Annotated in this window: 48 protein-coding genes and 2 pseudogenes (2 of these 50 cut by a window edge); 24 read left to right on the top strand and 26 right to left on the bottom strand. The window is 56.0% G+C overall.

Going from position 1 to position 57,671, the window contains the following annotated elements; all coding sequences use genetic code 11:
- From AQ981_RS02115 to AQ981_RS02090, 6 genes are all read right to left on the bottom strand, one after another.
- Positions 1-1,097, bottom strand: partial view of an amidohydrolase gene (locus AQ981_RS02115; protein WP_058910089.1) — the 5' portion only. The gene continues 184 nt to the left of window position 1, outside the view; only the first 1,097 of its 1,281 coding nucleotides appear in the window; it begins with the start codon at positions 1,095-1,097; the stop codon falls past the left edge of the window.
- A 15-nt stretch (positions 1,098-1,112) separates the two neighbouring features.
- Positions 1,113-2,420 carry a C4-dicarboxylate transporter DcuC gene (dcuC, locus tag AQ981_RS02110; RefSeq protein WP_058910088.1) on the bottom strand — a complete coding sequence of 436 codons (1,308 nt, stop codon included), beginning with the start codon at positions 2,418-2,420 and terminating at the stop codon, positions 1,113-1,115.
- 257 nt (positions 2,421-2,677) lie between these two features.
- Entirely contained in the window at positions 2,678-3,832 is a 1,155-nt protein-coding gene (locus tag AQ981_RS02105; RefSeq protein WP_058910087.1) for a fimbrial protein, read from the bottom strand.
- Between the two features lie 14 nt (positions 3,833-3,846).
- Entirely contained in the window at positions 3,847-6,357 is a 2,511-nt protein-coding gene (locus AQ981_RS02100; RefSeq protein ID WP_058910086.1) for a fimbria/pilus outer membrane usher protein, read from the bottom strand.
- Positions 6,358-6,401: 44 nt separating this feature from the next.
- Positions 6,402-7,115 carry a fimbrial biogenesis chaperone gene (locus AQ981_RS02095; protein ID WP_058910085.1) on the bottom strand — a complete coding sequence of 238 codons (714 nt, stop codon included), beginning with the start codon at positions 7,113-7,115 and terminating at the stop codon, positions 6,402-6,404.
- Positions 7,116-7,187: 72 nt separating this feature from the next.
- Positions 7,188-7,757, bottom strand: a complete 570-nt coding sequence (locus tag AQ981_RS02090) for a fimbrial protein (RefSeq protein ID WP_058910084.1) — start codon at positions 7,755-7,757, stop codon at positions 7,188-7,190.
- 1,120 nt (positions 7,758-8,877) lie between these two features.
- Between AQ981_RS02090 and AQ981_RS02080 the strand changes: the two genes are divergently transcribed.
- A complete protein-coding gene (locus tag AQ981_RS02080) occupies positions 8,878-11,631 on the top strand; it encodes a DUF2339 domain-containing protein (protein ID WP_058910082.1) in 2,754 nt (917 codons plus the stop codon).
- A complete protein-coding gene (locus AQ981_RS02075; RefSeq protein WP_058910081.1) occupies positions 11,612-12,994 on the top strand; it encodes a DUF3999 family protein in 1,383 nt (460 codons plus the stop codon). The genes AQ981_RS02080 and AQ981_RS02075 overlap by 20 nt, the downstream gene beginning before the upstream one ends.
- A gap of 70 nt (positions 12,995-13,064) precedes the next feature.
- Here AQ981_RS02075 and AQ981_RS02070 read toward each other — a convergent pair whose 3' ends face one another.
- Both AQ981_RS02070 and AQ981_RS02065 read right to left on the bottom strand, forming a co-directional pair.
- A complete protein-coding gene (locus AQ981_RS02070) occupies positions 13,065-13,805 on the bottom strand; it encodes a carbonic anhydrase (protein ID WP_249226249.1) in 741 nt (246 codons plus the stop codon).
- 191 nt (positions 13,806-13,996) lie between these two features.
- Positions 13,997-14,884, bottom strand: a complete 888-nt coding sequence (locus tag AQ981_RS02065) for an alpha/beta hydrolase (RefSeq protein ID WP_082683123.1) — start codon at positions 14,882-14,884, stop codon at positions 13,997-13,999.
- A 388-nt stretch (positions 14,885-15,272) separates the two neighbouring features.
- Here AQ981_RS02065 and AQ981_RS02060 point away from each other — a divergent pair, with 388 nt between their 5' ends.
- Positions 15,273-15,671 (top strand): (R)-mandelonitrile lyase, encoded by a 399-nt coding sequence (locus AQ981_RS02060; RefSeq protein WP_058910322.1) that lies wholly within the window; start codon positions 15,273-15,275, stop codon positions 15,669-15,671.
- Positions 15,672-15,700: 29 nt separating this feature from the next.
- Here AQ981_RS02060 and AQ981_RS02055 read toward each other — a convergent pair whose 3' ends face one another.
- From AQ981_RS02055 to AQ981_RS02015, 9 genes and pseudogenes are all read right to left on the bottom strand, one after another.
- On the bottom strand, positions 15,701-16,219 hold the full coding sequence (locus tag AQ981_RS02055; protein WP_058910080.1) for a 4Fe-4S binding protein: 519 nt from the start codon (positions 16,217-16,219) through the stop codon (positions 15,701-15,703).
- Entirely contained in the window at positions 16,219-16,800 is a 582-nt protein-coding gene (locus AQ981_RS02050) for a molecular chaperone TorD family protein (RefSeq protein WP_058910079.1), read from the bottom strand. The genes AQ981_RS02055 and AQ981_RS02050 overlap by 1 nt, the downstream gene beginning before the upstream one ends.
- Before the next feature lie 51 nt (positions 16,801-16,851).
- Positions 16,852-17,628 (bottom strand): dimethyl sulfoxide reductase anchor subunit family protein, encoded by a 777-nt coding sequence (locus AQ981_RS02045; RefSeq protein WP_058910078.1) that lies wholly within the window; start codon positions 17,626-17,628, stop codon positions 16,852-16,854.
- A 2-nt stretch (positions 17,629-17,630) separates the two neighbouring features.
- Positions 17,631-18,248, bottom strand: a complete 618-nt coding sequence (locus tag AQ981_RS02040) for a DMSO/selenate family reductase complex B subunit (RefSeq protein WP_058910077.1) — start codon at positions 18,246-18,248, stop codon at positions 17,631-17,633.
- Between the two features lie 14 nt (positions 18,249-18,262).
- Positions 18,263-20,704: a DMSO/selenate family reductase complex A subunit gene (locus AQ981_RS02035; protein ID WP_058910076.1), complete on the bottom strand. Its 2,442-nt coding sequence runs from the start codon at positions 20,702-20,704 to the stop codon at positions 18,263-18,265.
- A 455-nt stretch (positions 20,705-21,159) separates the two neighbouring features.
- Positions 21,160-21,663 (bottom strand): non-heme ferritin, encoded by a 504-nt coding sequence (gene ftnA, locus AQ981_RS02030; RefSeq protein WP_058910075.1) that lies wholly within the window; start codon positions 21,661-21,663, stop codon positions 21,160-21,162.
- Positions 21,664-21,816: 153 nt separating this feature from the next.
- On the bottom strand, positions 21,817-22,824 hold the full coding sequence (locus AQ981_RS02025; protein WP_058910074.1) for a FecCD family ABC transporter permease: 1,008 nt from the start codon (positions 22,822-22,824) through the stop codon (positions 21,817-21,819).
- On the bottom strand, positions 22,821-23,789 hold the full coding sequence (locus AQ981_RS02020; RefSeq protein WP_058910073.1) for an ABC transporter substrate-binding protein: 969 nt from the start codon (positions 23,787-23,789) through the stop codon (positions 22,821-22,823). Before AQ981_RS02020 ends, AQ981_RS02025 begins: the two co-directional genes overlap by 4 nt.
- 274 nt (positions 23,790-24,063) lie before the next feature.
- Positions 24,064-24,601: pseudogene (locus AQ981_RS02015) on the bottom strand (ABC transporter ATP-binding protein); the annotation flags it as partial.
- Positions 24,602-24,826: 225 nt separating this feature from the next.
- Here AQ981_RS02015 and AQ981_RS02010 point away from each other — a divergent pair.
- The 8 genes from AQ981_RS02010 (at position 24,827) to AQ981_RS01975 (ending at position 32,676) form a co-directional block, all read left to right on the top strand.
- Positions 24,827-26,740 (top strand): FTR1 family iron permease, encoded by a 1,914-nt coding sequence (locus AQ981_RS02010; RefSeq protein WP_058910071.1) that lies wholly within the window; start codon positions 24,827-24,829, stop codon positions 26,738-26,740.
- 29 nt (positions 26,741-26,769) lie between these two features.
- A complete protein-coding gene (locus AQ981_RS02005) occupies positions 26,770-27,297 on the top strand; it encodes an iron transporter (RefSeq protein WP_058910070.1) in 528 nt (175 codons plus the stop codon).
- A 122-nt stretch (positions 27,298-27,419) separates the two neighbouring features.
- Positions 27,420-28,799 (top strand): Fe-S-containing protein, encoded by a 1,380-nt coding sequence (locus AQ981_RS02000; protein WP_058910069.1) that lies wholly within the window; start codon positions 27,420-27,422, stop codon positions 28,797-28,799.
- A 2-nt stretch (positions 28,800-28,801) separates the two neighbouring features.
- Positions 28,802-30,085 carry an ABC transporter permease gene (locus AQ981_RS01995; protein ID WP_058910068.1) on the top strand — a complete coding sequence of 428 codons (1,284 nt, stop codon included), beginning with the start codon at positions 28,802-28,804 and terminating at the stop codon, positions 30,083-30,085.
- Complete coding sequence (locus AQ981_RS01990) at positions 30,075-31,205, top strand: ABC transporter permease (protein WP_058910067.1); 1,131 nt, start codon at positions 30,075-30,077, stop codon at positions 31,203-31,205. Before AQ981_RS01995 ends, AQ981_RS01990 begins: the two co-directional genes overlap by 11 nt.
- Before the next feature lie 4 nt (positions 31,206-31,209).
- Positions 31,210-31,905, top strand: a complete 696-nt coding sequence (locus tag AQ981_RS01985; RefSeq protein WP_058910066.1) for an ABC transporter ATP-binding protein — start codon at positions 31,210-31,212, stop codon at positions 31,903-31,905.
- Positions 31,892-32,383 carry a TlpA family protein disulfide reductase gene (locus tag AQ981_RS01980; protein ID WP_058910065.1) on the top strand — a complete coding sequence of 164 codons (492 nt, stop codon included), beginning with the start codon at positions 31,892-31,894 and terminating at the stop codon, positions 32,381-32,383. The genes AQ981_RS01985 and AQ981_RS01980 overlap by 14 nt, the downstream gene beginning before the upstream one ends.
- Positions 32,380-32,676, top strand: a complete 297-nt coding sequence (locus AQ981_RS01975; protein ID WP_058910064.1) for a c-type cytochrome — start codon at positions 32,380-32,382, stop codon at positions 32,674-32,676. The genes AQ981_RS01980 and AQ981_RS01975 overlap by 4 nt, the downstream gene beginning before the upstream one ends.
- A 105-nt stretch (positions 32,677-32,781) precedes the next feature.
- Here AQ981_RS01975 and AQ981_RS01970 read toward each other — a convergent pair whose 3' ends face one another.
- The 6 genes from AQ981_RS01970 to loiP all read right to left on the bottom strand — a co-directional run bounded on the left by AQ981_RS01970 (position 32,782) and on the right by loiP (position 39,301).
- A complete protein-coding gene (locus AQ981_RS01970) occupies positions 32,782-34,473 on the bottom strand; it encodes a thiamine pyrophosphate-binding protein (RefSeq protein ID WP_058910063.1) in 1,692 nt (563 codons plus the stop codon).
- Between the two features lie 35 nt (positions 34,474-34,508).
- The gene (locus AQ981_RS01965) at positions 34,509-35,249 is read right to left on the bottom strand and encodes an SDR family oxidoreductase (RefSeq protein WP_058910062.1); all 741 of its coding nucleotides are present in this window, start codon (positions 35,247-35,249) and stop codon (positions 34,509-34,511) included.
- An 81-nt stretch (positions 35,250-35,330) separates the two neighbouring features.
- Entirely contained in the window at positions 35,331-36,566 is a 1,236-nt protein-coding gene (locus AQ981_RS01960) for a condensation domain-containing protein (RefSeq protein ID WP_058910061.1), read from the bottom strand.
- Positions 36,567-37,066: 500 nt separating this feature from the next.
- On the bottom strand, positions 37,067-38,269 hold the full coding sequence (locus AQ981_RS01955) for a hypothetical protein (RefSeq protein WP_058910060.1): 1,203 nt from the start codon (positions 38,267-38,269) through the stop codon (positions 37,067-37,069).
- The gene (locus AQ981_RS27545; protein WP_154675890.1) at positions 38,266-38,505 is read right to left on the bottom strand and encodes a hypothetical protein; all 240 of its coding nucleotides are present in this window, start codon (positions 38,503-38,505) and stop codon (positions 38,266-38,268) included. The genes AQ981_RS01955 and AQ981_RS27545 overlap by 4 nt, the downstream gene beginning before the upstream one ends.
- Positions 38,506-38,542: 37 nt before the next feature.
- On the bottom strand, positions 38,543-39,301 hold the full coding sequence (loiP, locus tag AQ981_RS01950; protein ID WP_058910059.1) for a metalloprotease LoiP: 759 nt from the start codon (positions 39,299-39,301) through the stop codon (positions 38,543-38,545).
- A 353-nt stretch (positions 39,302-39,654) separates the two neighbouring features.
- Here loiP and AQ981_RS01945 point away from each other — a divergent pair, with 353 nt between their 5' ends.
- The 10 genes from AQ981_RS01945 to AQ981_RS01900 all read left to right on the top strand — a co-directional run bounded on the left by AQ981_RS01945 (position 39,655) and on the right by AQ981_RS01900 (position 50,952).
- On the top strand, positions 39,655-40,113 hold the full coding sequence (locus AQ981_RS01945) for a methyltransferase family protein (RefSeq protein ID WP_058910058.1): 459 nt from the start codon (positions 39,655-39,657) through the stop codon (positions 40,111-40,113).
- Between the two features lie 227 nt (positions 40,114-40,340).
- Positions 40,341-41,657, top strand: a complete 1,317-nt coding sequence (locus AQ981_RS01940; protein ID WP_058910057.1) for an NAD(P)/FAD-dependent oxidoreductase — start codon at positions 40,341-40,343, stop codon at positions 41,655-41,657.
- Positions 41,658-41,857: 200 nt separating this feature from the next.
- Complete coding sequence (locus tag AQ981_RS01935) at positions 41,858-42,487, top strand: response regulator transcription factor (RefSeq protein WP_058910056.1); 630 nt, start codon at positions 41,858-41,860, stop codon at positions 42,485-42,487.
- Positions 42,487-44,028 (top strand): MASE1 domain-containing sensor histidine kinase, encoded by a 1,542-nt coding sequence (locus tag AQ981_RS01930; RefSeq protein ID WP_058910055.1) that lies wholly within the window; start codon positions 42,487-42,489, stop codon positions 44,026-44,028. The genes AQ981_RS01935 and AQ981_RS01930 overlap by 1 nt, the downstream gene beginning before the upstream one ends.
- A gap of 86 nt (positions 44,029-44,114) precedes the next feature.
- The gene (gene uhpC / locus AQ981_RS01925) at positions 44,115-45,425 is read left to right on the top strand and encodes an MFS transporter family glucose-6-phosphate receptor UhpC (RefSeq protein ID WP_058910054.1); all 1,311 of its coding nucleotides are present in this window, start codon (positions 44,115-44,117) and stop codon (positions 45,423-45,425) included.
- Positions 45,426-45,461: 36 nt separating this feature from the next.
- Entirely contained in the window at positions 45,462-46,493 is a 1,032-nt protein-coding gene (locus tag AQ981_RS01920) for an ABC transporter substrate-binding protein (RefSeq protein WP_058910053.1), read from the top strand.
- A gap of 117 nt (positions 46,494-46,610) precedes the next feature.
- A complete protein-coding gene (locus AQ981_RS01915; RefSeq protein ID WP_058910052.1) occupies positions 46,611-48,689 on the top strand; it encodes an ABC transporter permease in 2,079 nt (692 codons plus the stop codon).
- A gap of 14 nt (positions 48,690-48,703) precedes the next feature.
- Positions 48,704-49,750 carry a ferric ABC transporter ATP-binding protein gene (fbpC, locus tag AQ981_RS01910; RefSeq protein ID WP_058910051.1) on the top strand — a complete coding sequence of 349 codons (1,047 nt, stop codon included), beginning with the start codon at positions 48,704-48,706 and terminating at the stop codon, positions 49,748-49,750.
- A 177-nt stretch (positions 49,751-49,927) separates the two neighbouring features.
- Positions 49,928-50,185, top strand: a complete 258-nt coding sequence (locus AQ981_RS01905) for a DUF2545 family protein (RefSeq protein ID WP_058910050.1) — start codon at positions 49,928-49,930, stop codon at positions 50,183-50,185.
- A gap of 350 nt (positions 50,186-50,535) precedes the next feature.
- Positions 50,536-50,952: a hypothetical protein gene (locus AQ981_RS01900; protein WP_058910049.1), complete on the top strand. Its 417-nt coding sequence runs from the start codon at positions 50,536-50,538 to the stop codon at positions 50,950-50,952.
- Positions 50,953-51,073: 121 nt separating this feature from the next.
- Here AQ981_RS01900 and phoC read toward each other — a convergent pair whose 3' ends face one another.
- A complete protein-coding gene (gene phoC, locus AQ981_RS01895) occupies positions 51,074-51,820 on the bottom strand; it encodes an acid phosphatase PhoC (RefSeq protein ID WP_058910048.1) in 747 nt (248 codons plus the stop codon).
- 370 nt (positions 51,821-52,190) lie between these two features.
- Positions 52,191-53,120 carry a DUF7916 family protein gene (locus AQ981_RS01890; protein WP_476701390.1) on the bottom strand — a complete coding sequence of 310 codons (930 nt, stop codon included), beginning with the start codon at positions 53,118-53,120 and terminating at the stop codon, positions 52,191-52,193.
- Between the two features lie 322 nt (positions 53,121-53,442).
- On the opposite strand from AQ981_RS01890, the gene AQ981_RS01885 reads away from it, so the two are divergent.
- The 3 genes and pseudogenes from AQ981_RS01885 to AQ981_RS01875 all read left to right on the top strand — a co-directional run bounded on the left by AQ981_RS01885 (position 53,443) and on the right by AQ981_RS01875 (position 56,820).
- On the top strand, positions 53,443-54,237 hold the full coding sequence (locus AQ981_RS01885; RefSeq protein ID WP_058910047.1) for a GntR family transcriptional regulator: 795 nt from the start codon (positions 53,443-53,445) through the stop codon (positions 54,235-54,237).
- A gap of 242 nt (positions 54,238-54,479) precedes the next feature.
- Positions 54,480-55,549, top strand: a pseudogene (locus AQ981_RS01880) (MBL fold metallo-hydrolase).
- A gap of 191 nt (positions 55,550-55,740) precedes the next feature.
- Complete coding sequence (locus AQ981_RS01875; protein WP_058910046.1) at positions 55,741-56,820, top strand: tartrate dehydrogenase; 1,080 nt, start codon at positions 55,741-55,743, stop codon at positions 56,818-56,820.
- 39 nt (positions 56,821-56,859) lie between these two features.
- Here the strand turns inward: AQ981_RS01875 and AQ981_RS01870 are convergent, their stop codons facing one another.
- Positions 56,860-57,671: the 3' portion of an alpha/beta fold hydrolase gene (locus AQ981_RS01870; protein ID WP_058910320.1), read on the bottom strand. Its footprint extends 196 nt past the window's final position; 812 of the gene's 1,008 nt are visible here — the last part of the coding sequence; its start codon lies beyond the right edge, outside the window; it ends in the stop codon at positions 56,860-56,862.

The following is a 57,671-nucleotide window of genomic DNA, read 5'->3' as shown; positions in this document are numbered from 1 at the left end:
GCGTCTTCGCTACCGGCAGTCGAGGCGCTGACGCTGGACAGTTCCGGATGGCGGTCGATCACCTGTTGCAGCACATCGATCATCTGCCGATCGTTGCGGAAATCCACCGCCTCGCCGGTTTTTACCGTACTGGCGCTGAGCTGGTGAATCAGGGCGGCCCCCTGAACGCAGCGATCAACATAATCAACAAGATATTCGGCGATAGCCGCGCTCTGGCCGCGGACTTCAATTTGCATTTCCGCGCTGGCGGGGATCACATTGCGCCCTTCGCCGGCGCGCAAAACGCCGATATTGACTCGCGACATCCCGGCGCTGTGGCGCGGCGCGGCGAGAATTTGTGAGGCGGCCAGGCAGGCGCCGGCCAGCGCGTTATGGCCTTTTTCCGGGTCCGATCCGGCATGGGCCGGCTCGCCCTGAAAGTGGATATCCAGTTTGGTGGTACACAGGAAATCCTGCGGGTCGAGCAACACCTGGCCTTTTTTCAGGTTACAGCCGAGGTGCAGGGCCATGAAATAATCCACATCGTCCAGTACGCCGCTGTCGCAGATCGGCCGGGCGCCGCGCACGCCTTCTTCCGCTGGCTGGAAAATGAGTTTGAATTTGCCGCGCAGCGCGTCGCGATTAGCGATAAGCCAGGCGGCCACCCCCAGCCCGATGGCGGTATGGCCATCGTGACCGCAGGCGTGCATCAGCCCCGACCGACGCGACTGAAATCCCTGCTGATGGGGAAGGTGGCTTGCTTCGCAGGACTCCTGAACATAGACGCAATCAATATCAAAGCGGAAACCAAATGTTGGTCCCGGTCTGCCGCTATCGAGTATCGCCATACATCCCGTCAGACCGTCCATTTCATCCAGCAGATCCTGAGAGATGCCGTGCTGCCTGGCGGTGGCGATAGCGGCTTCGACCTGTTTGACATTGCGCCCGAGAATACTTTCCCGGCAAATAATTGCCGGACCGGCTTTGACTTCCAGCCCCATTTCACGCAGCAGGGGGATCAGCGTACCGGTAGTGACAAACTCTTCCCAGCCTGGCTCAGGAAATTGATGAAAGGTTCTGCGCCATTCAACTAATTTTTGTGCATCAATTGACTTCATAGTGGTGACATCCTCTTACGCTATTCCCATCCAAATCAGGGCGATGGCCAGTACGCTGGCGATCATGCCCGGCGCCGTGCGTTTTGCCACTTCCAGCGGATTCACGCAGGCCAGCCCGGCGCAAACGATAGTAGCGCCCGCCAGCGGCGACATATTGCGGCCCACGCAGGCGGCATACATCACGCCAGCGCCGAGATTTTCCGGTAAAAATCCAAACTTACTGGCCGACGGGGTGACCGCCTCATTGAAGGCGAAAGCCGTGGCATCGCCGGTACCGGTGACGATGCCCATAATGAACGGACCAATCGAACCGCCCCAGCGGGCAAAATCGGGTTTATCAATCAGCAAGTGGATGAAACTGTCCATCAGTCCACACACTTTCAGCCCTTCAATGAACACTGCGGCGGCAATAATGATGCCGAGGATATTGGCGTAGGATGAGCCCATACCGTTGAAGAATTCAGTCGTGATGTTCTTCGGGTTGCAGCGAGTGACCAGCAGGGCATACAGCGCCCCGAGGATCATAGCGGTGGGCACGCTCAGTTTGGTGGCGCCCGGTAAGTTAAAGCTGGACAGCAACAGCAGGAGAACCGGGATAAAGGGCGCCAGCGCCCACAGCGGTTTCACCACGATCTCGTCCACTTCACTGGCCGGCCGGGTGGATTTTTGCGGCACTTCCCGGGCGGCCAGCATCTGTTCCGGCGTCAGAGCCGTCTCTTTTTTGACGATCGCGACCAGTGTCAGACTGATAGCGCCAATCGCCATCACACCTGCCGACAGCGGCAGATGGTAGATAACGAAATCGATGATCTCCTGTTTGGCGATGGCGGAGATCTGCGCATTATGGGCAATACCCGGGTTGAGCGTAGCGCCGATGGTACCGGTGATAATGGTGCCGGCGGCAATCGCCGGATGGATGCGCGAAGCGATAAGCAGCGGAATCAGGGTCGCGCCGACCGCGGCGGAAACCCCGGCGGCGGAAGGAATGGCGATACTGATAAAAAAAGTCACCAGTACCGCCATTGGGATCAGAAAGACCCCGAGCTGTTTCATGGAGCGGGTCAGCAACTTGACCAGATGTAAATCGCAGCGGGTGTATTTCATCACGAAGGCGAAACCCATGCTCGAGCAAATCGACTGGATCAGCGCGCCGGTAGTCATCCGGGCGGAGAAGGCCTCAAAGGCGCTGAGGGGGGACAGTGAGATCAGACATAGCAATATGCCGGAACCGATAAGCACCGTACGGGTATCGTAACGTTTAACCAGTAGAACGATTGTTGCGGTGAGCACCAGAAAGCCCGAGATGAGTAAAACCGTATCCATAGTATTTCCCTTGCGCAATAGCCAGCCTGGTATGATTTTTTAGTTATGATTATTATAACTTTTAGGTTATGTGATTGAGCAAAATCAATAACCACACACTTAATGCGTTTTATTTAATCACTTTGCGAGGGCGCACTGAGCAGCGACTGATGAGTGGATACCATAACGTGAGTATCGGCGTGGGAAATTTCCGGGCATGGGAGGAGCCCCACGTCAGAAAGTCGGTGGGGCTAAATTTGCCGTCTGAGCCTTAGCGGCTACTGATAACTAATGGTGTAGATCACCTTGCCGTTGGCGCTGCCGCCAGTAACGTTACCGGTACGGATATAGCGGGCGAAAACGGGGACGCGGAAGTTATTGCTGCCCAGATCAATCGCGCCTGCCCAGCCGGTATTCAGATCCGCGATACCGGAGTCGTCAGCCGTGGAAGAAAGCTGAATCCCGATACCGCTGGCGTTATCGCCCATACTGCTATCCAGCGCAATGATCCCCCGGGAGGCATCTATTTCTCCGGTGAGAGAACTAAAGCGTATTCCCCAGTGATTACCGCGGTTGGCCGTTACCTGCGGCGCGCCATTTTCAATCAGATTTATGCTGTCATAGGCCAACGTCTGGCCATATTCGCCGCCAGAGCCATAAAATGCCGCGTCGCAAATCATGGTGAGACTGCTGTCCACCCAGTCGCTGCCATTCCCCACGGCGGCAAAGCGACTGGCTGGCCACTGGCCCAGATTAACCACCTTATCGGCTTCAGTGGCGTTACAGGTTGGGGCGTTAACGGCAAGGAAGCCGGTAAAATTGATATCTAACCATTTAATATTCGTGGTACCCGAATTGTCCGTGGCGCTGAAGGTGACGGAAAATGTCGGTAACTGTGAGCTGCTAACGCTACCGGGAGAAACCGGCCCCGTTTTAATAAAGGCGTATTCAAGATTCACGCTATGGCTGAACTGATGAGTGTATTCCGAAAAGCCCGAATACGTGGTTGAATAAGGGAATATATTACTGCCCTGAGAAACGACCAGCCCCACGCCGGCGATACCGGTGTTATAAATCTTACCGCTGTATTGGCCAATATCGCCGCTCCAGGTCGTGCCGCTGTCCACGGAGTATTTCGCTGCAAGCCCAAGGATCCCACTGCTTCCCACAAAGCATGTCACCAGCATGTTGGTCTCGGGGGTACTGACGGTGCCTTTATAAAGGGTGCTACCGACAGCCGCTTCGGCAGCCCCCGTCAGCTGGATATTAAGCGGGAATGTATAGGTCAGGGGACTCTGAAAAGGATTTTGGCTCGGGTCTGTGACTTCGCGATCATACAGATAGCAAACAGCCGCAGCCTTTCCTGAAATACACATTCCGCCCAGCAATAAGGCCGACAGAGCAATGAGATGTGGATAGCGTTTAGCTTTCATATGCTGATGTTCCTTTAATTGCAGGCCGCAGTGAACATCTGCAGCGCGGTACTGTTGTTCTGTGGCTCACCAGGCGCCATGCGGTAGTTCACCTGGCAACGTTGTTCGCCGTCTGTGCCCCAGGCGATATTCAGCGCGCCGCTGTCTTTTTCCACCCGGGCGTAGATCTGTCCTCCCTGACCGACATAGCCGACAATGTTGCCTTGCTCATCCCGGGCTTCGGCGCCGAACGGCACCGGCTCTCCCTGCCAGTCGGCGGTGATTAACAGCGGACGACCCGACCTGGCGCTGTAGCTGAGCTTCACCACTGCGCGATCGCGCGGCGCGACCTTCTGCGAAGTATTTTCCAGTTCCACTCCTGCCGCCGTTCCCCGCAGGTCGATGGCAATATCGTTCATCTGGTAGGGACTCAGATAAGGCACTGCCGCATAACCAGAGCGGTTGATATAAACCCCGCTATGGCCGCCCACCCGGGCGCCCTCGGCCCCTTTAGCCTCCACCAGGGCGAAGGTATCTCCCTGCCAGGGGGAAAGCGTGATTCCGCCGCTGTGACCGATGACTGTGCCGTTCAATCCGGCGGAGGTGCTGTGATAATGGCGCCCTGTACTGGCGCTGGCGCTCAGGGTGGTGTAGGGCGAACGGTACTGGGCGCTTGCTGAACCGCTGCTGCCCGTGCCCTGGTTGGCTATCGCCCCGGTAACGCCATAGGTCAGCGCATTCTCCTCGCCGGCGGTTCCGCTTATGCCAGCCTGCCAGGCGTGGCGCCCGTCGTTGTCGGTGGTATAGCTCAGCCGCCCGGTGGGAGCGTTACGGGCGCTGCCCAGCGGCAGGCTCAGCGTCAGCATTACGGTGTCCTGTTTTGTTCCCGTCTCGCTGCGGGTGCGCGCTCCGCTAACACCGTAGGTCATACCGCGCCAGGTGTTGTTGTAACCAATCTGGTACTGCTTATCCGTGCCGTCGGCATTCCAGTAATTCTGGCTGGAGGCGCTGATGTACAACTGCCCCCAGCGATCCGGTAATCCCTGAGTGGCGGTGAGCGTAAAACGATTTTTGACGCGCCGGATAGCATCATCGTCATAACCGCGCGCCAGCGTATACCGGGTCTGCATCGCGGTCAGGAAATCCAGGTAGTGGGAGGTGGAGAAGCGGTAAGCCGCCAGTGAGAAATTGCTGCGCGTTTCGGTAATGTTTTTGCTATAGCTCAACCGATAGCTTTCCCCCGACCAGACATCGTTATCCTGAGCCAGCCCGGTAAGCTCGGTGCGGGCGTGGGTGATATCCAGACTGAACGCCCCCAGCGGGGTAGCGACCGCCCCGCCGGCCTGGCCTGCCAGATAGTGCTCGCTGCCCTGAGCGCCGCCGTAGACGGTCAGATGGTTATTGAGCCCGTACTGCCAGGTAGCCTGCAGTAGTAGCGGATCGGTGGGTACGCCGCTGGCGTTGAGCTCGCCAGCCACCAGTTCATAGCGCGATGCGCCGGGCCGTAATAGTTGTGTGACGGAAGAGAATGGCACCTGAAAATGTTGCTCGCTGCCGTCGGCCTCGTATACCGTGACATCCAGATCGCCGCCATAACCGGTGGGGTAGAGATCGTCAATGACGAATTCACCGGGACTGACCGTGGTTTCATACAGCAGCATACCGTTCTGATGCACCGTGACCTTCGCGCTGGTACGGGCGATACCGCGGATTTCCGGAGCATAGCCGCGTCGGGACGCGGGCTCCATGCGATCGTCGCTCTCCAGCTTGATCCCGGTAAACGGCAGGGTGTCGAACAGCCTGCCGGTGGTGCTGGTACTGCCGCCGATCACCCGCCCTTTAATCTGCGGGATATCGCGCTGTAGATAGGTATTGATGTTTTGATAACGACTGCCGGTTGCGTTATTCCAGTTCCAGGAACCATTATGGCGCAAATACCAGCCGCCGAGATTCAGGCCGCCGTTGATGCCGGAATAGAGGCTGCGGTAATCATGCCCGTAACTGTTGCTGTTCCAGGCGCTGACGTTGTAGCTTAACAGGGCGGCGGGTATCCCGCTGTCCCAGGCCGCGGCGGGGACCGTTCCGCGCGCCATCCGTGTGATATATATCTGGGGTACCGAGATATTCAGGCTCTGCTCGCTGCTGTCAAAAGCCACCCGGGCTGCAGGAATAAACGTCTGTATATCCACACACGGCGTGTTCGCCTGGCGCGCCGCGTCGGGGAGATTCAGGGGCAGTTGAGCGAGCAGGCGCGGAGTCAGGCAGGCCTCCACCCGTTTATCCGCCAGCTCGACAAAGGAAATATCTTCCGTGGTCTGTATCTGATCATTGAGATAGACGCGGGTACGATAAATCCCCGGCAGTGCAGCGCCGCCGCGGGAAAAACGGCTGAGATCCAGACGGACGGCGTTGCTCATAGAGATAAATGCGGGATCGAATTCCAACAGCGACGGCGACGTCTCTTCTGCGAGCGCGGGTAAACAAAATGCGACCGCGGCAGCAAGGGGCAGAAAAGGATATTGTTCCGGGCAATGTGCTCCCAGCATAAATCTCAGGCTCCGAAAAGTTAAAAAGTCGCCTCAATGACCGGTCAGTTGACGGTAAATGTCTGTTCCCGGTAGGCGCCGTAATCATCCACCCAGGTGGCGGTGATGGTACTGCCGCGGGGCGCCCGGGCGTGGCTATAGGTTCGCCGGTCCATGGGCGATACCATTTCAATCGCCACTTTTTTACCGGCAATCGCGACGCTGGTCAGAGAGATATGAAACGGCGAAGGGTTATTAACGGTGAGCCCGCTATTTCCCTGCGTCCAGGTTAAAGACTTCACGGCTTCTGTCGGGCCTTGCCTCAGGCCGGCAGGGCGATAGAAAAATTTGATACGGGTGCGTACAGCCAGTTGCAGGTAGTTCTGTTGCTCTACCCGGTTATCAGGGCGGGCAGGGATTTCCAGCACGTTGAGCCACCAGAGCGATTCCCTGTCCTGGCGCAGAGCGGAGGCGCTGGCGGCGCTGATGCGCAGCGACTGGCCTTTACCTGGCTCCACCCGATTGATAGGCGGCGTGAGAACAAAAGGAGTGACGACTTTGTCCGGCGTGGCCATTTCGTCGCCGTTATCAAGCCAGCTTTGCACCAGTACTGCACGTTTTCCCAGATTAGTGAGCCTGACGGTAACTTCCCGGGCATCGGAGGCGTAGATGACGCGTGTGTTATCGATCACCACCCCTGCGTGAGCCGCAGGAAAGCACAGGATGACTGCGAGACAAGCTGCCGGGCCGGACCAGGCAGTGACACGGCGAATATTCATGCTTACTCTCCCTGTAAGGCGGGGGGAGAGGACTCCCCCGGCCAGTAAAGTCACCTCTGGCAACGCAGAGGGTTACTGATAAATGATGTTGTAAGTCACCTGACTGGTCACGGCGCCCGCGGAGGCCGAGCCCTCTGCGTAGTACTCAACAAAGTACGGCAGGCTGGCGGTACCGATGTCGGCGCCACTGATATCCACAAAGCCTGCCGTATGGGTAGTTTGCGACGCGGCGCCGGCGTTGATGACAGTGTCATCCTGGCCATCGCGCAACTGCAGGCTGACATTGGTTGCCGCTCCGCCGCCAGCCTGATTGAGCAGGCGACCGGTCGCCGAATCGACACTATTGCCCGGCTGGAAGAAGGCTTTGGCGGTTGCGGTGCTCAACGCCGCGCCAGAGCAGTCGCTGAGTTGCAGGGTAAACCTGGTTTTACCCACCGTGTTTCCCGGAGTGTTGAGCGCGGTAGTGGAGACCGGCGGCAGATTTACCGTGCCATCGGCGCCAGAGCCGCCAATATCTACCTTACAGGTGGTATCCGTGACGGAACCATTGAATGTGATGGTGCCCGTGTCCGCCGCGATCGCGCTAACAGACAACAGAGATGAAGACATCAGCGCTGACAGAAAAAAATGTTTCATTTTCATATTAAAACTCCGTTTTTATGGCAATAAAATTCCCCCGGAGACTTCCGGCAGGTAATCACACTATCGTTGATTGATATCGGTTATTTCCCGGGTACGGGAAGCCCGTCCGTCAGGCATTTCCGGCAAGAAATAAAAGCAACCAACTATCTGACACATAATTTTTTTAGCATCCGTCGATGCCGAAAAAATAATGATGTTACTGAATGGTATATTGGTGGTAAAACGGAGGTTTTGTTATTACTACCAGGATACCGCCCGGTGAAGTGTAAAACGACTTCACGATGTTCTTATTCCTGACTACTTTCCTTTCTATAGCTATTTTTTCATTGTTAAAAGCGATGTCACATTACAACGTGGGTAATTTGGGGTGCGCCTGACTATCCATGACTTACAAACAAATCAACTGCTTTAATCAGTTGAGAATATAAATATTCAGCGCTAAGGAGAACTGAAGAAATTAATTAATTTATATAGTAAAAATGTCAATTCTGAAAGTCGTTTTTAACGATTAGTGACAAGGCTTTCATTGATTTTAATGTTTTTTTGTTAATGAAATGCATGTTTGTAGCTATTCAACGGGCATGGGAAGTGTTTTTTTGAGCGGCGCGAATAATTGAGAATGTTCATTTTCATTATATTTCAACGAGTTATGGATATGATGGTTTTTTCTGGCATTAAAAAAGTCGTTTTTTGTCTGCGGGTGTTTAATCAATGTAAATGCTGGCATCGAATATGTTATTGATAGATTGGGAATTTTCATTATGTCATTTCCTGATGATGAACATTACTCCCCAGGAATTTTCCTTTATATTATTCCTGATATGGCATTTGTTTTTTCAGCCATCAAGAGCAAATAAAATCTGATGCCACTTTTTTTCAACGAGATATCATTTTTTCAAAATTAACTATAACTACAAAGAAATACAACGATTGTCGGGAGTCAATAACAATAAAAGACATTAAGTTACTCTCTGTTGATCTGAGACCATAATCAACTAACCCGTAGCCCGTCTCTTTCGGCAGGAAATCAACCATTAACGGCAGGGGAGACTCAAATGCGTACCCGAAAACCTGTTTTCATGTCAGACTGTGATTATCGCTTCACTGACAGGATGGTTTCATGGAAGGACTTCTGTTTCTTGGTGGGCTGATCATCGTTTTCAGCCTGCTGATAACGCCGATAATGGCGCTGGTGGCCCTGGGGCGGGGGAAACGTAACCAGCAGGAACTGGAGCGCTTACGCCAGACGGTGGCAGCGCTCCAGCAACAACTGGACGATCGCCAGACCGGGCCGGCGCGCGCCACGACAATCCAGGCGGCGCAGGCAGTGCGACCCGCGGTTCAGCCTCTGCCGGTAGCTCCGGTGGTTCCGGTCGCGCCTGCGCCGCCAGAGCCGCTGGACAATGCGCTCAGCGCACCCGCGACAGCGCTGCCTGAATCCGATGCTCCACTATCCGCCTCCCCATGGGGAGAAAGAACGCAATCAACGCCGCCACCGCCACCACCGCAGATACAGGACGATAAACCGGATATGTTCTCCGGCGTGCTGAGTGGTCTGGTGTCCTGGTTTATGAAAGGTAACCCGCTGGCGAAGCTGGGGGTTCTGCTGCTGTTTTTCGGACTGGCCTACCTGCTTAAATACACTGTCGAGCGCGATATGCTGCCGATTGAGCTGCGCCTGACCGGCGCGGCGCTGGCCAGTGTGGTATTGCTGGCCCTGGGCTGGCGTCTGCGGCTGAAACAGCCGCTCTATGCCCTGATATTGCAGGGAGGCGCGGTTGGCGCCCTCTATATTACGGTGTTTGGCGCGTTCCGGCTGTATGCGCTGTTGCCGCATCTGCTGGCGTTCGCCCTGATGCTGATTATCTGCGCCGCCAGCGTCGGCCTGGCGGTTTTACAGCGCGCCCTCAGTCTGGCGATGCTTGCCAGCATTGGCGGCTATCTGTCGCCAATTCTCCTCTCTACCGGCGGCGGCAGTCATGTGGGGCTGTTCTCCTACTATCTGATGCTCTCGCTCGGTATCCTCGCCATTACGGTATGGCAGCCCTGGCGACCGCTTAACCTGCTGGGCTTCGCGTTTACCTTCGGCGTGGCGGGGTTGTGGGGGATGAATGGCTACCAGCCGGAATATTACCTTTCCTGCCAGCTGTTCCTGATCGCCAACGTGGTGATTTTTGGCGTACTGTGCCTGGCGCTGTCGCTGCGCTATCACATCCCCGGCGAGAAAGTGATCGATGGGGTGTTGCTGTTTGGTCCGCCGTTGGTAGGTTTCGGGATGCAGTATGCGATTACCCGTCACTGGGCGTTCGGCCCGGCGTTTTCCGCCCTCGGCTTCGGATTCGCTTACCTGCTGCTGGCGTGGGCCGGTTTGCGTCGCTATCCGGCGCTGGGGCGGCAACTGGCGGTTTCCGGGCTGGCGCTGGGGGGTGTCTTCACGACCCTGGCGATCCCGCTGGCGCTCTCGGCCCAGTGGACCTCAATGGCCTGGGCGCTGGAAGGGCTTGGTATTCTGTGGCTGGGTCATACCCAGGGACAAAAGCGCGTCAGCTATAGCGGCACCGGCCTGCTGGTACTGGCGCTGGGCTCCGCGCTGACAGCCTGGTTCAATGGCATGTCTGCGCTTTCGTTTACCCTGATTTTCAGCATATTGTCACTGACCTGGCTGGGGGCGGGCTGGCTGTGGCGCGGCGCCCTCGCCGCGGTCAGCCATGTTCTGCTGGCCGGCGGTATCGTGTTCTGGCTGATGGCGCTCAGCGGCGCGCTGGATAAAAATTATCATGCGCCGCAGAACTTCCTGCTGCCGCTGCTGGGTCTGATGGCGCTCTCGGTGATGCTGTGGCACCTCGCCAGCCGCAGACTGCGCTGGCCGGAGCTGGGTTATGCCCCGTGGCTGCTGTGGCCGGCGATGATCGCGGTGTTGTTATGCCAGACCGGCCTGGGAGGCTCGCTGCTGGACTTCGGCTGGCTGAACCTGATCTGGCTGCCGTCGCTGGCGGTTGCCGGGTGGCTGTTGAAACGGGAAGAAAAAACGCTCCGTTTGCGTTGGCTGGAGCAGGGGCTGCATCTGTCACTGTTCTGGCTGTTGTTGCTGGCCGTGGGCTATGAAGTCTGGTATCGCGCCGCGGCGCTGGGCTGGGGAATGGACGAGTGGCGTTTTGCGTTGCTGATGGCGTTTGCGGCGCTGAGCATCGTGCTGACGCTCAGCGCGCTGAGGCGCTGGCCGTTTACCGCCCATCCGCGTCTGTATGGCGGCGTGGGGCTGCTGCCGCTGATCCCGCTGGCGCTGGTGTTACTGGTGGAGGGGAACCTGCACGACGGGGTGACGATCGGCTGGCGCTATCTGCCGTTGATCAACCCGCTGGAAGAGGGAGCGTTCTTCGCCCTGCTGGCGCTGCTGCTGTGGGGATGCTTCGTACGTAAGGAGTTTGTGGCGTATGCCCCGCAACTGAAGCGCGGGTTGCCGCTGTTTGCCGCGATAATGCTGTTCTGGTGGGGTAATGGCGCGGTACTGCGCGCGCTGGCCTGTTACGCCGATATTCCCTGGCGGTCGGGGGCGCTGTGGTCATCGCGGCTGGTGCAAACCACTTTTGCGCTGCTCTGGATGCTGATCGCGCTGGTGGTGATGCTGTGGTCGACCCGGCGCGGTCGCCGCGAAGGCTGGTTTGCCGGCGCGGCGCTGCTGGGTGTGGTGATTGCTAAACTGATGCTGGTCGACAGTGCCCGCGGCGGCGGTCTGGCGCGGGCGGTGGCGTTTATCGGCGTCGCGATTCTGGTGTTAATTGTGGGCTATTTCTCTCCGTTACCGCCGCGGGCGGCGCAGCAGGGAGATTCTGACGGGGAAAATGAGGGACGAGATGAACGTAAAGCGGAATAGTTGGTTATTACTGAGCCTGTTATGCCTGTCTGCTGTGGTTGGCGCGCAGACTGCCGGTGACACTCCGCAGGATTTTGCTTATGGCAGCCAACTGATCACCGAAGGCTCCGCACCATTCTATCGTGTGGAACTGTCGGCCCGGGTCTACGAACAGACGGCCTGGCCGGATATGCGCGATATGCAGGTATTCAACAGCCAGGGGATGGCGGTGCCTTTTGCTTTATCCCCGGATATTGCCACTGAAGAGATCAGCGATACTTATGCGCTGCGCGTCTTTCCGCTGGATGCTAAAGAGGACAATTCCGGCGAACAGGCGATGATCTCGTTAAGATCCGCCTCCGGGGTTGAGGTCACATTACCCGCGGACAGGAAACAGCCTGCCGGGCGCAACTTCCTGCTGGAAGTCGCCGGGGAAGAGGGCGATTATCCGCAACTGAGCGAACTACAACTGGAATGGCCGCGGCTGGCGGAAAACTGGCAGGCGCGGGTTAGCGTGCGTTACAGTGATAATTTGCAGGACTGGCGCAGTTTGCTGAACAATGCGCCGCTGATGGATCTGACGTCCGGCGACGATCGCCTGCTGCTGAATACCCTCGATCTTCATCGCAACTACCTGCCGCGGGCGCGTTATTATCTGCTGACACTCCGCGATGATTCGGCGCCGGCCGCGCTGACTATTTCCACCGCTAAGGGGATTGCGAAATACAGCACCCGTGAACAGCGGCGGATTACGTTGCAGACGCAGGTGAAACCGGTTTCCTCTGGCGAGGCGGAATATAGCTGGCCCTCGCCACAGGTGCTGAGCGCCCTTAACATCGCGCCGGCGCAAAATAATACGGTCCTGCCGCTGGAGATCGAATACCGCAGCAGCGCTCAGGATAACTGGCGTCTGCTAACCAAACAGGTTGTTTATCGCCTGGACGAGCGCCTTTCCGGGCCGATTGCGCTGGGGGGAAAGGTGGTTCAGGCGGTGCGTATTAAAGGCGTTAATCAGCAGTGGAACGATCGTCCGCCGCAGGTCAGCGGCGAGCGCGATGTGCGCACCGTGGTGTTCAACGCCCAGGGCAGTTCGCCCTATCTGCTGGTATGGGGCAACCGGGCTGCCAGCGGTCAGGCCATGGACATTCAGGCGCTGATCCCTCAGGAGTTGCGGGCATCGTTTTCACTGGTCAACTTGCCCGATGCCGGGCTGCAACCCGTCCAGGTACTGGGTGGGCCGGAGCGACTGACTGCCACAGACAGTGCCGAAAAAGCCGCTCTCTGGCAGCAAGGCCTGTTGTGGCTGGTGCTGATTCTTGGGGCGGGCGGTCTGGTGGTGCTGGCGCTGAAAGTGTGGCGGGAGGTACAAAAGCGCGAACAGTGACCGCTTTCTCTGGCGATCCGCTTGTCATTACTGGCCGGTAAGCGGATCGCCACTTTGCCCTGAGGGTGAATTATTCCACTACCACGCGGCCGTGGGCGGGCTGTACCGGGCGGTTATTCGGGTGGCGCATCACGGCGGCAAATTGTTTCACCTGCTGCTCAGATACGGTTACCGGCTGTTTCATGACTATCCAGCGCACGCCTTCAGTACAGGGCGGCGTGGTCAGTGAGCCGCTGAATCGGTAGTAGCTCATCTCTTTGGGAAACAGTCCTTTAAGGTCGATTTTCTGACTGATGGCTGTTTCGCTACCAGCGCTGGCCGGCATATGTTGCCAGAGTTTACTCAGTTCTTTGTTTTCTTCGCCTGGCCGGAACATCACGGCGACCACAGCTATCTCCCCGGTGGCGTTCTGGTGAACAAAGTGAGCTTCCAGCGGAAAGGATCGGCCTTCAATGGTGTTTTCACTCGGGGTATGGAAGTGGAACTGCTGCAATTCGAATGTCTGGTTATCCAGCGTCAGAATATCCCCGCCTTTATCTGCCACCTGAATGGTATGCCCGTTATTCACTTCTTTCAGCGGCAGTTCCATAAAACGCAGGTTGAGTGGTTCAAGGTTGGTCTTCAAAGCGGCGGTGATATTGATCGGGGACTGGTTGGCGCCGGTCTGGCACTGGCTGTACTCCGGGGATAGCTCTGCCCAGTGTTCCGGCGAACCGTTGCCATCATAAGACCATGCCGGATGTTCGCTGGCCTGCGCATTCAGAGAAGCCGTTGCCAGTAATGCAGACACCATTAATACCCGTAATTTCATTATTTTTTCTCCATAAAAAACAACCTTATTATTTGCGCCGGCATTATACGCCTGATAATTAATGGTGATGCTGGTTGTCAGATAAATCAGACTGAATTTGCTGGCGACATCAGACCCGGGGAGGGAGGAAAGCAGGTGATACTGGCAGGTTGAGGCAGCGCGGCGGAGGGGATCCGCCGCGTATTAGCAGGTTATTTGGCCGGAGATTTATGGAAACTTTCCAGCCAGTTCATCAACAGTTCCGGCCAGGCGCGGGCCGGGAGATCCTGGGCGTCGCGAATTGCGAAACCGTGCTTACCCCGGGAGAAAATATGCATTTCTACCGGCACTCCCTGGCGGCGCAGCGCGCAGAACATCGCCAGCGTGTTATCGACCGGGACGGCAGGATCGTCCGCCGCATGGACCAGAAAGGTAGGGGGCGTCTGTTCCGTCACCCGGGCGTCGGGGGAGTAGCGCTGTATTTCTTCGGGCGAGGGGTCTTCCCCGAGCAGCGCCAGTCGCGAACCGGCGTGAGCGATATCCGAACGCATACTGATCACCGGATAAATCAACGCATTAAACGCCGGGCGGGCGTCCTGTTCATCAACTACGTCCAGCGGGGCATAGACGCTGTCCTGATAGCGGGTGCTAAGGCTGGCGGCAACGTGCCCGCCGGCAGAAAAACCGAGAACGCCCAGCCGCTGCGGATCCACTCCCCAACCGGCGGCCTGGGTCTTAATGGCCCTTAGCGCCCGCTGGGCATCCGCCAGCGGCGCATCCGCGCCTTCCGCATGGCCATCGCCGGGCAGGCGATAAGTCATCACAAACAGCGTATATCCGTGGGCGGTAAATACCGGCGCCAGATCGCTGCCTTCCTTATCCACCACCACCCGCTCAAAACCACCGCCGGGTATCACCAGAATCCCCACGCCGTTAGGCTCTTCGGGGGTATAAACCGTTATTTCCGGCGCTCTGACGCCAAAAGCCGCTCGCGACTGCAGGGTGAGATGATCGCCTTTATCTACCAGTGAGAAATGTACAGTACTACATGCGGCGCCGGGCGCTTCGCCCTGCGGCCAGACGGGAAAACCCTGTTCCATTCCGTTCCCTCATTAAATAAACCTACCTGAGATATAACATTTTCCGGCAGTGATGAAACCGATCGAGTACTCACAATAGGGTAAATCCCGGCGCCGGAAATGCCATTGATGAAAATATCTCATCATTGTATTGCTAAATAAGCTATTAATTTCTCAATTATCTTTTGCAAAAATCAATGTGATGAATATTTGTCCGGAGAGCGACGGGCTTACCGTTACGTGCCGCCCCGTGGCGGCCATCTCCGCACACTGACCGTAGCGCTGAAAGCCATACTGCGCTCTCCTTATCTCTCCCTTGTTCAGGAGGAACCTGATGAAATCGACCCCCTCAGCATTAGCCGCCGCTCTGGCGATGTTAGCCAGCGGCGCCGCCGCGGCCAGCGAAGCGATGACAGTCTCTGCCAACGGTAGCCGTCCCTCTGTCGCCGCGCCGCAGGCGCATTTTACCGGTACGGTACGTCTCGATCCGCTGTTTAGCCCCCGTCCGCCGCAGCGTGCCGGGGGCGCGTATGTGACATTCGAGCCCGGCGCCCGTTCTGACTGGCACACCCATCCGCTCGGCCAGACCCTGATTGTCACCGCTGGCAGCGGCTGGGTACAGGAGTGGGGAAAAGAGAAAGTGGTGATTAAGCCGGGTGATGTTGTGAGCTGCCCGCCAGGGGTCAAACACTGGCATGGCGCGACGTCCACCACCAGCATGACCCATATCGCTATCCAGGAAGCGACGCCGGAAGGAAAAAATGTCGACTGGATGGAAAAGGTGACCGATCAACAGTATCTGGACTGAGGAGCGCACGCCGCCGGGATGAACGGTCATCACAGACGAACGGCATCGTCCTGGCAGGCGATAAGGCATTCACCACAGCCGTTGCAGGCGTCATTCAGCGTCGGTATCTGACCGGCATCGCAGGACAACGCCTGCTGTGGACAGGCCTCCTGACACAGTCCGCAACGGCGCTGCGGATTAACGCAACTGGCGGAAAAACGCGGGCGCAGGCCGGTATCAAACCGGGTCTGAGGCAATAACGCTCCCGTTGGGCAGGCGGCAATGCACTGTCCGCAACCGTCGCAACTGGCGTACTCTATTTTTAGCGTCGGCCAGCGGCCGTCGAGGCTGAGGATCCCCATCGCGCAGCGCGCCACGCAGGCGCCACAGCCGTCACAACGTTGTGAAAACTGTTGTGGTTCAATCGCTCCCGGCGGGCGGGATATGACAGGGACGGCGGGCAATGCCGCACTGTGACGGGCGGCATTGGCCAGCCCGAACAGTAGCCGACGGCGGCTGACGTGCCGGTGCTTCATATACTCCTGATAATAACGTTCGTTTTTACTCATCAGAACCACAGTTTGCGGCTGGCGGGCGTTAAATCAGCCTGAGTTTGCAGATCGCGTAGAAACATCTCCGCCAGCGTCGCCAGTCGGGCGTAAAAATCGCTGACGCTATTGCGCTGCAACCGTTCCAGGTAGCGGTAAGCCCAGGGCAACAGATGTTGTTCGAGCAGCGTGGTCGCGGCGGCGAATTTTTCCTGTTCGAGCAGAGCCGCCATGGCGAGCAGCATCAGGCCAAACTGATCGTCCGGCTCATTGACCGGAGAGTCGAGCGCCAGACCGTTCTCCAGCAGAAACTGGTGATATTGCACCGCGCTTACACCCATCAACAGATTGTCTTTATCCTGGTACACCGAACCCCAGGGCGGCGCCTCCATGGTCCCCTGGCCTTCAAACAGCACAGAAAACGGGTAATTGCCGGGGGAGATCAACCCGCTACACAGGGTTTGTACCGCCTGTGGATCGGACCAGCTATATAGCTGTGACCATTCACCGGCGCTGCTCAGCAGACGCTGGACGGAATCGCTTTCCGGCGGCCAGTAAAACAGCGCGCCGAGAATACGCGGAATAACGGCAAGATCCTGCAAAGAAAAACTCCTTCTGATGGCCGGCTGACGCGCGATCAGCCGGCGTTTTGGTTACATCGCCACAGCCCACAGATTGTAGAAAGCGATACGGCCCAGTACTTCGGAAATCACAATTGCCGCCATACTGCCGTAGATCCAACTGCGGGGAGCCCCACGCTGCAGGGTGAACAGCGCGCCGACCAGCGCCGCCAGCAGCAGCAGGATCTGCATGCCGAACCAGACCGTCTGTGCGGCGACCAGCAGATGGTCGGCCTGCCAGAGAACCGACAGGTAACTCGGGCGGATCAGCAGGCTAAGCAGCATGCCGGTAACGCTAACCCACAGGCCGATTTTGCCGGCGCCGAGGACCGCGGCGATCAGACCGCCGCCGGTAAGCACGGTCAGCAACATGACGACCCAGGTATATTCGGTTCGCCAGGCCGCCACCGTTTCGCTCTGGTACACCGTCGGAATGGCGGCAACGAATGCCAGCCCGAGAGCCGCCGCGACCCAGGCGAGGGTACGCAACAGCGACGGACTGCCTTTTCCGGTCAGCAGGCCCAGAGCGGTAAGGCCGCCGACACTGCCAAACAGCGCGGAAAAGGCAATCTCGTTACTCATCGGCGAGCGGCCGATACCGGCAAACAGGTTGAAAGCGCGCAGCAACTGCCCGAGATGAAACATCCCGATAGCCAGTCCGACACCGAACAGGCACATGGCGCTGAATAGCCCGACAGCTAACTGACGGCTGCTCATCTGTCCGACCAGGTGCGCGATCAGCAGCACAACAAACGCGCCAACGGCGCTCTGGCACAGTACCGTGAAGAAGACTAAAGGAAGTTCATGCATGATCAGATCTCCTTCGGATTCTGGATAGCGCCTTGCGTATCGCCGGTTGGCCGGGCTGACGGATGCGGTTTCACGATCAGATTCGGACGGGTGAGCGCCGGATCCGGCAGCGGGGCGAATGCGTTCTGCGCGCCGTAACGCTTGCGCAGCTCGCCAATCGGACCAAAATCCAGCGCCCGCTGCGGGCAGGATTCAACGCATACCGGCGGTAGTCCCTGTTCAACGCGGTCGTAACAGCCATCACACTTAGCCATCACTTTTTTATCGGCGTCAAACTGCGGCGCTCCGTATGGGCAGCGCATTTCGCAGTAGCGACAACCGACGCACACTTCCTGATTGACCACCACCAGACCATCCTGTTCGCGCTTATGCATAGCGCCAGTCGGGCAGCCTTTCACACAGGTGGGGTCATCGCAATGATTACAGGCGATTGACAGGTAATAACTGAAGGTGTTGTGTATCCACGCTTTGCCAGACTGGATCCAGTCCCCGCCGCCGTACTCATAAACCCGGCGAAACTTTGGCCCGACGTCCAGCTCTTTTTTATCTTTGCAACTCACCTGGCAGGTTTTACAGCCTGAACAGCGGGATGAGTCAACGAAAAATCCATATTGTGTCATAGCTATCCAGCTCCTCAGACCTTACGAACTTCAACCAGATTGGTATGCTGTGGGTTACCTTTGGCCAGCGGCGATACCAGATGCGAGGTCAGGGTGTTAATACAGCCCCCGATATCCACCCCTGAACCATTTTGCTTCGTCCAGCCGCCTTCCGGCATCGCGACCACCCCGGGAATAATCCGGTTGGTCACCTTACACTGGATCTCCACCACCCCGCGGTCGTTATATACCTGTACCCGGTCACCATTACTGATAGCGCGCTGGCGGGCGTCGATGGGGTTAATCCAGATCTCGTCCGGCACCGCTTCCTGCAACTGGCGAACGTTGGAATAGGTAGAGTGAGTGTGGCCTTTGGTGTGAAAACCACTGAGCTGTAACGGGTATTTTCCGCTCAGCGAGGTATCGAGGTGCGACTCTCTGGCGATGCAGAACTCCGGCAGGGCGGTGATCTTATCACCTTGCGGCAATACCCATTCACGGGCGAGCTTTTCCAGCCGCGCGGAGTAAATCTCGGCTTTGCCGCTCGGCGTTTTTAGCGGATGAGACTCGGGATCGGCGCGAAAATCCGCCAGCGCGATGCTTTGCTGCGGCGTGGCGCTTTGCTGGTCGATAACCCCCATCTCTTTGGCGGTGGACCACGCCGGCAGGTAAGGGCGGGCCGTCTTAACGTCGGCGTAGTGTTTCTCTATCCACTCGGTCTGGGTACGCCCCTCGGTGTAGTCTTCGCGCTTGCCGAAATGGGCGGCGATATCGGCGCACATGTCATAGGTGCTGCGCACTTCCCACATCGGTTTCACCACCGGCTGCATGGCTATCATGTAATTGTGCGAACCGGAAGCGTAGGAGTTATCCACCAGATCCTCGGCTTCCAGATAGCTGGTTTCCGGCAGCAGAATGTCGGCAAATTTAGCGCTGGGCGTCATATGGTTATCAATCACAAGGATGAACTCACAGTGAGTATCATCTTCCAGAATCGTCCGGGTGCGGTTGATATCGCCATGCTGATTGAGCAGCGTGTTGCCGGCCTGGTTAACGATGCATTTGATACCCACATCCAGCTTATCTTTTCCGCGCAGGCCGTGGGTTTTGGCGGTAATCAGATCCGGGTTAGCGATCGCGTCGGTCCACAGGTAACAGGGTATCGCCGTGGTTATCGGGTTATTGCCGTCCAGCAGACTGGGGACGCCGTATTTGGTGGCGTAGGGCCAGTTACCGGTATTGGTGCCTGGTAAACCGAAGTGGCCGGTGATCAGCGGCAGGGTGTTAATGGCCCGCACGCTTTGCTCGCCGTTGGCGTGGCGCTGCGGCCCCCAGCCCTGGGCGATATAACAGGCTCTGGCGTTGGCGATTTGCCGCGCCAGCTGGCGAATACGCGCGGCGGCGATGCCGGTGATGGCTTCCGCCCACTCGGGGGTTTTCGGCGTCTGATCGCCGCTGGTACCCATAATGTAATCTTTATAACTGCCGTTTTGCGGCGCGGATTCCGGCAGGGTTGAGCGATCGAAGCCGATGCAGTAGCGATTAACCAGCGCTTCATCGATCAGCTTTTCGTCAATCAATGTCCAGGCGATAGCCGACACCAGCGCGGCGTCGGTAGTGGGGCGAATCGGCAGCCACTCGGCATGCCCGGTGACTACCGAATCGGTATAGCGCGGATCGATAATGACGACCTGGGCCCGGGAATCTTCCAGCGCCCGACGCAACTCTTCCACCTGCCCGCCGCCGGACATGCGGGTTTCCGACAGGTTCATGCCGAAAAACACCACCAGATCGGACTGGCGAATTTGATCGAAATGGCTGGCGCTGTATTCGCCGAAGGTATACGGCGTCGCCACTGAAATTTGCGCGGTGGAGTAGGTATTGTAATAACGTAAATAGCCGCCGGTGAGATTAAGTAGCCGTTTCCAGGCCGTGGTGCCCTGGTTGTGATAATAGGCGCCGGACTGATAATTATAATATACGGCCTCGTTGCCGTATTTATTAATAATCCTTTTTAATTCATCCGCAATATATTTACTGGCCTCTTCCCAGGTGATGCGTTTGAATTTCCCCTCGCCGCGTTTACCGACGCGCTTTAATGGATATTTCAGGCGATCGGGACTATACACGCGCCAGCGGCTGGAACGGCCGCGCAGACAGGGGCGAATCTGATGCTTGCCGAAAACCGCCTCGTCCAGGCAGGGCTCCGGTTCAATGCGCACAATAACATCATCTTTAACCACAACCCGCAGCGGACAGCGGCTGCCGCAGTTGACCAGACAGGCGCTGTGACGAATCTGTTCCCGGGCGGCGCCGGATGCGCTTTCTGTAGGGGTGCCGGCGGCGGCGACCGTAGAGGAAAATGGCAGCGGAACCGCCCCTGACAGCGCAATAGCCGTCCCCAGGCGGGAGCCGTTTTTGACCATATCCCGTCGCGAAAGCGAGCGGGAAAGTAACCCTTTTAATCTGTTTCCCATAGTGACATAGCTCTTAATAGTTATTTGCTCCGCCAGTATACGGATTGCCGGGTGTGGAAATTGATAGCCGTCAAAATTGAATTAGTCAGACAAATTGGCAATAAGGGATTGTGAGCCAGCTCGAAATTAATAGTGGAGGACAGCAGACAGATTTTAATTTCCTGCAACAATGTTTGCTATTTTAAATGACATTTAATTGCTAATGATTTCGATTATCAAAATAATATTGTGACAATGAATATGCATTATTTTTATATAATGGGAAAAGTGATAATTAAAATTTATATAAGCCGGGCGGCCTACGGCTACTGACGCAGGTGAGCAGGATACGTGACAGGGTAACGACAGCGCGCACGAGGGATTTACCCAGGGATTGTACGCAAACATCTGCTATGAGGGAGGGTAACGGGAAAAACCGGACGCCGGCAGGGCATCCGGTCATCGGGGTGCCGGGATTAGCCCTGGCTGGCCGGAGTGGTATTGCCGAACTCGTTATCGATAAGCAGCAGGGCTTCGCCTGAGTTACCCGCCAGCAGCAGGCGATCGATCATGGTTTTAAACAGTTTCTCTTCTTCATGCTGTTCAGCCACATACCATTGCAGGAAGTTAAAGGTCGGGTAATCCTTGCTGGTCATGGCCGCATCCGCCAGATCGTTAATGCTTTCGGTGATGTGCTGTTCGTGCACATAGGCTTTTTGCAACACATCTTTCAGGGATTCAAAGCTGGTGTCCGGCGCGGCAATACTGCCAATAACCGGCATGCTACCGGTGCCGTCCAGGTAGTCAAACAGACGCATCATATGATCCATCTCTTCGCGGGCGTGATCGCGGAAAAACTTCGCTGCCCCTTCAAATGCATGATCGCTGCACCAGGCGCTCATCTGCAGGTAAAGATTGGAAGAGTAAAACTCCAGATTCATCTGGGCGTTGAGCTTATTGATCATTTCTTGTTTCAACATTGTGGCCATCTCCTTAAAAAAATTTTGCAGAGCATAGCGATTAAAAAATCCTTTGTAAACAATATGTTATTTAAAGAGTATGCGTGTCATTCTCATTCTTGTTTGCTGGTGATATCTTCCGTTATTTCACTTTTGCCGATGTCCGGCGACGGCCTATAAAGCATTTTTGCGCAACAGCATCGTCAGAATAAAAAATCCGCCCAGACCACCGGTGATAATACCTACCGGCAGTTCCTGAGGCGCTATCAGCGTACGGCTCAACAGATCGCCAGCGCACAGTAGAATCGCCCCCAGTAGCGCCACCAGGGGTAATAATCGACGGTGGCGTATCCCGCCGCAGACGCGCGCCAGGTGCGGCACCATCAGGCCGACAAAACCGATAACGCCGCACAGCGCCACCAGAGTGGCGGTCGCCAGCGCGCAACTGAGAAACACCTCCCCGCGCAGGCGGGTGACATTGACCCCCAGCGAATGAGCGGTTTGTTCGCCGGCCAGCAGCGCATCCAGTTGACGCCAGCGCAACGCGATCAGGGCCACCAGTATTCCCACACCGCAGACCGCCAGCCCCAGGCTGTCCCAGCGCGCCAGTCCCAGACCGCCCAGCGACCAGAACAGCACGCTGCCGGCGGCCCGCTGATCGCCGGAGAAAACCAGGTAATGGGTCAGGGCGCCAAATAAGAATGAGATTGCCAGACCGCTGATGATTAGCCGGGCGCTGCCGCCCCGGGACTGGGCCATAAATAGCAGCATCACCGTCACGGCCGAGATAATCCCGCCGGCAAAGGCGGCCAGCGGTAATGTCCAGACGCCGAAGTGATCGCCGCTGCGGGTAATGACCCAGACCGCGCCGACAGAAGCGCCGGAAGAGAGCCCGAATAAAAACGGGTCCGCCAGATCGTTGCGGGTGGTGGTCTGGAGCAGGGCGCCAACCAGCGCCAGACCGGCGCCGGCCAGCGCGCCGAGCAGCACGCGCGGCAGGCGTAACTCCAGAATGATACTGCTCTGCAGGGGGGAAAGCGGCGCGTCTGATAGCCCGAAAGCGGCAAGTACCGCACGAAACGGCAGCGCAACGCTTCCGTAAGCGACCCCCGCCAGCATGAGTCCGGCGAGCAGCAGTGGGGCAGCAATCCACACGCCGGCAAAGCGCAGATTTACGTTCATTGGGCAAAGGCGTCCGGATACAGGGCGTGCGCCAGATTTTCGATCGCCGTAATATTCGCCGGACCGGGGGTTAGCTCCTGATATTTCAGGCGCAGATAGCGCTGGCCAATCACCGCCGGCGTCTGTTTCATCAGCGGATGGCTTTCCAGGAAGCGCTGTAGTTCGTCAGCGCTGCCGGCGCCGTTATTCTGGTAATCGAGCAGAATGATGAATTCAGGACCGGCGCTGGCGACAGTCTCCCAGCTGGTTGTCGCCCAGCTTACCGGGAGGGAATCCATAACATTTCTGGCGCCGGCGGCCTCGATAAGCGCTGTCGGCATGGCGTATTTGCCGCTGGTAAAGGGCTTATCCTTACCGGAGTCATAGACAAATACCCTGACTGGCGCACGGTCGCCGATGCGGTTTTTTAGTCCCTCGAGTCGCGACATCCAGGCGGCGATCAGCGCATCAGCCAGTTCCGCCTTGCCAAAAATTTTACCCAGCGTAGCGATATCGTTGTACAACAGCGCCATTGTCGCTCTGGGGCGCGGTTGCGCTACGTGGATACAGCTTTCGCTCAGGACCAGAGTGGGGATGTGGTAGTTAGCCAGCGTCTGCGGCGTCACTTCCCCGCCGACTTTCATACCATAATTCCAGCCAGCAAAGAAAAAATCCGCTCGGGCGGCCAACAGAGTTTCCAGGGAAGGGTATTTGGGCGCCAGTTCCGGGATCGCGCCGCGCGCCCGGTTAAACGCCGGCGTCGCTTTATACCAACCGCTGATCCCGGTGAGGCCCGCCATCTGTGGCTGCAGCGCTAGCGCAAAGGCCATTTCCGCCATGTTCAGATCGTGAATCACCGCGCGCTGCGGCGCCTGCTCAAAAGTCAGCGGCCGGCCGCAGCTTTCCACGGTCACCGGAAACCCGGACCCGCTGGCCTGGAGCGCAACCAGCAGCCCGATGACCGCCAGTAACCCGTTTCTTTTCATACTTTCTCCTTGCAGACGTCTGTTCACAACAGCGCTGGTTCAAAAACGCGCAGCGGTGCGCCGTTCCCGGGATGGGGGAGCTGGAAACTGCGCAGGCCAAAGACATCCTGTAAATAACGCGAGTTAAACACCCGATCGGGCGTGCCCTGACAAACCATTTTTCCGTCATGCAGCATGATGATGCGCTCAGCGCACAGCGGCGCCAGCGTCAGATCGTGCAACACCGTCAGGGTAGCGATGCCTTTGCGGCGTACCGCGGCCAGCAGTTGCACTCTGGCGAGCGGATCCAGATGATTGGTGGGTTCATCCAGCAGCAACAGGCGCGGCCGCTGGGCAAACGCTCTGGCCAGAGCGGCGCGCTGGCGTTCTCCGCCGGACAACTCTCCCAGCCGCGCATGGCACAGATGGCCGATACCGACGTCTGCGATGGATTGCCGGATGATGGTGATATCTTCGCCACCGTGCTCAGGGGCGTGGTAAGGCAGGCGCCCGAGGGCGACATAGTCCTCAACCCGCAGGCGCGGATCCGCGGATTCATCCTGCGCCAGTAAAGCTATCTGCCGGGCGCGCTGGGCGCGGTGAAGTGCATCAAGCCGCTGTCCGTCAAACCAAATCGTCCCGCGATCGGCGCGCCATTCGCCGATTAACAGCCTGAGTAATGTTGATTTACCGCTGCCGTTGGGCCCGATAACCGCGACAGACTCGCCGTGGTTGACCGCAAAAGAGATCCCGGCGAGACGTGGTTTATCGCGGACGCCCTTCAGGGTGAGCCGCTGCAGGCGCAGTAGCGGAGCGGAAGTTGCCAGAGCCATAACAGGGTCCATTGTGTTTATGAATTTATGTTTTGTTATAACATAACAATTCAAGTCAGTTAACCCTGATTTATATGTGTATTTAATGGCACTTTTTGTAAAAAAATGTCCCGGATATGATCCTGGTCATATACAAATGCTGACAAAACTGCTAATGATAATAATTATCATTAATATTCGACGGTATGCAACGTGGCTCTTTCCCGTTCACTTTTATCCGCCTTAGTGTTTTTCTTACTTAGCTTTAGCGCCGCTATTCAGGCTGCGACGCATTACGCGCCTTACATCGAAGATATCAGGCAGCGTCTCGACAGCACCGCGCAACTTTATCAGCAGCAAAAAACCAGCGAAGCGCGCCGTGAGGTGCAGATGGCTTACTTTGAGGTTTTTGAAAACCTTGAAGGACCAATTCGTATCAATATCTCGGCGCGCAAAAGTTACGAGATGGAAAGCGCCTTCGGGGAAATTCGCCGCATGATCGGCGAGGGAAAGCCACAGCACGAGGTGCAGGCGAGAATCGACTGGCTGAAGCAGAATCTTGACGAGGTGGAGCCAATTCTTGATGGCGGCCATCGTCTGGTGGCGGAGGAGCAGCACAGCGCGCTGTCGCGGGATGATATCGCCGTTTACTGGCAGGAGAGTTTCCGCACCATCGACGATTTGCTTGCCCGGGCGGTCAGCGAGTATCAACAGGGCGACTACAGCGCCGCCAGCCGCAGTGTACAGCAGGCCCACTACCAGGGTTTTAAAAACAGCGAAATGGAAATGTCGGTGCGCCAGAATCGTTCTGCGAAGGAGGCTGCCGCCATTAACCAACAGTTTACAGCGCTGATTGCCCTGGCCGCCGGGCCGGATCGCCTTAACGATGTCGCCTATCAGGTCACCACGCTGTTGCAGGATATTGAAGACATATTGCCCGGTTTGCCCACCACCCGCGACGATCAGCCGGTGAACGCGCCGCAAAGCGCCGACGCGGCTGCGGATGTCGCGACTGACGGCGGGCCGCAGAACGACTGGGCCAGCGTAGCGCGAGGCATCAACGACGGGATTGCCCGAGCCATTGAACGTTACCGCAGCGAAGGCGGTCAGGACGCGATGCTGGACGTGCAGGATATCTACTTCGACCACTTCGAAGCCAGCGGGATGGAGAACAAAATCGGCTCCCGGGATTCGGCCTTCAAAACCACTCTCGAAGCGCATTTCACGCGCATGGTCAGCCTGATGAAAGCCAACCAGCCGGCCGAACGGTTGAGCGCCGAGGCCGACGCGCTGCGCCAGAATCTGGATAAAGCGGTCACCCTGCTCGGCGAAGGGGAAGAGACCCAGTGGAGCCTGCTGCTGTACAGCCTGATGATTATTGTGCGCGAAGGGCTGGAGGCATTGTTGATCGTCGCCGCTATCGTCGCTTACCTGGTGAAAAACAATCATCAGGACAAACTGCCGCTGATCCGTCAGTCGGTGGTGGTGGCGCTGATCGCCAGCGTAATTACTGCCGCCGTCTTCCAGTTGTTGTTCACTAATTCCGGCGCCAGTCGTGAACTGCTGGAAGGCGTCACCATGCTGATCGCCGTGGTGATGCTGTTCTTTATGAGTTACTGGCTGCTGTCCAAAGTCGAAGCCCGCCACTGGAAGGCGTGGCTGGAAGGAAAACTCTCCCACTCTCTGTCGCGCGGATCGCTGGTCGGGCTATGGCTGACCAGCTTCCTGGCAGTGTATCGCGAAGGGGCGGAAACGGTGCTGTTCTACTATGCGCTACTCGGCGACGCCAAAGACGCCGCCGGTTATCTGGCTATCGGCGCCGGGTTTGTTATCGGCTGTGTGGCGCTGTTGATCGCCTGGCTGGTGATGCGCTATTCGGTGGTGAAACTGCCGCTGAAGCCGTTCTTTATGTTTACCGGTAGTTTCATGTACCTGATGGCCTTCGTGTTCGCCGGTAAAGGGGTACTGGAACTGGTGGAGGGCAAACTGTTCCAGCCGACGCTGATTAGCGGCGTTCCGGAAATCAGCTGGCTGGGGATCTACCCGTATCTGGAAACGCTGCTGCCGCAGGCGGTATTGCTGATTGCCGCACTGGCGGCGCTGTGGGTGATGCGGCGCCGCAGCGACGTGCCGGGCGAAACGATTAAAAACAACCCATAACTGTTTTTTAAGACGAGAGGATATGTCTGATGACCATTAAAAAGACCCTGATTGCCAGCGCAGTGATCGCCGGGTTATTCACAGCCCCCGCCGCATTTGCCTTTAAAGAGTATCCGGCGGGCGAACCGGTAGTCATGAACGAAATGGAAATCGCCGCCGTTTACCTGCAGCCGATCGATATGGAGCCGCGCGGCATGGGCCTGCCGGCCGCGAAATCGGACATCCACCTTGAGGCGGATATCCATGCGGTGGAAGGGAGTAAAAACGGTTTCGGCGCCGGGGAGTGGATCCCGTATCTGACCATCAGCTACACCCTGGTGAATGCTGATACCGGTGAAAAGCAGGAAGGGACCTTTATGCCAATGGTGGCCAGCGACGGCCCCCATTATGGCGCGAACATCAAAATGATGGGCGTGGGTAATTACAAAGTTACCTACCACATCGAACCGCCGTCAAAAGCCGGGATGCATCGCCATACCGACAGCGAAACCGGCGTAGGCCGTTGGTGGAAGCCGTTTGACGTCAGCTATGAGTTTAAGTACGTCGGTCTGAACTGAGTGGCAGACCCTAAGCAGAGAGAGTATCCGCGGGATGGCCGACTGGTCATCCCGCCGTGCGTTTATGGTATTACCGGCAACGCCGCTTAATTAACCACCGATCCGCCGTACTGAGTCGAGTTATGAGTTACTTTTTCGTCACCACGTTACAGGCTTTTTTGTGCATCGCGCTGCTCTCAGGGCTGCTCTGGAGCCGCACTGAGCCACCGGCGCTGCGTCCGCTGGTCTGGACCCTGTTGTCCGCGCTGGCGCTGGGGTTATGCGCCGGGCTGTTGATGTCGCTTTCCCAGCCGGCGCAACTGGCGCTGGCGGGGGCAGAAGTGGTTATTGTGTTGTTGTTTCTGCTCAGTTTTCGCCGGGTGCCGCATCAAGCTCGCTACCTGTGGCAGGGCATACTGGTATTGGGCGCCGCCCGCCACTGGGCGCTGGATCCTAACCTCGGCGCGCTGACCAATACTCACGTTTTAAATACCGATCTGCTGTTAAACCTCACCGCGCTGGTCGGCGCTTTTGCCATCCTGAGCCTGACGGGAGTTCTGTGCGCCATGCTGGCGCGCCGGCTGCCCCGGGCCTGCTGGCCGCTGGCGCTGATCGTCGCTGCGCTGCTGTTGCTGCCCCTGAGCGGCAATCTGCTGCTGCTGTTGATGAAGCTCCAGGTCGTGCCGCTCACCAGTTCTCTGCTGAGCTTTGTTTCGCGGGCGACCAACAATGCGCCGCTGTTTAACTGGGCCGGCGCCGGGTTACTGCTGGCGCTGGCCTTGTGCTGGCTGCCGACGCTGCGGCGCCGTTTCCAGGAAACCGCCGCCGCCCGGGAGCCCATTGAACGTCGCCTGGCGCTGGCCCGCCGTCAGGGGGCCGCGCGCCTGCTGGCGACCACGGTCTGCTGCGCGGCGCTGGTGATGGCCGGCCAGTTGTGGTGGAACCTGGTCGCCTCCCAGCCGCCGCGTCTGTCCGAAGCGCAGCCGGTGACGCTGGCCGACGACGGGCTGGTGCATATCCCGGTGGAACAGGTGCGCGACGGTAAGCTACACCGCTTTGTCTGGGTAGCGGATGACGGTAAAGCGGTGCGCTTTTTTGTCATCAACCGCTATCCGGACAAACTGCGCTTCGGCGTGGTGTTTGACGCCTGCCTGTTGTGCGGCGACCAGGGATATGTGATGGAAGGTAATCAGGTGATCTGCGTGGCCTGCGGGGTGCATATTTTTATTCCGTCTATCGGTAAGCCCGGAGGCTGCAACCCGGTGCCGATTGATGACTGGCGCAGCGATGATCGGCAACTGACGATCCGGAAAGCGGCGCTGGAGGCCGGCGTGAATTACTTCTCCACCGTGGTAACCCTGAAAGTGACCGATCCGGTAGATGGTTCAACGCTGACCAATACCGCTGCGGAATACAAATACAGCTACGGCGGTAAGACCTGGTTCTTCGCGTCAGAGGCCAATTACCACCGCTTCCGCGACGCGCCGCAGCAGTTTGTCCCGGCAGAGAAGGAGGAGGAGTAGCGATGCTGTGGCGAATGCTGCGTCAATCCTGGGGGCGTAATCTGCGGCGCAAAGCGCTGGCGGTACTCACCGTGTTCCTCGCCAGCAGCCTGATTTCGGCGCTGCTGGCGGTGTCCATTGACATCGGCGACAAGATGTCCCGGGAACTGAAATCTTATGGCGCCAATATCCTGATTGAACCCGCCGGACAGGCAGCGCTGCCGGCGTTGTTCAGCGAGCAGAGTAATCCGCTGTCCGGTCAGGATTTCCTTGATGAGGCCGAGTTGCCGAACATCAAAGATATCTTCTGGCGCAACAATATCGTCGGTTTCGCGCCAATGCTCGGCGGGGAAGCGATGGTGGATAATCAGGATGTGCGCATCCTCGGTACTTTCTTCAACCAGCCGGTGGATGTGCCGGACGAAGAGGATTATCACACCGGCCAGCAGACGGTCAGTCCCTACTGGCAGGTGACCGGCGCCTGGCCGCAGGAACCGGCGGGCGACGCACCGCAAGCGCTGGTCGGCCAGGCGCTGGCGAAGCGCCACGGCTGGCAGACGGGGGATCGACTGACGCTGAAAGCGGAGCGCGGCGAACAGACGGTGACCATCAGCGGAGTCCTCTCCAGCGGCGGCGATGAAGACAACCAGTTAGTCATGCCGCTGAGCGCCGTCCAGTCATTACTTGGCCTGGCAGGTAAAGTGCAGGCGATTCGCGTTTCGGCGCTGACGGTGCCGGAAAACGAGTTATCGCGCCGCGCCCGCGAAGATCTCGATGCCCTTAACGCCGAAGAGTACGATCTGTGGTACTGCACTGCCTATGTGTCCTCCATCGCTCACCAACTCGAAGAGGCGATTTCCGGCGCCGTGGTGCGCCCGGTATGGCAGGTAGCGGCCTCGGAAGGGGTGGTGATCGACAAAATTCAATTGTTGCTGGCGGTGGTGACGCTGGCGGCGCTGGCTGCCGCGGCGATGGGCATTGCCTCGCTGATGACCAGTTCGATTATGGAACGCGCCCGGGAAATCGGCCTGATGAAGGCGCTGGGGGCGCGCCAGTGGCAGATCCTGCTGCTGTTTTATCTCGAAGCGGCCTCCAGCGGCCTGCTGGGCGGCGCGGTCGGCTGCATCGCCGGCTGGGGGATGGCAAAAGCCATCGGTCTGATGTTGTTCGACGCGCCGCTCAATTTTGCCTGGGTGGTGATCCCCTGCGTACTGGTGGTGGCGGTGCTGATTTCCCTGATTGGCACCTGGTTCCCGGCGCGGCGCATTGCCCGTCTTTACCCTGTGGAGGTGCTGTATGGCCGCTAAGCGCGACATGCTCTGGTTGCTGGTATGGCGGGCGTTACGTCTGCGGTTACAGCGCGTCAGCGTGGTGTTCGCCGCGCTGACGGTAGGGGCCACGATTGTCACGGCCCTTTCCGCCGTGTGGTTTGATATCAACACCAAAATGAGCGAGGAATTGCGTACCTTTGGCGCCAATTTCTATATTGGCCCCGGCCACGGCAGCAGTATGCCGCAACAGGAACTCCAGGCGATCCTTGATGACGCCCCGCAGGGGCTGATTCACGGCGCCAGTCCGTGGCTGTATGGCATGGCGCGTACCGAACTGGAAAAAGTGGTGATGGTCGGGGTGTGGTTTGAATCCCTGCAAAAACTGGTGCCGTACTGGCAGGTGACCGGTAACTGGATAGGCGTCAGCTTTGACGATCGCAACGCGATGATCGGCGTAAAGCTGGCGCAGCGTCTCAATGTGAAAGTGGGTGACAGTGTCACTCTTGTTGAACGTGAGGCGCGCAAAAAGCTGCAAATTAAGGGCATTGTCGAATCCGGCGACGCCACAGACAATATGCTGATCGTCAGTCTGGATTTGGCCCAGTCGTGGCTGCGCCAGGACGGCAAAATCAGCCACGGGCTGCTCAGCGTCAGCAACGATGTCGGCCAGGTGGACAGTTATGCTGAGCGCCTGCAACAACAGTTCCCGGATCTGGAAATTCGCCCGGTGCGCAAGGTATCCGCCTCGGAAGGCCAGGTGCTCGACAAAATTAAGGGGCTGATGGGGCTGGTGTCGCTGGTGATCCTGGCGTTGTCGTCACTGTGCGTGAACACCACTCTGATGGCGATTGTCGGCGAGCGCGCCCGGGAGTTCGCGCTGCAAAAAGCGCTCGGCTCCCCGGACGGCGACATTGTTCGCCAGATGCTGCTGGAAACCGGGATCATTGCCATGGCCGCCGTGGTGTGCGGCTGGCTGCTTGGCTGGTTACTGGCGCAACTGTTGGGGCTGACGGTGTTTAATGCCACGATTGCGCTGCGCCTGCCGGTTCTGCCGATTACCCTGGTATTGTGTTTACTGGTCGCGGCGCTCGCGGCCATTGTTCCGGTGCGGCGCGCGGTCAGCGTCGAACCTGCTAAAGTGCTCAAAGGAGAGTAGCGCGATGTCTGTAACGCACATGCCTCAGGCGGTGATTGAGACCCGCCATCTGTATAAGCGGTTCGGCGAGGTCACCGCGCTTGATGATATCAACATCCGCATCGCCGCCGGCGAATTTGTGGCGATCATGGGGGCTTCCGGCTCAGGGAAAACCACACTAATGAATATTCTCACCTGCCTGGATACCGCCAGCGAGGGTCAGGTGATTCTTGACGGTACCGACGCGGCGGCGCTCGACGAAGAAGGGCGGCGACGTTTTCGCGCCGAGAAAATCGGTCTGGTGTTCCAGCAGTTTCATTTGATCCCGTTCCTGACGGCGCTGGAAAATGTCATGCTGGCCCAGCACTACCACAGTGTGGTGGATGAGGCGGCGGCCCGCGCGGTGCTGGAGCAGGTCGGCCTCGGACACCGCGTAACCCATCTGCCGAGTCAGCTTTCCGGCGGCGAGCAACAGCGGGTGTGTATTGCCCGGGCGCTGGTCAATGAACCGCCGGTAATTTTTGCCGATGAGCCTACCGGCAACCTCGACGAAGAGAACGAACAGCGGGTACTGGCTCTGTTGACCGATCTGCACCGCCAGGGGCGCACCATTGTAATGGTGACCCATAATCCGGCGCTCGGGCAGTTCGCCGATCGCATTCTGCGCCTGCAACACGGCAAATATCTTGATGAGGAGCTGCAGCAACATGCGTTGGCATAATGGAGCGATAGTGTTACTGCTGGCGCTGCTCAGCGGGTGCAAAGAAGAGAAGCTGGCGATCGGAGAGACGGCCCCGGCGCTGGCGGCGTTTGATCTGCGCGGACAGGAGGCGAGTCTTCAACGCTGGCAAGGGAAAGGGGTGTATCTCAATTTCTGGTCCGCCAACTGCGGCGGCTGTCTGGCGGAAATGGATAGCCTGGAGACCCTCAGCAAGCAGTGGGGCGATAAGGTAGTGGTGGTGGCCGTCAATACCGATCCGCCGGCGGTGAATATTGATGCCCTGCTGGCAAAACACCAGATCAGTTATCCGGTGGTGCGCGACCAGCTTAATATCACCCAGGAGCGCTATCAGGTCATCGGCACCCCGACGTCATTTCTGATCGATGGCCAGGGGCGGGTACTGGCGATGCATCAGGGGATGCGTAAACCCGCCGCCCTGCAGGAAACGTTCGCCAGACTGGCGCAGGAGGGCCAATGAAGTCGATTTTTGCGCTAATTTTTGGCTTTATCTGCGCATTTTCCGCCCAGGCGCAAACCGATTATGGCCGCCAGTACCAGCGCGAATGTTCAGGTTGCCACGGTCGTAAAGCGGAGAAAACCGCCTTCAACAAAGCGCCGCAACTGGTGACGCTGTCTGAAGCGCAGATAGTGACCGGAATGACGCGTATTCGCGATGAGGGCGGGCACAGCGCCGCCACGCGGGCGAAGGCCCACCTGAGCGATGATCAAATCGCCGGACTGGCGGCGTTTATTCAGACGCTAAAACCGTAAAATATGGTCAGTATGCGCACTCTGCACGCATTTCCACCGCTCATTCTCTTTTTGACGTTCTAATCGTATGCGGAGAAAACAGCGTTGTAGGGTACATAAACCGGGTTAATCCGTTGAAATCATAATTTCTATCAAATTAGGTTTCCCGCTTTGAATTCCTGCCAGCACTGTCGTCATGATATCGGCAGCCGCGGTGACTCTACAGCTACTGATGCCCATTGATGAGGCGAGCGAGATAAAATCGATACAGGGGTTGATAAGATCCATCGCGATAAATCTCCCCTGAGCTGTCGAGGTATATAACGGCTGATCCTTCATAAAATTCTTTAATACGTTGTATTCAAGATTATTCATAACAATAAATGTAACGGGGAGATCTTCATGAGCCGCCGTCCATAATGCCTGCGGAGAGTACATAGCGGCGCCATCGCCGATTAAGCACACCACAGGCTCCCGTCCCAGCCCTAATGAGTGCCCTAAAGCCGCCGGCATTCCCCATCCCAGACCGCCGCCACGCATAAAGTAGTAGCGCTTATGCTGCGGGTCGGAAATGAATTTTCTGACAAACCGGGCGGTAGCAATGGCTTCATCAATAATGGTGACGCCAGCCGGAATCACCCTCATTACCTCATGCGCGGCAACAATCGGCGATATGGTTGTACGTAGTGCTTGAGAATCATACGTGCTTTCAAACTCCTGTTGCTCGCTTTGCCTGTCGTGATTTGCTTTTGCCCGCAGCCGCTGGTAGGCCAGCTTATTATGCACAATGCGCATTTCCAGTCTGGGCAGCAAATCGGCGATAGATTTCTTGATCTCCCCCATTAAGGAGAGCTTTGTGGCGTAGGTTCTGGCTAATTCGCTCATATCCGATGACAACTGGTAAACGATACAATCTTTGGGTATCGAATCCGTTTCACTGTATAAAATGGTGATCAGACTCTTGCCGCCAATAATAAACACAGCATCATATTTCATAATGATGCTCGCTATACCTTGTGACATGGTAGGCATATTGCCTCGCCAGAGAGCATGTCGGGGAGGAAAGGGCAGGTTTAATGGCCAGGAAGATCCGTAAACGTGCGCACCGAGCATTTCAGCAAGTTGAATAATTTCACCGGTGCAATCACTGCTATGTATTTCATCACCAGCGATAATCATTAGCCTGCCCGGCGGTATCTTGCTGAGCTCCGTCGCCAGTTCATCAAGAGAGCTGGCAATCGTATGATAATCCACCCGTGATGGCGTTAAGATGTTTGCCTCACTCATTTCCTCCATTACATTCATGGGCAGTGATAACAGGACCGGCCCCGCGGGTGGATAGCAGGCGTTATGGAATGCGCGACGCAGTAATACCGGCAGTTGATCCGCGCTGGTGACCTCTTTGGCCCATTTAACGACCGGCGCGGCAATGGAAACGACATCATCATACAGAAGCGGATCTCTGACATAGTGGCGCGTATCCTGTTGGCCAACGGTAACCACCAGCGAACTTTTCATGATACGCGAATTGATTAAATTACCGATGCCGTGACCTAATCCACTGGCGGTATGCAAATTTAAAAATCCCACTTTGCCAGACGCTTTTGAGTAGCCATCGGCCATCGCCACAGCGCTGCTTTCCTGTAACGCCAGGATATACTTGACATCCTCATGCCTGAGCAATGCATCAATAAGAGGCAATTCGGTTGTGCCCGGGTTGCCAAATATATATTCAACGCCTTCGCTTTCAATCACCTCCAGCAGAATATCTGCTCCGGAGCGTACTTTCATGTCCGATAAATGAGTAAAAGATTTCATGGAAAATGTACCTCTGGTACCTCAGTGGGATGATGTCAGAACTCTTCCCGGGTTGGGCGGATGACGATTTCGTTAACATCGACATCGTCCGGCTGTTCGAGGGCGAATAAAACCGCTTTAGCGACAGCTTCGGCAGGAATGGCCTGCTTATAGAACTCACCGAGGAATTTCTTACTCTCCTCATCAGAGCTACCGAGCTGAAGTTCGCTTTCTACCGCGCCCGGGGAAATAATCGTTGCCCTGATATCTTTACCCAGTTCGTATCGCAGTCCTTCGGTCAGGGCGCGAACGGCAAATTTTGTTGCGCTGTAAACGGCGCCTCCCGGGCTCAGGACTTTAATACCAGCGACCGAGGCGACATTAATAAAATGACCGGACTTCTGTTTTTCGAAAATGGGCAGCGTGGCAGCAATACCATACAGTACGCCTTTGATATTGGTATCAATCATGCGGTCCCACTCATCCGTTTTCACCATATTAAGCGGCGCTATCGCCATAAAACCGGCATTATTAATAAAAACATCAAGGCGCCCAAATGCTGAAACCGTGGTTTGTACTGCATTCTTTACTTCATTAAGATTGGTGATATCTGTTGTTAGCGCGATCGCTTTACCTCCTGATAAATTGATTTGATCGGCCAGCGCATTAATCCGCTCTGAGCGACGGGCGAGCAGAACTAATGCTGTATTAGTCCTGGCCAGTAACAGTGCAATCGCCAGACCGATACCGCTGCTTGCTCCGGTAATAACAACCACCCGATTAACAGTATTAATCATAATGTGACCTCTTATTTATGACGATGGATATCACTCCTGTGGAATATCAGGAGTCGGGCTTATGTATTTTTTATTTAAAAATTATCTTACCGAACTGATTAGCTGTTCTTCGGCTATATCAAGAAAGTTATCAATAGGTTGGTAACTGGTATGTATTAAATGTATGGCATTATTGATTGTTGCTACACCAATAGTTTGCTCGCCGTGCGTTCCTATCAACACATTCGGTCCCCATACCGATTCGATTTTTAAATCACCAAAGCTGGCAGGGAAAGGTAAAACCCCGAGATTGGAAATTAAAATATCAGGCGCACAATTAATCCTGTCAAAATCAATAAGTTGTGCAATTTGTGCGCTGTTCATAAAATCATGAAAATGATTGAGCAATGCTGATATCCCTTCCTGGGTCCGAACAGACTGCAGATCCCCGGTTACCGCGCGAGCGACATCCCAGAATGAGGTCGTGGCGCGCATATCGTATGTATTGGTAGGAAACACCACCGAAAAACTCATATCATAATCAAGTTCAAAAAAACGCCGGGCATCAATCGGGGTACAGATTCTCACTTTTTTTTGCTCTCGTTTAACAGAGTCATCAAACGCGAAAGCAAACGCTGAAGATAGCGCGCCGTGTACGGTGGTTCCTTCCTGTTTTGCGCGCTCACGTAATTTACCGGACAATTCCAGGGAGAGTTTTTTGCGATGGATAGACAGTCTGGCAAGGCTCCGCTCTGTATAGGGGATTGGATTTTCAATCTCTTGCGCAATACGTTTATCGGTAACCGGGCGCGTTCCATTGATGCATATATCTGCCACGGTAGGTTTGAGTACCAGAGGGGGAAGCGATTTTCCGGATAAACATTCCAGTAGATCGCGTAAAAAATGGCTTAAAGAAAGACCATCAGAAATAGAATGGTGTGAGGTAAGAATAACAATGCAGCGCTCCTTGCTATAGAGTAGCGCGGCTCTTAGCAAGGGGATATCGCCAATGCCAAATGGTGCGGAGAATTCGCGTTTAATTTCGCTTTCAATATCAGCGATTCGGTCGAGGAGGACAACCCGCATGGGAATTTTAACTGAAGGATCATAGACAAAATGAAGCGTTTGTTCATCATCAGAACTTATCTGAGCATTGGTTAAAGGATGCCGTGACTGTATTGCCTTAAAGGCGGCCTCCCATGTTTCAATGGTTGTTGGTCCTGAGACTTCAGCTGTAATGGTAAAGTGCTTAGGGCTAATTGGATCGATTAACCAGGCATAGCGCTCTAAGGGGCCAAGAAGACGTAATACTGAGTTTTGCTGTGAATTCGCATTCATAGTAATCTCCTGAGTTTTGTTTGCAAAATATATTGTATATACTGCAGCGTAATTGCTGATAAAACCCTGACCGCATGATTTATGAATGATTTATGAAACATTTATTGCGTGTGATATTTAAAGACGACATTTCCCTGCTGACTAATTCATCGGGATTAAAATTACACTTTGTGGGTTCATTGTCAATTATTAATTTAAAAAGAGAGATTGTGTGTTTTTATTTTTATTGTCATAGACATAGCGAAACAGATCGGCTTTATTTCGTGGCCGTCATCTGTAATAAGAAAAAAGTATATTGTTGGAAAAAAAGATGCAAACAGATGTTTGATAAACTCGGTTATTGTAAATATATCAACTTCATCCGGTTATAAAGCGCCTGCGGACCGGAGGGCTTGCTGAATGACAATGACGGTTTCACCAGAAGGAAAAAGGCGCAAACCAGTATCCGTAGGTCAGAATAACGGCCAGCCAAAGACAGCGACGGGGGAAAGTATTGAACATCATCCGATCTCCAGTAGATAGCCGCTACGCTGTTGCTGTTGCCGGAGCTGGCTCAGGGTAGTATGGAGCCGTTTCCAGCGTTTTATCGAAGGCGAGACCCAACCGGTTATCTGGATAGCCAGATCGCTCACTCCAAGAATGATACCAACGACCAGACACGTCGCGGGTAGCATTGTTGCCAGTATTCCGCCAGGCAGTTTGCCGGTACTGCAAAGCGAGAAACCGCTCATCAGGAGTGACATGCCTGTTATCCAGAGTGGTAAAAAAACAAACAGCATTCCCCGGTAAAACGCCGCGATACTGCGATCGCTGCGATACCAGGGACTATTCGCAATATAACTGCTGCCATCGGTAAAATTGTGTATTCCAATGACGGCGTAGCTGTCACGCTCAAAGATGGATAACAGATGATCGCCGCTGGCAATGAAAGGCGTATGTATCCGATAGAAAAAAGGCATAATTTTTGCTGTCTCGCGTTTCAGTAACGGATCGCCGGTACGCCAGCTGAATATCAATCGCTTCCCCTCGCTGGAGTAGTAAATACCCTCGCCGGAATTATCAGTAATGTGTGATGCCCATTGATTGTAAGTCACGGCAACAACACTGCTTTTCAGCGCTTCAAGCGGAGCCTGCAAGGAATTAAATGCTGCCGGCATAGGGGGTAATACGGGCGGATTTACCAGGGCGCGGCCAATATCCGCACAAAAAAACGTGTTCCCACGTTTTACCAGTTCCAGCTTTGCCAACAGTTCGCGAACCCGCGGGGAAGTGCGCAAACACAGGCACTGAATGTCCTCTAACCCGCGGATAAATAGCGTCATCAGAAAAGCCAGCAGTAGTACTGCCCAGACAATCGCATAAGGCGAATAAAACATTACGGAAGCCGCCACAAAAATCCCCGGTATACTGACCAACAGCCGCAGTAGCGGCCAGCGCAACGGGGGGCGGGCATTGGCCGGTTCAAGAACCGTTTCGCCATCGCTTATCCAGTGGATCCAAAAACTACCATCCTCCAGCCGGTGCGCCCCAATATAAATCCGGCTATCAGGTTTCAGGCTCTCAAAGAGCGTCTGATCTTTAAAAAATGATTTGTGAGTATAGAAAGTATGATCGCAGGTTATGATGCGTAAATAGTTATTTTGCGGACCATCGCCGCTGGCGAAGCCGCGAAAACGCAGCGTAAAGAACTGCACTTTTTTCATCGCAAAACATCCGTGTTAAATGATGGCATCTGCATAAATAGCGTCGCGCTGATAATAACACCATCACGACCTGGGCCATGAAAATACGGAAAATAACCCGGTAAATTGCAGTAAGAATATTGGCGGGCGGCAACTGCCGATAATAAGACACCAGGGCGTTTGCGCTGGCGGCTTTCGTTGATTTGGTTCTTTTGCTGGTCTGATATAGTGCAGTGAAAAAAGGCAATGTCACGCATTGCCTTTATCAGTCATTCAGGAGCCGGGGGCGCCAGATTACTTGTCGGCGGCAATCCGATCGCGGATATTCTGGGCGCGCTCTTCTGACGGCGGGTGAGAATCGAACAGTGATTTTTCATGGCCGGAAGAGAGCTTAGCCAGTTTCTCAAAGCTGGTGACCAGACCCTGGGTGTTGATATTGCGTTTTTTCAGCAAATCATAAGAGAAGTTATCGGCATCGCTTTCCTGGCTGCGTGAGAACGCTGAGTTAACAATGCCTTCCGCCACATCGCCAAGCTGAGATTTGGACAGTGCCGCCGCGGCGCCGCCAGCAGAGGAGATTGCATCCCGGGCGGCAACAGTCGCATAAGCGGTCTGCATCGCTTTACGGGAGTGTCCCAGCGCCACGTGGCCAAGTTCATGACCGAGCACCGCTTCAATTTCGTTATCGGTCATCAGATCCATCAGACCGCTGTAGACGCGAACACAGCCGTTAGCCATTGCCCAGGCATTAACATCGTTGGTCATATAGACTTTGTAATTAACCGACGTACCGTCAACGTTGTTGCCCAGCGCGTTGGCAATCTTCGCCAGACGTTTGCCATAGCTGCTTGAGGCGCTGGCCACGGTATTCTGACTGTCCATCTCCTGGCAAGCGCCGTCCGCCAGCGCTTTGGCGTCCGCATCGCTGAGGGTCGCCGCTTTAAATGCCGTCATCCCGGAAGAGGCAAGTTTATTGACATCCATATTCTGGCAACCAGCCAGCAGCGTGGCTGCTGAAACAGCGAGAGCCAACATCAATTTGTTTTTACGCATTTTAAATCGTCCAGTGATCTATAAAACGCCAGGGCCCATCTACCCGGGCACAAAAGGAACGGCTATCAGGACCAGGGAAGGTACCGTGTGCCGGTCTTTTCCCGTATTGAGACTTTTCCCCGTGATGGTGAAGAAAAGCATTCTCCCGAACGCCGGCCGTGATTATAACAACCCGTAGCGGCTTTTGAAGCAATGATATTCTTAAACCGATGGGTTGTATTTATTTCCGTGAAGAATGAGACATTTTATTATTGAATAAACTTTAAATAATCTGATCCCGGTTTCAATTCTGATAATCTATTAAACCGTTGGCTGGAAAATTCCTATTATCCGGCGCCTGAACAGGAACAGGAATGAAAATAAGACAACTATTACCTCCGCCGATTCTCTGCGCTTTGCATATGCTGGCCGGCTGGCTGCTGGCCGGCTTACCCGGTGTGCAAACGCTGCGCCATTCGCCGGCGGCGGCGTTTTTTGCTATCTGCGCCGCCGCGAGCCTGGCGCTGGCTTGCGCCGCCGTCTGGCAATTCCGTCGCTATCGCACCACGCTGAACCCGGCTCATCCGCAAAATACTCGCCATTTGATTACCAGCGGTATTTTTCGCTTCACCCGCAATCCGGTTTACCTGGCAATGGTTATCCTGCTCGCCGGATGGAGTCTGCTGCTGTACAGCCTTGCGGCCTGTCTGACTCTGCCGCTGCTGGTCGTCAGCCTGCATCAGTTACATATTCGGCCGGAAGAGAAAGCGCTACGCGAGAAGTTTCCCGAACAGTGGACGACCTGGAGCCGCAGGGTCAGACGCTGGATCTAGCGCGACGATTTTATTCACAATAACAATGAGATCACCTTTAGCAGGTGATCGGATGAATAAAAATCAGCTGATTATGCATAGTCAGGCGCCGCAAAATGACTTATAAAATGAGGGGATTACAGTAAAAGCCTGATCGATCAGGCTATGTTATTTGTCCGTTTGCCCGGCGCGGCGCGGACAACCGTTACGCCGGTTTACCAGGCATTAAGACCACAGGGATCACAACAGTGAAGTACGCATCAGTACCATTTAATCAAAATCAAACCGGATGGTCGCTTAACGACGAAGATTATCAGCAGCAGCCGCAACTGGTCGGCGATATCCACGCCGATTGGGCGGTGATTGGTTCTGGTTTTGCCGGCGTCGGCTTCGCCCGGCGTCTCGCCAGCCTCAACCCCGATCTGAAAATCGTGTTGATCGATTCGCAAACCGCCGCCGACAGCTCTTCGGCGCGCAACTCCGGCTTTATTATCGGTTTACCCCATAATATTGGCAGTTCCACGGCGGAATTGAAAAAGGCTCAGGATTACCGCACCTTGCTGCAGGAGGGGATCCGCCAACTGGAAGAGAGCGTGGCGGCGCATCGCATCGACTGCGAATGGGAAAACGCCGGTAAATATCACTGCCAGATAGACCCTTCCAGCGCCGCCATTCTCAAAGAGTACATTGATAATCTGGATACCATGCAGGAGCCGTATCAACTGCTGGACAGCGAAGCGCTGTACCAGAAACTCGGCACCCGGCTTTACAGCAAGGGGATCTATACCCCGGGCTGCATTCTGGTGAATCCGGCGAAACTGATTGCCGGTCTGGCGCGCCATCTGCCGGACAATATTACCGTTTACCACCATACCCCGGCGCTGGCGATTGACTACGCCAGTGGCAGCGCCCGGATAACCACCCTGCAGGGAACTCTGCATGCCCGTAACCTCATGCTGGCGACCAACGCGCTGTCCCGGGAGCTCTCGCCGGTCACCGGGCGTCAGGCGTCGATGGCTACCTATGCCAGTATTACCGAACCGTTAACCGCCGAGCAGCGCGGGCGGTTGCCGGAAATGACAAGCTGGGGCCTGACGCCGGTTAACGCCATTGCCGGCGCCACGCTGCGTTACACGCAGGACCACCGTTTCCTGGTGCGCCAGCATGTGGACCCGGCTCTGAAGGGCTGGGTTGGCGCCGGCCAGACCTGGAACGCCGCGCAGCAGCATCTGGCTATCTTCCGCAAGGCCTATCCGCAGCTTGCTGATGTACCGCTGGCCCGCACCTGGTCCGGCACCATCAGCGTAACGCGCAACGGGGCGCCGGTGTGGGGCCAACTGGCGCCGCAGGTCTGGACCGCCGGCGGCTGTAACGGCGCCGGGGTCTCCAAACAGACCATCGCCGGAAGTCTGCTGGCGGACTACGCCCTGAAACAGGATAACCCGCTTATTGCCGCGATGCAGTCCCTCGGCCAGGCGAATTACATGCCGCCTTCGCCATTCCTCGACATCGGCATCGCCGGCGCATTGTGGAAAGAGCGCTACCTCGGCCGCAAAGAGATTTGAGCGGGCTCATTAAACCCCTTCGGCCCGCGCAGTCGGGCCACACAGACGGACGAGAAATCGCCCGAATTTACCGGCGTCCGGTTGATTTCAGGGTTGCGCTGTGATTTTTTGATACATTCATAACATTAATGTTCCATTGCCGTTGCCTGCTGGTACAGGTACGGCATGATAGTCGTTTTATTTTCCGGGAAGGGAATGTCATGACAGGCGTAGTATTAGTGGATGACCATGTGGTGGTCCGTTCAGGTTTTGCCCAGTTACTCAGCCTGGAAGACGATATGACGGTGCTCGGCCAGTTCAGTACGGCGGCGCAAGCCTGGCCGGAGCTGTTGCGCGATGAGGTGGATGTCGCGATTCTCGACGTCGCCATGCCGGATGAAAATGGCCTGAGTCTGCTCGGGCGTCTGCGCCAGCAGCGCCCTGATTTTCGCGCCATCATACTCAGTATTTATGATACCCCGGCGTTTGTGCAGAGCGCCCTTGACGCCGGCGCCTGCGGCTACCTGACCAAGCGCTGCGGACCGGAAGAACTGGTCCAGGCGATCCGCTCGGTAGCGACCGGCGGCCATTACCTGTGTACCGATGCGCTACGAGCGCTGCGCGGCGGCAGGCAGGTCAACGATGCGCTGGCCGTCCTTACGCCGCGCGAAAAAGAGGTATTCGATCTGCTGGTGAAAGGGGAAAGCGTGAAAGAGGTCGCCTGGAAACTTAACCTCAGCCATAAAACGGTACACGTCCACCGCGCCAACGTACTCAGTAAACTGCAGTGCGCCACCACCATTGAACTGGTGCACTTTGCCCTTGAGCATCACCTGCTGACGGGGCATTAATGTCGCGCTCGCTGCGTCACTGGGTCCTGTCGCTGCTGATTATGCTGGCCTGGGGACCGGGCTGGATAGCCCTGTGGACCATCAGTTTTTATCTCACCCACAACGGGCAGCAGGCCATCCTGTTGCTGCCCCACGGTGTGCATCTGGCGCTGCTGATTCTGCTGTCGCGCCGCTTCTGGCCGGCGCTGTTGTTGCCGGAAATCCTGCTGATCCTCTGGCTGCACAGCGAACAACTGGTCGCCGGCTACGCGATACTGCTGGCGCCGTTTATCAGTCTGTTGCCCGCCCGGGCGGTCCAGCAATTCTGGCACCGTTATCCGCTCTACTGGCAGCGGCTGTTATTGCTGCTGTCCGGGGTGACCGGCGCCACCTTTCTTAATACCCTGATCCTGGCGCCGCTGGTGACCAGCCCGACAATGCTGCTCGGGCTGGCGTCATTTACCGGCGGGGTGTTGCTGACCCCGTTTACCTATCTGATCTTCGAGTTTCTGCGCCAGCAGCACCGTTACCATCTGCTGGGACTGGAAAGCGCCAGCCCGCCGCTGCGCGCATCGCTGATTGTCTGGTGTAGTCTGTTTTGCGTTATCGGAATCGGTACCCAACTGGTGCTCTCCCCGGAACTGGAGCGGCTGCTGTTGATCGCCGTATTCCTGCCCAATGTGGTGATGGCCTGGAAATTCGGCTGGCAGGGGGGCGTACTCGCCGGGCTGCTGGGCAGCATGATGATCACCATCGCCCGGCAGATCGGCAGCGGATTCAGCGATCTGGTGGAGCTGGAGCTGTTTCTCGCCACCCAATCGTTGCTGGGGGTTGGGCTGGGGATCGCTATCAGCCGCCAGCAGCAACTGGCGCTGAATCTCGATCATTACCGCCAGCGCCTGGAGGTTGAGCTACAGGCCCGGCGCGCGCTCACCGAAAAACTGGTCCATACCGAAGAGGACACCCGCAAACAGCTGGCCCGCGAACTGCACGATGAAATTGGCCAGAACATTACCGCTATCCAGATCCAGTCGCAGATGGTCAAGCGTAGCGCCACCACGCCGCAGGCCCTGCAGGCGGCGACGCTGATTAATGACTTATCGCGGCGTATTCACCACTCCACGCGCCAGCTGTTGCGCCAGCTACGCCCGCCGGTGCTTGATGAAATGGCGCTGGACGAGGCGCTACGCCATCTGGTCAACGAGTTTTCCTTCCCCGAGCGCGGCATTCATTGCCACTTCGACTATCGGCTCAGTGAAACGCCGCACAATGAAACGGTGGTGTTTACTCTCTACCGGCTGGTGCAGGAGTTGCTGAACAACATCTGCAAACACGCTCAGGCCAGCGAAGTATCGATCGTTCTGCAGCCTTGCGCAGACGGTATCACCCTCGAAGTCAGCGACAACGGGACGGGGATCCGTTCCCAGAAAATATCCGGGTTTGGCATTCAGGGGATGCGCGAACGCGTCGACGCGCTGGGGGGACAACTGACGCTGGAAACCGGCAACGGAACGCGGGTAATTGTTAACCTGCCCACAGTTTCGTCACAAACCGCTTACTAACCAGGAAAAACTCTTAGCGCTTGCGGACTTTCTCTCATCCTTGCGCAAAGCCGTTTCTTTATAGTCCGCAATAACCGGAGAAATCTATGACTACGCTTTCCGCGCAGGAGATAAGCCAACGCTACCGCAGTCAGCGTCCGCGTCTGCTGTTGTGTATGGTGATCGGCTACGCGGCGTTTTATCTGACGCGCAAAAGCGTGAATTATATTTTGCCCGAACTGCAACTGGAGCTTGGGTTAAGTAAAGGCGACATCGGCCTGCTGGGATCGCTGTTTTATCTGTCCTACGGCATCTCCAAATTCACTGCCGGATTGTGGCACGACAGCCACGGCGGCAGGGCATTTATGGGCATCGGGCTGTTTGCCACCGGACTCCTGAATGTACTGTTTGCCTTTGGCGATTCACTACCGCTGCTGTTGGGTATCTGGATGCTGAATGGCTTTTTTCAGGGCTGGGGCTGGCCGCCGTGCGCCAGAATTCTTACCCACTGGTATTCGCGCAACGAACGCGGCTTCTGGTGGGGATGGTGGAATACCTCGATTAATATCGGCGGCGCCATCATTCCCCTGATTTGCGCCTTTGCCGCCTGGATATGGGGCTGGCAGGCGGCGATGCTGACACCAGGGATTATCAGCATGGCGATAGGGGGTTGGTTATGTACCAAACTGCGGGGCACACCGCAGGAAGAGGGATTACCCTCGGTCGGAGAATGGCGCCACGATCCGCTGGAACTGCGCCAGGAACGGCAAAGTCCGCCTATGCCGCTGTGGCAGATGCTGCGCACCACCATGCTGCAGAATCCGATGATCTGGCTGCTCGGGGTGGCGCACGTGCTGGTGTATCTGATTCGCATGGCGCTCAACGACTGGGGCAATATCTGGATGACGGAAAGCCACGGCGTCAATTTGCTGAGCGCCAACGCCACGGTGGTGCTGTTTGAAGTCGGGGGGCTGCTCGGGGCGCTGTTCGCCGGCTGGGGATCGGACCTGCTGTTTAACGGCCAGCGCGCGCCGATGATTTTGCTGTTTACCCTCGGGCTAATGGTATCGGTGGTGGCGCTGTGGCTGGCGCCGGTCCACCACTACGGGCTACTGGCGATGTGTTTCTTCGCGACGGGTTTTTTCGTCTTCGGTCCGCAAATGCTGATCGGGCTGGCCGCGGTCGAATATGGACATAAACAGGCCGCGGGATCGATTACCGGATTCCTCGGGCTGTTCGCTTATCTGGGGGCGGCGCTGGCAGGCTGGCCGCTGTCTCAGTTGATAGTACATTACGGCTGGTCGGGCATGTTTACGTCACTGTCGGTGGCCGCCGTACTGATGGGGTTGTTACTGATGCCGCTGTTTATGGTCGGGCACGGCGCCCAGGAGAAGTCGCGCCAGCCCTCCGGCGGCTAATTTACCTCTGGCTTATAATGAAAAAAGGATATAACGATGAAAGTCACACTGATCTCTGCCCTGGTTGCCTCCGGCGTCGCACTGGCCTCGCTGAGCGGCGCCGCCCACGCCAAAGGACGTCTGGTCATTTATTGCAGCGCCACCAACGAAATGTGTGAGGTGGAAGCCAAAGCCTTCGGCGATAAATATGACGTGAAAACCTCGTTCATTCGCAACGGTTCCGGCAGTACCCTGGCGAAAGTCGACGCCGAGAAGAAAAACCCGCAGGCCGATGTCTGGTACGGCGGCACTCTCGATCCCCAGTCCCAGGCTGGCGAGATGGGGCTGCTGCAACCCTACGTTTCACCGAACCTTAGCCAGATCATGGAAAAATTCCGCGATCCGGCCAAGCTGAAAGGCAATTACTCATCCGCCGTGTATGTCGGCATTCTCGGTTTTGGGGTCAACACCCAGCGCCTGAAAGAGAAAAATCTGCCGATCCCCCAGTGCTGGAAAGATCTGACGAAGCCGGAATACAAGGGTGAAATCCAGATAGCCGATCCGCAAAGCTCCGGCACCGCCTATACCGCGCTGGCTACCTTTGTCCAGCTATGGGGCGAAGATCAGGCGTTTGATTACCTCAAGCAGCTCAACGGCAATATTTCCCAGTACACCAAATCCGGCATCGCGCCGTCGCGCAACACCGCCCGCGGCGAATCCGCCATCGGTATCGGTTTCCTGCACGACTACTCGCTGGAAAAAGAGCAGGGGGCACCGCTGGAGCTGATTTCGCCGTGCGAAGGCACCGGTTATGAAATCGGCGGCATCAGTATTCTCAAGGGCGCGCGTAATCTGGATAACGCGAAGCTGTTCGTTGACTGGGCGCTGTCGAAAGAGGCCCAGGAGCTCTCCTGGAAGAAAGGCAAGTCTTACCAGATCCTGACTAACACCACGGCGGAAACCTCGCCGAACTCACTGAAGCTCGACGGCCTGAAACTCATCAACTACGACATGGACAAATACGGTTCCAGCGACGTACGTAAAGCGTTGATTAGCAAATGGGTCACCGATGTGAAAATGGGCAAATAAGCCGTTTTCAGGAACGGGGTACACGCCCGTTCCTGAACTTTCCCTATCGATGCGTTCTGCCGCCGGGTGCCGTAAACCCGCGCGGCCGGGCGTGTCTGAGCCTGTGAGGCGTTTTATATGTCCGAAACACTCTCTTTGCGTCCTGCCCGCAGGCGGGATGCGGTTTTTCTGTGGGTCGCGCTCAGTTGGCTGGCCTTTGCATTATTGCCGAGCTGGAGCCTTGACTATGGAATTATGGAATCCACCGCCGATGAGATTATCGCCGCTTACGGCTGGTCGGAACTGAATATCAGTCTACTGTGGTATCTGCTGCCAACGCTGCTGTTGGTGCGCCCGTTCCACGAACCGGGCCGCGATCAGCGCTCCCGCCATACCCTGGATGCCTGGTGGGCGCTGCTGTGTATGGCGTTTGTGGTGATCAGCGCCGTGCTGGAAGGGCGCGGCATGGGCTATGCCACCATCGTACTGTTTGTGGCGCTCGGGGCTATCATGACCCTGGCGCTGACCCGACTTGAATGGCTGGGGGGCGATGCCTTTGTCATTGGTTCGCTGATCGCCATTATCGCGCTGATTGGGGTCTTTATCGTCTGGCCGAGCATCGCCATTTTCATCCCGATGTTCACCAATGACGCCGGGGAATTCGCGCCGCTGGCGTTTATGGCAGTGTTGTCCCAGAGCCATATCCTGCAGGTAATTACCAACTCGATCCTGCTGTCCATCGCGGTGGGCATTGGCTGTACGTTCTTTGGCCTGATTCTGGCCATTTACACCACCCGTATCGCCCGGCGCGGCGCGATTATTGGCCGGATATTTTCGATTCTGCCGATCGTCACGCCGCCGTTTGTGGTCGGTCTCGGGGTAACCCTGATGATGGGCCGCTCCGGCTATGTGACCGAACTGATGGTGGAGTGGTTCGGGCTGACCAATACCAACTGGCTGTATGGCTTCACCGGTATCTGGCTTGCCCAGGTACTGGCGTTCACGCCGATGGCCTTTATGATCCTCGACGGCGCGATTAAAACCATCCATCCGTCGCTGGAAGAGGCGTCCTACACCCTGCGCGCCAGCCGCTGGCAGACCTTTAATCAGGTCTTCATTCCGCTGCTGAAACCGGCGCTGGCCAACGCGTTCCTGATTGTGATTGTCCAGTCGCTGGCGGACTTCAGTAACCCGCTGGTGCTGGGGGGCAACTTTGACGTGCTGGCGACGCAGATTTATTTCTATATTACCGGTTCGCAGCTCGACTATCAGGCGGCCAGTACCCTCGGCGTATTCCTGCTGCTGTTCTCGCTGCTGGTGTTTTGCATACAGTACATGTGGATCGGCAAACGCTCCTATGTGACGGTTTCCGGTAAATCCTATCGCGGCGACGTGCAGCCGTTGCCGGTTACCCTGGTGTGGGGCGTCATGGCGCTGCTGACGGTGTGGATTGCCTTTAACGCGCTGCTGTACGGCAGCATTTTCTACGGCAGCTTTACGGTGAACTGGGGGGTGGATTACACCCTGACGCTGGCTAACTTTACCAAACTGTTTGGTCAGGGGATGAGTGACGGCGCATGGCCTTCACTGCTCGATACGCTGTTGTACGCCGGGATTGCCGCGCCGATCACCGCCATTTTCGGTCTGTTGATCGCATGGATCGTGGTGCGTCAGCAGTTTAAGGGCAAAAAGACCATCGAATTCACCACCATGCTGTGCTTCGCGGTACCAGGCACCGTGGCAGGGGTCTCCTACATTCTGGCGTTTAACAGCGCGCCGGTTTACCTCACCGGCACCGCCGCGATTGTGATCATTTCGATGGTGATGCGTAACGTGCCGGTGGGTATCCGCGCCGGGATTGCCGGTCTGGGGCAGATCGACAAGTCACTGGACGAAGCCTCCCTCAGCCTGCGCGCCGGGTCGCTGCGCACTATTACCCATATTCTGCTGCCGCTGCTGCGTCCGGCGATTCTCTCGGCGCTGATTTACAGCTTTGTGCGCGCCATCACTACCGTTAGCGCCATTGTGTTCCTGGTGACGCCGGACACCCGCGTCGCCACCGCTTATATCCTTAACCGGGTGGAAGACGGCGAGTATGGGGTGGCCATCGCCTACGGTTCGATTCTGATTGTGGTGATGCTGGCGATTATTTTCCTCTTTGACTGGCTAATCGGTGAGGCGCGTACCTCGCGTTCGAAAGCCAAAAACCAGGCGTAAGGCCGGAGTGTGATATGACACAGACTAATTTTGTAGAACTTCGTAATGTCACCAAGCGGTTCGGCAGCAACACCGTCATCGACAATATCAACCTCGCCATTCCGCAGGGGCAAATGGTGACCCTGCTCGGGCCGTCTGGCTGCGGTAAAACCACGGTACTGCGCCTGGTGGCCGGGCTGGAAAAGCCCAGCGAAGGGCAGATCCTCATTGATGGCGAGGATGTCACCGAACGTTCGATTCAGCAGCGGGATATTTGCATGGTGTTTCAGTCGTATGCGCTGTTTCCCCATATGTCGCTGGGGGAGAATATCGGCTATGGGCTGAAGATGCTCGGCACATCAAAAGCCGAGATTAAACAGCGGGTACGGGAAGCGCTGGCGCTGGTGGATCTCGACGGTTTTGAAGACCGCTTCGTCGACCAGATCTCCGGCGGCCAGCAGCAGCGCGTGGCGCTGGCCAGGGCGCTAATCCTCAAGCCGAAAGTGCTGCTGTTCGATGAACCGCTCAGTAACCTCGACGCCAACCTGCGGCGCAGCATGCGCGATAAGATCCGCGAGCTGCAAAAGCAGTTCAATATTACCTCGCTGTATGTGACCCACGATCAGAGTGAAGCCTTTGCCGTTTCCGACAAAGTGCTGGTGATGAACAAGGGACATATTATGCAGATAGGATCGCCGCAGGAGTTGTATCGCCATCCGGCATCGCGCTTTATGGCCAGCTTTATGGGCGACGCTAACCTGTTCCCGGCGGCGTTTGCCGACGATTATGTAGACATTTATGGTTACCGTCTGGCGCGCCCGGCGCACTTCGCCAGTCGCGGCGAGGGCACCGTTGGGGTACGTCCGGAAGCCATTACCCTGGGCGAGCAGGGGGATGACAGCCAGCGCTGCGTTATCCGCCACGTCGCCTATATGGGACCGCAGTACGAGGTGATTGTCGAGTGGCACGACCAGCAGATTTTACTGCAGGTTAACGCCACCCGCCTGCAACCCAACGTCGGGGAAAGCTATTACCTGGAGATTCATCCGTACGGCATGTTTACCCTACCGGACGTGGAATAAGCTTAGCGCGTAATTCGCCCGCTGCAGTTCGGCGGGCTTTTTTGTGCCCGCCCGTCACGCGAATGACGCTTCGGCTACCTGGCGTTCAGCGATGATTTAATGATGGAGATTAACGTTTTTTTTGCTGCCTGGTTCTAAACTGGCACTAGTATCAATGGCAACGGCAGGAGGTCAGAGATGGAACCTGTCTATGGCGTTATCATATTTGTCATCGCCTCGGCGGCGGTAAGTCTGTTTGCCTGGTCCCGCCAGGGAACCCTGGCGGGCGTGCTGTATTTTATCGCTATTGTGGCGCTGGGAATAGGGTTGTATCACTTCACACTGTATATTGCGCAGGGTAATCAGGTGATGGCTGGGGTATTTACCTTCCTTGCGCCAATATCCGCTATTCTGATTATACTGAATACCACCTATAGCGTGCGAGGGCGCCGCTGATATATGCCGTCTGTTCACTGGGCGCAGACGGCATATATATTTCATAAGGCAGACCTGAAATCATCAGGTCGCTGAAGGACGATATTCCCCCATATTATTTAAATTTATTCAGAGAATTATCTGTATTCATTTTTAACTGTATTTCCGGTGATTAACGGTATTTCCAGGGTGAATTTTATAATTATTTCCTGGGGTCAATTCTTAATTCCTCCGCACAGTTTGTCGCCTGAAATATCCTTTCATATAATATTCCGGCATGGCGTAAACAGGTTTCACAATAATCACTGGCGTTAAAATATTGCCGGGATGTTCGGTAAATAACGATATGCAATTTGCAAAGGAATAAATTAATGAAACAGATATTAGTTGGTATTGCGGCTGTGTTACTCGTTGGCTGTAGTTCTGTTGGGGGAGAAGATAAATTCAGCGCCAGCTATCTGCGCGCTAACATCATTGTCAATAAAACCACCCAGGCAGAGGTTCAGCGGCTGTACGGCGTTCCTGACAAGCAGGACACGCATTCCAGCGGTTCTAACTCGTGGACCTACTTTAAGAAAAACAACCTCAATCTGGCCGGGCAAATCGCCAGCTATATTCCTGGCGCCAGCTCATTAAGCGGTGCGATTAGTAGTGTACAGGCGGCAAGTAGCGCCGCGGATACGGCCAGCAGCGCCTCTGCGAAAGTGACCGGTGATACGGAACATCGCGGCGACTATCTCAGATTTGACTTTAATGAACAAAAGGTAGTCACCCACTGGTATCTTTAATTGAATCACGCCAGCGGTCGTGCAATATATCGGCACGCAGTAAGCGGTTCAGGTATTACTGACCAGGATACAGCGACAAAAGAAATCTCACCCGGCGGTGAGATTTCCTGGTTATGGTTGACTATTTCTTAAATGAGGCGAACTCGTCTTTGGCTTTCTGTAATTGCTTCTGGAATTCCGCATTAGAATGCAGCGTAGCGACCACCGATGAGCCCACCACGCGCGCCGCATCGACATCGCTCTGCCAGTGGTAGCCACAAATCACCCGGCTTTGTCCGAGCTCAAAACCGCGTTTAAGGATTTGATCCTGATGTTGCGGATTTATCTCGGACAGTACCAGCGCCGAAGCCCAGCCGATCGCCGTGTGGCCGGAAGGATAGGAGCCATTGGTCGACAGCTTTTGCTGATCTTTGGTGTTACAGGTCGCCACGCCATAGAAAGCAAACGGGCGTACCCGCATATAGTGCATCTTGGCGCTGCGCGTCGCCAGGTCGCCGGCGTCTTCAATCATATTGGTCAGCAGTTTATAGATTTCCGGGGAATCTTTGGCGGTAATCGGATGACCAAACGCGCCGGAGAACGCCGTCGCCACGCCCCCGGAGGCCAGATCGGCATCGGCGGCCGCCAGCTTACCGCGCTCGGTGCTACGCAGCATGCGGCCTTTTTCATACATCGCCTGATCGTTTAAAAACTGAATGCTGCCCACTTCCGGCGGCGGCGGTAACAGCGCCAGGCTGTCAATGGCCTGTTCATTGGTCAAATAATATAAATCGGGTTTCGTGGTAACATCATCGCCGGCAGGAATAGCAGCCAGCGCACTGAAAGAAAATAATGAAGAAATACACAGTGACAGGAGTACCTTTTTCATCGTTCATCCTTTATTTAACATTATTATTGAGAATATTAATTCGTCATCGTCTGAGAATCTTAATTTATCCCTCCACAATGAAATGTGATCACAATCTCATAAATCCGAAATACAAAACCAGCCTGATTCTGACTAATACGGCGCTATATCGTAGGTTTTTCAGGTAGATTTTTTATTTATCCAGGAAATTTTCCTGGCTTCATTACGAGCATCTCCTGGTAAAAAGGTTAAATAAAAAACAGGTCTGATTATTTTTATAACCGCCAGAAATAAAGCGACTGTCATCCAGTCTGAATAATAGACCAGCGGTTTACCTCCGGGTCAGATGCCCCCCTGGAAAAATCTTATCAGGCAATAGCGCAGACAGTGATTATCGATTAATCGAACGCGCGATACGGGTATAGGTGTGGCGGACTCCGCGAATCGCAATACTGTAAGCCAGTATATTCTCCGGCAATGCGATGCCCATGTAACCCGTATCGCCAATGTGGTGCAAATCGGCGCCCGCCATTTTGCTCATCAGTGCTATCTGGCGCAGGGTGCTGACATCCGCGCCTTCCTGGGAAGTACCAATAGCGGTCATGGCCAACGCCCCATGAGCATGCGCGCTATCAATCAGCGCGGTCACCTGTTGCTGGCTCATACCCGGCACGGTGCCCGGCGCAGGAAGTAAAATGATATCGGCTCCCTGAGAGGCGAACCACGCGACATCCTGTTCGCTGATAATGGCGCTACCACTTTCCCGCACCACGCCTGCGCCGTGCATCTTACCGGTGATAATCACGGCTTGGTTACCCACCGCTTCGCGAATCTCTTCAGCGGCTAACCCGAGAGCGCGGTTGCTGACGCCATTATTTGGGTTACCGGTCAGAACCAGAATTTTCGCGCCCATTGCAACCAGTTTCCGGGCATTTTCGGCTGTCGCGGCTCGTCCCGGTTTCATTTTCCAGATATCTTCATGGGCAACGGCAAATTGAGGATCGACCGCCTCAAGATTCACGCCAATAATTCGTCCTGTCAGGCGTTGTAATTCATGCAGCGTCTGATCTGGCGCAATACCCGCCGGTAACCCCTGAATGTGCGGATTTTCACAGTCGAACATATTTATCAGCAGAATATCAGCACCCTGTGAAGCGGCAAGTTCCGCGTTAGTCACATTGTTCAGCAATGGCTGGGTTATCGCTATCGACTCACTGACCAGCACGCGTCCTTCGCTTGCGCGAATGGCATACAGTAGGGCGTCTTTATCCATCACTGCCAGATCGCCAGCGCAACAGTCCAGAAAACGTTTATTTATCACGGCGTAAATCCTTATTGGTTGATGAATGCGCGGATAGCGCCTGTGGTCATTTTCGTCCGGGCGCCGACAATGCGCTGAAGCCGTCTGCCGGGCATACGGATGAAGAAATCCTCAGGCATAGCTTAACCTCAATTAATCCACTTATATACCATTTATGTACCATAGTGGACTTGTGAGCTAAAAAACCATGGTGAAAGGATTTTTTTGTGATCCGGACAGCTTTATTTTTTATCGTGAGGAAATTTAAGGATGACAGATATCTTTCGCTGGATAAGAATTGGTCCATAAAACTGAACCAGTAACCGCTATGCTCAGGGGCGCAATGAATACCATCCAGCCACTCACATTTTCCCTCGATGAATCCAGCGCCATGCCGCTGTATATGCAACTGGTTAATGCCATCAAATCGGCCATCGCGCAGGGGCGATTACAGCCTGGCGATGTTCTGCCGTCTGAGCGGACCCTGGTGGAAATGCTGAATATTGCCCGCGGCACGGCCCGGAAGGCCTTACAGCAATTACTGGAAGAGGGGATTCTGGTTCGTAATCAGGGTTCCGGCACGTTCGTTGCCCCACATGTCCGCCAGTCATTGCCATTACTGGAAAGTTTCAGTGAGATGGCTGTCGCCTGCGGAGGCGAGGCGCAAAGCGAACTGGTGGGATATCTGCGCCGGACATCGACGCCAGAAGAGCGTCAGACCCTGCAAATGACCGCCGATAGCGCTGAGGTTGTCGAACTGACCCGGCTGAGAACGATTAACGGCATCGCGGTTTCCCTGCAGACGGCGATTTTACCGGCTCGTTTACTGGATAAGATCGGTGAACTGGGGGAATCGCTGTATTTACATCTCGAGAAAAAAGGGTCGCCGGTACTACGGGCAAGCCAGCATTTCCGGGCCGAGGTCGCAGACAGTCACCTGGCGCACTATCTGGGGATTAAACAGCATGAACCGCTATTACTGGTTACCCGTATCGGTTTTACCCATCACGACCGGCCTGTCGAATATACCCGCACCTGGTGCCTGAACGACTACTATGATTTTACGATTGAGCTACGCCGGGAGAATAACCAGCTCGATGCGTTTTCAGCCTGCCCGAAGGGAGGTAAGGGGACATAACAGCCCATCCAGCGGTGCTAAAAAATCGCCTCGCCCCGTCGCTATACCATCATTATCAGCGCGTGGAGATATAGTTTTTATCAATTTATGAATAAAATTCATATTGATAATTTATTTTTCAGCATTCTCTGGCGCCGCCGCTGTGTCAGAATAGCGGTTCGGCTACCGCCGGTACATGATTAGCTCCCGGAGTCACACGGATTATGGCAGGACGCATCCCCTGGAATCGCGGAAAAAAATGTATGCTCATACTGTTGGTTATCGGACTGGCGATCGGCGGCGCGGTTTTTGCCTGGCTGCAACAGCCCCAGTACGCTTCTCCCGTGGTGTCCCGTGAACCGCAAAACCCTCTGTTTTATGACGGGCAATTTCATAACCAGGTAGTGCAGCCGGTACTGGCCGGACGCCAGAACGTGCTGGTCGCCTGGTATCGTTTTATTTTCACAAAAGTAGCAGGGGCGGTGCCGGAGCAGCCGCTGCCGTCGGTAAAAACCGATCTGCACCAACTGGATAAAAACCGTAATGTCGTTATCTGGATGGGGCATTCCAGTTATTTCATCCAACTGGAGGGGAAACGTTTTCTGGTCGATCCGGTATTCAGCGATAACGCCTCCCCGGTGCCGGGGACCAATCGGCCATTCCCGGGCAGCAACATGTATCGCGCCGGAGATATTCCGGCCATTGACTATCTGCTGATAACCCACGATCACTGGGATCACCTCGATTACCCGACCATTGACGCCCTGCGCGCTAAAATCGGCCATATTATCGCCCCAACCGGCGTCGGCAGCTATTTTGCGCGCTGGGGATTCGCGCCCGACGATATCAGCGAAGGGGGCTGGTTCAGCCGTATCGATCGTGATGATCTCGCCATCCATATTTTGCCGGCGCAGCATTTTTCCGGCCGGTTGCTGAAACGCAATCAGACGCTGTGGGCCTCATTTGCGCTGATCACCGCGCAGCATCGTCTTTATCTTGGCGGCGACAGCGGCTACGGCGCGCATTTTAAAGCCATTGGCGAGCAACTGGGGGGGTTGATCTGGCGATCCTCGAGTGCGGGCAGTACAACGCCAACTGGCCTTACATTCATATGACGCCGGAAGAGAGCGCCGCGGCGGCCGGCGATTTGCAGGCCAGGGCGGTGATGCCCTCTCATAACAGCAAATTCAAACTGGCCCATCATCGCTGGAATGATCCGCTGGAGCGCATCACCGCCGCCAGCGAGGGGCAGGCGTGGCGACTGCTGATTCCGCGTATTGGCGAACGCGTGGACATTGATGACAGGCAACAGACATTTTCCCGCTGGTGGTAACCGCGCCAGCGTTTGCCGCCCTCAGTGACTCGCACTCCTCAGACCATCCCGGCTAAAAAGATAATTTTTCCCGTTCCGCTGCGCCACCGCCATCTTCCGGCTGGCGTATCAGGGTAGAATGAGGCGCGGTAACGCGCTGTATTTCAGAATAAAAAATCTAACGCTACGTGAACAGACAATAGGGCTGAACGATGGGAAAAAGCATACACAGAATTGCCGTCATCCCCGGCGACGGTATTGGTAAAGAGGTGATGCCGGAAGGGATCAGAGTGCTGGAGGTCGCCGCCAGAAAATTCGGTATCGCGCTTGAGTGGCAGTGGTTCGACTATGCCAGCGCCGAATACTGGCAGATGCACGGCAAAATGCTGCCCGACGACTGGTTTGCTGAGCTGAAGACCTTTGACGCCATCTATTTTGGCGCGGTAGGGTGGCCGGATGTGGTGCCGGATCATGTGTCGCTGTGGGGGTCACTGCTGCAGTTCCGCCGCGAATTCGATCAGTATGTCAATCTGCGGCCGGTACGCCTGATGCCGGGCGTAAAAGCGCCGCTGGCCAATCGCCAGCCGGGGGATATCGATTTCTATGTGGTGCGCGAAAACACCGAAGGTGAATACTCCAGCGTCGGCGGCACCATGTTTCCGGGAACCGACCGCGAAGTGGTGATTCAGGAGACGGTGATGACCCGCACCGGGGTGGACCGCATTCTGAAGTACGCTTTCGAACTGGCGCACAGCCGGCCGAAAAAACATCTCACCTCGGCCACCAAATCTAACGGCATTGCCATTACCATGCCGTACTGGGACAGCCGCGTGGAAGCGATGAGCCCGGCGTATCCCGACGTTCGGGTCGACAAATACCATATTGATATCCTGACCGCGAATTTCGTGCTGCACCCGGATCGTTTTGACGTCGTGGTGGCCAGCAACCTGTTCGGCGATATTCTCTCCGACCTCGGGCCGGCCTGTACCGGGACCATCGGCATCGCGCCGTCGGCCAATATCAATCCGGACCGCCGTTATCCGAGCCTGTTTGAGCCGGTTCACGGCTCGGCGCCGGATATTGCCGGCCAGAATATCGCCAACCCGATCGGCCAGATCTGGTGCGGCGCCATGATGCTGGAACACCTGGGGTATCACGATGCCGGCAAGGCGGTACTGGAAGCGATTGAACACACCCTGGCCAGCGGCGATGGTCTGACCCGCGATCTGGGCGGCTGCGCCTCCACGCAGCAGGCGGGCGCCGCGATAGCCCGTACCCTGGAAGCGCGGTAGCGAAAATGGCGCACGGGCAGTGCCCCCGTGCGCTGGCGCTTAGCTCGCTGATTCAAGCCCTTTCAACAGCGCCTGGTGAAAACGCGCCGGGTCCTGCATCTGCGGCGCGTGCCCCAGATCATCGAACTCCACCAGCGTGGCGCGAGGGATACGTCTGGCGGCCTCTTTACCTAACTGCGCGTAGTTACCGAGCTGCTGGCGAATCTCCGGCGGCGCCAGATCTTTACCAATGGCGGTATTATCCCGGGTGCCAATCATCAGCAGCACCGGCATTTGCAGTTCGCCAAATTCATAGATAACCGGCTGGGTATAGATCATGTCGTAGAGCAGGGCGGAGTTCCACGCCACCAGCTGTTTCCCCGGGCCATTGTTGAGACCGGCAAGCATCGTCACCCAGCGCTCATATTCTGGTTTCCACTCCCCGACATAATAAGTGTTCTTTTCATACTGGCGAATGCCGTCGGCGCTGGTTTTCAGTTCGCGCTGATACCACTTATCCACCGTCTGATACGGCACCCCACGGGTTTTCCAGTCTTCCAGCCCGATGGGGTTGACCATCACCAGTTGTTGCACCTGCTGTGGCCACAGCAGTGCATAACGGGTAGCCAGCATACCGCCAGTGGAATGGCCGATCACCGTGACCTTATCAATACCAAGGTGTTGCAGCAGCGCATGGGTATTATCGGCCAGTTGCTGGAAGGTGTACTGATACTGGCGCGGCTTGGTGGACTTACAAAAACCGATTTGATCCGGCGCCACGACCCGATATCCGGCAGCCGTCAGGTCGCGGATGGTGGTTTCCCAGGTACCGGCACAGAAATTTTTACCGTGCATCAGCACCACCGTGCGCC

The organism is Entomohabitans teleogrylli (assembly GCF_001484765.1).
In the GTDB taxonomy this organism is placed as follows: Bacteria; Pseudomonadota; Gammaproteobacteria; order Enterobacterales; family Enterobacteriaceae; genus Entomohabitans; species Entomohabitans teleogrylli.
The sequence above is the reverse complement of the archived record's forward strand: the minus strand, read 5'-3'. Positions and strand labels throughout refer to the sequence as shown.

Coding starts and splice junctions, on each gene's coding strand:
- dcuC (WP_058910088.1), bottom strand. CDS start 2,420: ATGGATACGGTTTTACTCATCTCGGGCTTTCTGGTGCTCACCGCAACA.
- AQ981_RS02105 (WP_058910087.1), bottom strand. CDS start 3,832: ATGAAAGCTAAACGCTATCCACATCTCATTGCTCTGTCGGCCTTATTG.
- AQ981_RS02100 (WP_058910086.1), bottom strand. CDS start 6,357: ATGCTGGGAGCACATTGCCCGGAACAATATCCTTTTCTGCCCCTTGCT.
- AQ981_RS02095 (WP_058910085.1), bottom strand. CDS start 7,115: ATGAATATTCGCCGTGTCACTGCCTGGTCCGGCCCGGCAGCTTGTCTC.
- AQ981_RS02090 (WP_058910084.1), bottom strand. CDS start 7,757: ATGAAAATGAAACATTTTTTTCTGTCAGCGCTGATGTCTTCATCTCTG.
- AQ981_RS02080 (WP_058910082.1), top strand. CDS start 8,878: ATGGAAGGACTTCTGTTTCTTGGTGGGCTGATCATCGTTTTCAGCCTG.
- AQ981_RS02075 (WP_058910081.1), top strand. CDS start 11,612: ATGAACGTAAAGCGGAATAGTTGGTTATTACTGAGCCTGTTATGCCTG.
- AQ981_RS02070 (WP_249226249.1), bottom strand. CDS start 13,805: ATGAAATTACGGGTATTAATGGTGTCTGCATTACTGGCAACGGCTTCT.
- AQ981_RS02065 (WP_082683123.1), bottom strand. CDS start 14,884: ATGGAACAGGGTTTTCCCGTCTGGCCGCAGGGCGAAGCGCCCGGCGCC.
- AQ981_RS02060 (WP_058910322.1), top strand. CDS start 15,273: ATGACAGTCTCTGCCAACGGTAGCCGTCCCTCTGTCGCCGCGCCGCAG.
- AQ981_RS02055 (WP_058910080.1), bottom strand. CDS start 16,219: ATGAGTAAAAACGAACGTTATTATCAGGAGTATATGAAGCACCGGCAC.
- AQ981_RS02045 (WP_058910078.1), bottom strand. CDS start 17,628: ATGCATGAACTTCCTTTAGTCTTCTTCACGGTACTGTGCCAGAGCGCC.
- AQ981_RS02040 (WP_058910077.1), bottom strand. CDS start 18,248: ATGACACAATATGGATTTTTCGTTGACTCATCCCGCTGTTCAGGCTGT.
- AQ981_RS02035 (WP_058910076.1), bottom strand. CDS start 20,704: ATGGGAAACAGATTAAAAGGGTTACTTTCCCGCTCGCTTTCGCGACGG.
- ftnA (WP_058910075.1), bottom strand. CDS start 21,663: ATGTTGAAACAAGAAATGATCAATAAGCTCAACGCCCAGATGAATCTG.
- AQ981_RS02025 (WP_058910074.1), bottom strand. CDS start 22,824: ATGAACGTAAATCTGCGCTTTGCCGGCGTGTGGATTGCTGCCCCACTG.
- AQ981_RS02020 (WP_058910073.1), bottom strand. CDS start 23,789: ATGAAAAGAAACGGGTTACTGGCGGTCATCGGGCTGCTGGTTGCGCTC.
- AQ981_RS02005 (WP_058910070.1), top strand. CDS start 26,770: ATGACCATTAAAAAGACCCTGATTGCCAGCGCAGTGATCGCCGGGTTA.
- AQ981_RS02000 (WP_058910069.1), top strand. CDS start 27,420: ATGAGTTACTTTTTCGTCACCACGTTACAGGCTTTTTTGTGCATCGCG.
- AQ981_RS01995 (WP_058910068.1), top strand. CDS start 28,802: ATGCTGTGGCGAATGCTGCGTCAATCCTGGGGGCGTAATCTGCGGCGC.
- AQ981_RS01990 (WP_058910067.1), top strand. CDS start 30,075: ATGGCCGCTAAGCGCGACATGCTCTGGTTGCTGGTATGGCGGGCGTTA.
- AQ981_RS01985 (WP_058910066.1), top strand. CDS start 31,210: ATGTCTGTAACGCACATGCCTCAGGCGGTGATTGAGACCCGCCATCTG.
- AQ981_RS01980 (WP_058910065.1), top strand. CDS start 31,892: ATGCGTTGGCATAATGGAGCGATAGTGTTACTGCTGGCGCTGCTCAGC.
- AQ981_RS01975 (WP_058910064.1), top strand. CDS start 32,380: ATGAAGTCGATTTTTGCGCTAATTTTTGGCTTTATCTGCGCATTTTCC.
- AQ981_RS01970 (WP_058910063.1), bottom strand. CDS start 34,473: ATGAAATCTTTTACTCATTTATCGGACATGAAAGTACGCTCCGGAGCA.
- AQ981_RS01965 (WP_058910062.1), bottom strand. CDS start 35,249: ATGATTAATACTGTTAATCGGGTGGTTGTTATTACCGGAGCAAGCAGC.
- AQ981_RS01960 (WP_058910061.1), bottom strand. CDS start 36,566: ATGAATGCGAATTCACAGCAAAACTCAGTATTACGTCTTCTTGGCCCC.
- AQ981_RS01955 (WP_058910060.1), bottom strand. CDS start 38,269: ATGAAAAAAGTGCAGTTCTTTACGCTGCGTTTTCGCGGCTTCGCCAGC.
- AQ981_RS27545 (WP_154675890.1), bottom strand. CDS start 38,505: ATGCGTGACATTGCCTTTTTTCACTGCACTATATCAGACCAGCAAAAG.
- loiP (WP_058910059.1), bottom strand. CDS start 39,301: ATGCGTAAAAACAAATTGATGTTGGCTCTCGCTGTTTCAGCAGCCACG.
- AQ981_RS01945 (WP_058910058.1), top strand. CDS start 39,655: ATGAAAATAAGACAACTATTACCTCCGCCGATTCTCTGCGCTTTGCAT.
- AQ981_RS01935 (WP_058910056.1), top strand. CDS start 41,858: ATGACAGGCGTAGTATTAGTGGATGACCATGTGGTGGTCCGTTCAGGT.
- AQ981_RS01930 (WP_058910055.1), top strand. CDS start 42,487: ATGTCGCGCTCGCTGCGTCACTGGGTCCTGTCGCTGCTGATTATGCTG.
- uhpC (WP_058910054.1), top strand. CDS start 44,115: ATGACTACGCTTTCCGCGCAGGAGATAAGCCAACGCTACCGCAGTCAG.
- AQ981_RS01920 (WP_058910053.1), top strand. CDS start 45,462: ATGAAAGTCACACTGATCTCTGCCCTGGTTGCCTCCGGCGTCGCACTG.
- AQ981_RS01915 (WP_058910052.1), top strand. CDS start 46,611: ATGTCCGAAACACTCTCTTTGCGTCCTGCCCGCAGGCGGGATGCGGTT.
- fbpC (WP_058910051.1), top strand. CDS start 48,704: ATGACACAGACTAATTTTGTAGAACTTCGTAATGTCACCAAGCGGTTC.
- AQ981_RS01905 (WP_058910050.1), top strand. CDS start 49,928: ATGGAACCTGTCTATGGCGTTATCATATTTGTCATCGCCTCGGCGGCG.
- AQ981_RS01900 (WP_058910049.1), top strand. CDS start 50,536: ATGAAACAGATATTAGTTGGTATTGCGGCTGTGTTACTCGTTGGCTGT.
- phoC (WP_058910048.1), bottom strand. CDS start 51,820: ATGAAAAAGGTACTCCTGTCACTGTGTATTTCTTCATTATTTTCTTTC.
- AQ981_RS01885 (WP_058910047.1), top strand. CDS start 53,443: ATGAATACCATCCAGCCACTCACATTTTCCCTCGATGAATCCAGCGCC.
- AQ981_RS01875 (WP_058910046.1), top strand. CDS start 55,741: ATGGGAAAAAGCATACACAGAATTGCCGTCATCCCCGGCGACGGTATT.